This is a genomic window from Citrobacter sp. Cpo074, from assembly GCF_030332745.1.
In the GTDB taxonomy this organism is placed as follows: Bacteria; Pseudomonadota; Gammaproteobacteria; order Enterobacterales; family Enterobacteriaceae; genus Citrobacter; species Citrobacter portucalensis.
In genome coordinates, this window is record NZ_JAOWHG010000033.1 from 282,881 (window position 1) to 340,116 (window position 57,236).

Annotated in this window: 56 protein-coding genes and 1 riboswitch (2 of these 57 running past the window's edge); of the genes, 30 read left to right on the forward strand and 26 right to left on the reverse strand. The window is 51.6% G+C overall.

What is annotated here, in order from left to right; translation table 11 throughout:
- The 4 genes from baeS to trhP all read left to right on the forward strand — a co-directional run.
- Positions 1-1,047, forward strand: the 3' portion of a protein-coding gene (gene baeS / locus OGX83_RS15660) for an envelope stress sensor histidine kinase BaeS (protein ID WP_286588497.1). It extends 357 nt beyond the left edge of the window; the window shows 1,047 of its 1,404 coding nt (coding positions 358-1,404); the start codon falls outside the window, past its left edge; its stop codon occupies positions 1,045-1,047.
- Positions 1,044-1,766, forward strand: coding sequence for an envelope stress response regulator BaeR (gene baeR / locus OGX83_RS15665; RefSeq protein WP_032943946.1), 723 nt, complete (start codon positions 1,044-1,046; stop codon positions 1,764-1,766). The genes baeS and baeR overlap by 4 nt, the downstream gene beginning before the upstream one ends.
- Before the next feature lie 135 nt (positions 1,767-1,901).
- Positions 1,902-2,234, forward strand: coding sequence for a YegP family protein (locus tag OGX83_RS15670; protein WP_048224506.1), 333 nt, complete (start codon positions 1,902-1,904; stop codon positions 2,232-2,234).
- 159 nt (positions 2,235-2,393) lie between these two features.
- Positions 2,394-3,755 carry a prephenate-dependent tRNA uridine(34) hydroxylase TrhP gene (gene trhP, locus OGX83_RS15675; RefSeq protein ID WP_286585913.1) on the forward strand — a complete coding sequence of 454 codons (1,362 nt, stop codon included), beginning with the start codon at positions 2,394-2,396 and terminating at the stop codon, positions 3,753-3,755.
- Positions 3,756-4,024: 269 nt separating this feature from the next.
- On the opposite strand, the gene clpA is transcribed toward trhP, so the two are convergent.
- A complete protein-coding gene (gene clpA, locus OGX83_RS15680) occupies positions 4,025-6,301 on the reverse strand; it encodes an ATP-dependent Clp protease ATP-binding subunit ClpA (RefSeq protein WP_003036804.1) in 2,277 nt (758 codons plus the stop codon).
- A gap of 30 nt (positions 6,302-6,331) precedes the next feature.
- Positions 6,332-6,652, reverse strand: a complete 321-nt coding sequence (clpS, locus tag OGX83_RS15685) for an ATP-dependent Clp protease adapter ClpS (protein WP_003036810.1) — start codon at positions 6,650-6,652, stop codon at positions 6,332-6,334.
- 323 nt (positions 6,653-6,975) lie between these two features.
- Between clpS and cspD the strand changes: the two genes are divergently transcribed.
- Positions 6,976-7,200 carry a cold shock-like protein CspD gene (gene cspD / locus OGX83_RS15690; RefSeq protein ID WP_003834283.1) on the forward strand — a complete coding sequence of 75 codons (225 nt, stop codon included), beginning with the start codon at positions 6,976-6,978 and terminating at the stop codon, positions 7,198-7,200.
- 74 nt (positions 7,201-7,274) lie between these two features.
- Here cspD and macB read toward each other — a convergent pair whose 3' ends face one another.
- Together macB and macA are read right to left on the reverse strand one after the other, a co-directional pair.
- Entirely contained in the window at positions 7,275-9,221 is a 1,947-nt protein-coding gene (gene macB / locus OGX83_RS15695; protein ID WP_234692134.1) for a macrolide ABC transporter ATP-binding protein/permease MacB, read from the reverse strand.
- The gene (macA, locus tag OGX83_RS15700; protein ID WP_071444783.1) at positions 9,218-10,333 is read right to left on the reverse strand and encodes a macrolide transporter subunit MacA; all 1,116 of its coding nucleotides are present in this window, start codon (positions 10,331-10,333) and stop codon (positions 9,218-9,220) included. The genes macB and macA overlap by 4 nt, the downstream gene beginning before the upstream one ends.
- A 159-nt stretch (positions 10,334-10,492) precedes the next feature.
- Here macA and OGX83_RS15705 point away from each other — a divergent pair, with 159 nt between their 5' ends.
- Positions 10,493-11,440 (forward strand): VirK/YbjX family protein, encoded by a 948-nt coding sequence (locus OGX83_RS15705; RefSeq protein ID WP_071444784.1) that lies wholly within the window; start codon positions 10,493-10,495, stop codon positions 11,438-11,440.
- On the opposite strand, the gene OGX83_RS15710 is transcribed toward OGX83_RS15705, so the two are convergent.
- Positions 11,437-13,095: an ATP-dependent endonuclease gene (locus OGX83_RS15710; protein WP_003834292.1), complete on the reverse strand. Its 1,659-nt coding sequence runs from the start codon at positions 13,093-13,095 to the stop codon at positions 11,437-11,439. The genes OGX83_RS15705 and OGX83_RS15710 overlap by 4 nt on opposite strands.
- Positions 13,096-13,467: 372 nt before the next feature.
- Between OGX83_RS15710 and aqpZ the strand changes: the two genes are divergently transcribed.
- The 5 genes from aqpZ to OGX83_RS15735 all read left to right on the forward strand — a co-directional run bounded on the left by aqpZ (position 13,468) and on the right by OGX83_RS15735 (position 19,911).
- Positions 13,468-14,163, forward strand: a complete 696-nt coding sequence (gene aqpZ, locus OGX83_RS15715; protein WP_003840208.1) for an aquaporin Z — start codon at positions 13,468-13,470, stop codon at positions 14,161-14,163.
- Between the two features lie 268 nt (positions 14,164-14,431).
- Positions 14,432-15,331, forward strand: coding sequence for a LysO family transporter (locus OGX83_RS15720; RefSeq protein WP_008785223.1), 900 nt, complete (start codon positions 14,432-14,434; stop codon positions 15,329-15,331).
- A 155-nt stretch (positions 15,332-15,486) separates the two neighbouring features.
- The gene (gene hcp / locus OGX83_RS15725) at positions 15,487-17,139 is read left to right on the forward strand and encodes a hydroxylamine reductase (RefSeq protein WP_008785224.1); all 1,653 of its coding nucleotides are present in this window, start codon (positions 15,487-15,489) and stop codon (positions 17,137-17,139) included.
- A 10-nt stretch (positions 17,140-17,149) separates the two neighbouring features.
- Positions 17,150-18,118, forward strand: a complete 969-nt coding sequence (hcr, locus tag OGX83_RS15730) for an NADH oxidoreductase (protein ID WP_003027256.1) — start codon at positions 17,150-17,152, stop codon at positions 18,116-18,118.
- Between the two features lie 179 nt (positions 18,119-18,297).
- A complete protein-coding gene (locus OGX83_RS15735) occupies positions 18,298-19,911 on the forward strand; it encodes an FAD-NAD(P)-binding protein (RefSeq protein WP_048234952.1) in 1,614 nt (537 codons plus the stop codon).
- Between the two features lie 74 nt (positions 19,912-19,985).
- Here OGX83_RS15735 and OGX83_RS15740 read toward each other — a convergent pair whose 3' ends face one another.
- On the reverse strand, positions 19,986-20,420 hold the full coding sequence (locus tag OGX83_RS15740; protein ID WP_003834302.1) for a DoxX family protein: 435 nt from the start codon (positions 20,418-20,420) through the stop codon (positions 19,986-19,988).
- A 153-nt stretch (positions 20,421-20,573) separates the two neighbouring features.
- On the opposite strand from OGX83_RS15740, the gene poxB reads away from it, so the two are divergent.
- The 4 genes from poxB (at position 20,574) to OGX83_RS15760 (ending at position 26,001) form a co-directional block, all read left to right on the forward strand.
- The gene (gene poxB, locus OGX83_RS15745) at positions 20,574-22,292 is read left to right on the forward strand and encodes a ubiquinone-dependent pyruvate dehydrogenase (protein WP_186413184.1); all 1,719 of its coding nucleotides are present in this window, start codon (positions 20,574-20,576) and stop codon (positions 22,290-22,292) included.
- Positions 22,293-22,447: 155 nt separating this feature from the next.
- Positions 22,448-23,449, forward strand: a complete 1,002-nt coding sequence (gene ltaE, locus OGX83_RS15750; protein ID WP_048234951.1) for a low-specificity L-threonine aldolase — start codon at positions 22,448-22,450, stop codon at positions 23,447-23,449.
- A gap of 10 nt (positions 23,450-23,459) precedes the next feature.
- Entirely contained in the window at positions 23,460-24,890 is a 1,431-nt protein-coding gene (locus tag OGX83_RS15755; RefSeq protein ID WP_048216410.1) for an SDR family oxidoreductase, read from the forward strand.
- A gap of 97 nt (positions 24,891-24,987) precedes the next feature.
- A complete protein-coding gene (locus OGX83_RS15760; protein WP_003834312.1) occupies positions 24,988-26,001 on the forward strand; it encodes a 3-beta-hydroxysteroid dehydrogenase in 1,014 nt (337 codons plus the stop codon).
- A gap of 100 nt (positions 26,002-26,101) precedes the next feature.
- Here OGX83_RS15760 and OGX83_RS15765 read toward each other — a convergent pair whose 3' ends face one another.
- The 4 genes from OGX83_RS15765 to cspE all read right to left on the reverse strand — a co-directional run bounded on the left by OGX83_RS15765 (position 26,102) and on the right by cspE (position 27,868).
- Positions 26,102-26,932, reverse strand: coding sequence for an N-acetylmuramoyl-L-alanine amidase (locus OGX83_RS15765; protein ID WP_008785229.1), 831 nt, complete (start codon positions 26,930-26,932; stop codon positions 26,102-26,104).
- Positions 26,929-27,252 (reverse strand): heavy metal-binding domain-containing protein, encoded by a 324-nt coding sequence (locus tag OGX83_RS15770; RefSeq protein ID WP_001160725.1) that lies wholly within the window; start codon positions 27,250-27,252, stop codon positions 26,929-26,931. The genes OGX83_RS15765 and OGX83_RS15770 overlap by 4 nt, the downstream gene beginning before the upstream one ends.
- Before the next feature lie 204 nt (positions 27,253-27,456).
- Positions 27,457-27,645 carry a cold shock small protein YmcF gene (ymcF, locus tag OGX83_RS15775; RefSeq protein ID WP_208744848.1) on the reverse strand — a complete coding sequence of 63 codons (189 nt, stop codon included), beginning with the start codon at positions 27,643-27,645 and terminating at the stop codon, positions 27,457-27,459.
- Between the two features lie 10 nt (positions 27,646-27,655).
- Positions 27,656-27,868, reverse strand: a complete 213-nt coding sequence (gene cspE, locus OGX83_RS15780; RefSeq protein ID WP_286588503.1) for a transcription antiterminator/RNA stability regulator CspE — start codon at positions 27,866-27,868, stop codon at positions 27,656-27,658.
- A 520-nt stretch (positions 27,869-28,388) separates the two neighbouring features.
- On the opposite strand from cspE, the gene OGX83_RS15785 reads away from it, so the two are divergent.
- The 7 genes from OGX83_RS15785 to yegS all read left to right on the forward strand — a co-directional run bounded on the left by OGX83_RS15785 (position 28,389) and on the right by yegS (position 34,021).
- On the forward strand, positions 28,389-28,904 hold the full coding sequence (locus OGX83_RS15785; RefSeq protein WP_003834409.1) for a lipoprotein: 516 nt from the start codon (positions 28,389-28,391) through the stop codon (positions 28,902-28,904).
- A 225-nt stretch (positions 28,905-29,129) separates the two neighbouring features.
- Complete coding sequence (gene artP, locus OGX83_RS15790; RefSeq protein WP_003027295.1) at positions 29,130-29,858, forward strand: arginine ABC transporter ATP-binding protein ArtP; 729 nt, start codon at positions 29,130-29,132, stop codon at positions 29,856-29,858.
- 16 nt (positions 29,859-29,874) lie between these two features.
- Positions 29,875-30,606 (forward strand): arginine ABC transporter substrate-binding protein ArtI, encoded by a 732-nt coding sequence (gene artI / locus OGX83_RS15795; protein WP_286588506.1) that lies wholly within the window; start codon positions 29,875-29,877, stop codon positions 30,604-30,606.
- Between the two features lie 6 nt (positions 30,607-30,612).
- On the forward strand, positions 30,613-31,329 hold the full coding sequence (gene artQ / locus OGX83_RS15800) for an arginine ABC transporter permease ArtQ (protein WP_003027301.1): 717 nt from the start codon (positions 30,613-30,615) through the stop codon (positions 31,327-31,329).
- Positions 31,329-31,997 (forward strand): arginine ABC transporter permease ArtM, encoded by a 669-nt coding sequence (gene artM / locus OGX83_RS15805; RefSeq protein WP_003840185.1) that lies wholly within the window; start codon positions 31,329-31,331, stop codon positions 31,995-31,997. The genes artQ and artM overlap by 1 nt, the downstream gene beginning before the upstream one ends.
- Before the next feature lie 261 nt (positions 31,998-32,258).
- Positions 32,259-32,990 (forward strand): arginine ABC transporter substrate-binding protein ArtJ, encoded by a 732-nt coding sequence (artJ, locus tag OGX83_RS15810; RefSeq protein ID WP_003027308.1) that lies wholly within the window; start codon positions 32,259-32,261, stop codon positions 32,988-32,990.
- Between the two features lie 131 nt (positions 32,991-33,121).
- A complete protein-coding gene (gene yegS, locus OGX83_RS15815; protein ID WP_048215937.1) occupies positions 33,122-34,021 on the forward strand; it encodes a lipid kinase YegS in 900 nt (299 codons plus the stop codon).
- 20 nt (positions 34,022-34,041) lie between these two features.
- On the opposite strand, the gene fbaB is transcribed toward yegS, so the two are convergent.
- Positions 34,042-35,094, reverse strand: coding sequence for a class I fructose-bisphosphate aldolase (gene fbaB, locus OGX83_RS15820; protein WP_003834421.1), 1,053 nt, complete (start codon positions 35,092-35,094; stop codon positions 34,042-34,044).
- Positions 35,095-35,346: 252 nt separating this feature from the next.
- Between fbaB and OGX83_RS15825 the strand changes: the two genes are divergently transcribed.
- The 3 genes from OGX83_RS15825 to OGX83_RS15835 are packed head-to-tail and all read left to right on the forward strand — an operon-like array spanning position 35,347 to position 38,587.
- Positions 35,347-36,624: a nucleoside permease gene (locus OGX83_RS15825; protein WP_071444791.1), complete on the forward strand. Its 1,278-nt coding sequence runs from the start codon at positions 35,347-35,349 to the stop codon at positions 36,622-36,624.
- Positions 36,621-37,625 (forward strand): ADP-ribosylglycohydrolase family protein, encoded by a 1,005-nt coding sequence (locus OGX83_RS15830; RefSeq protein ID WP_137377500.1) that lies wholly within the window; start codon positions 36,621-36,623, stop codon positions 37,623-37,625. The genes OGX83_RS15825 and OGX83_RS15830 overlap by 4 nt, the downstream gene beginning before the upstream one ends.
- A complete protein-coding gene (locus tag OGX83_RS15835; protein WP_286588509.1) occupies positions 37,622-38,587 on the forward strand; it encodes a PfkB family carbohydrate kinase in 966 nt (321 codons plus the stop codon). Before OGX83_RS15830 ends, OGX83_RS15835 begins: the two co-directional genes overlap by 4 nt.
- Here OGX83_RS15835 and OGX83_RS15840 read toward each other — a convergent pair.
- The 3 genes from OGX83_RS15840 to thiM are packed head-to-tail and all read right to left on the reverse strand — an operon-like array spanning position 38,561 to position 40,935.
- Complete coding sequence (locus OGX83_RS15840) at positions 38,561-39,307, reverse strand: GntR family transcriptional regulator (RefSeq protein WP_008785236.1); 747 nt, start codon at positions 39,305-39,307, stop codon at positions 38,561-38,563. The genes OGX83_RS15835 and OGX83_RS15840 overlap by 27 nt on opposite strands.
- 42 nt (positions 39,308-39,349) lie before the next feature.
- Complete coding sequence (thiD, locus tag OGX83_RS15845; protein ID WP_048234945.1) at positions 39,350-40,150, reverse strand: bifunctional hydroxymethylpyrimidine kinase/phosphomethylpyrimidine kinase; 801 nt, start codon at positions 40,148-40,150, stop codon at positions 39,350-39,352.
- Complete coding sequence (gene thiM, locus OGX83_RS15850; protein WP_286588512.1) at positions 40,147-40,935, reverse strand: hydroxyethylthiazole kinase; 789 nt, start codon at positions 40,933-40,935, stop codon at positions 40,147-40,149. Before thiM ends, thiD begins: the two co-directional genes overlap by 4 nt.
- A gap of 31 nt (positions 40,936-40,966) precedes the next feature.
- Positions 40,967-41,062, reverse strand: a riboswitch (TPP riboswitch).
- A gap of 234 nt (positions 41,063-41,296) precedes the next feature.
- Between thiM and OGX83_RS15855 the strand changes: the two genes are divergently transcribed.
- Entirely contained in the window at positions 41,297-41,629 is a 333-nt protein-coding gene (locus tag OGX83_RS15855; protein ID WP_003834436.1) for an RcnB family protein, read from the forward strand.
- A gap of 54 nt (positions 41,630-41,683) precedes the next feature.
- Here OGX83_RS15855 and OGX83_RS15860 read toward each other — a convergent pair whose 3' ends face one another.
- The 6 genes from OGX83_RS15860 to apbC all read right to left on the reverse strand — a co-directional run bounded on the left by OGX83_RS15860 (position 41,684) and on the right by apbC (position 48,430).
- Positions 41,684-42,694 carry a fimbrial protein gene (locus OGX83_RS15860; RefSeq protein WP_103285539.1) on the reverse strand — a complete coding sequence of 337 codons (1,011 nt, stop codon included), beginning with the start codon at positions 42,692-42,694 and terminating at the stop codon, positions 41,684-41,686.
- Between the two features lie 11 nt (positions 42,695-42,705).
- Positions 42,706-45,192, reverse strand: coding sequence for a fimbrial biogenesis outer membrane usher protein (locus tag OGX83_RS15865; protein ID WP_286588514.1), 2,487 nt, complete (start codon positions 45,190-45,192; stop codon positions 42,706-42,708).
- Positions 45,193-45,205: 13 nt separating this feature from the next.
- Positions 45,206-45,886: a fimbrial assembly chaperone gene (locus OGX83_RS15870; protein ID WP_125362673.1), complete on the reverse strand. Its 681-nt coding sequence runs from the start codon at positions 45,884-45,886 to the stop codon at positions 45,206-45,208.
- Positions 45,887-45,949: 63 nt separating this feature from the next.
- Complete coding sequence (gene yehD, locus OGX83_RS15875) at positions 45,950-46,489, reverse strand: fimbrial protein YehD (RefSeq protein ID WP_286588516.1); 540 nt, start codon at positions 46,487-46,489, stop codon at positions 45,950-45,952.
- A 284-nt stretch (positions 46,490-46,773) separates the two neighbouring features.
- Positions 46,774-47,055 carry a DUF2574 family protein gene (locus OGX83_RS15880; RefSeq protein WP_048234930.1) on the reverse strand — a complete coding sequence of 94 codons (282 nt, stop codon included), beginning with the start codon at positions 47,053-47,055 and terminating at the stop codon, positions 46,774-46,776.
- A 265-nt stretch (positions 47,056-47,320) separates the two neighbouring features.
- The gene (gene apbC / locus OGX83_RS15885; protein WP_003027343.1) at positions 47,321-48,430 is read right to left on the reverse strand and encodes an iron-sulfur cluster carrier protein ApbC; all 1,110 of its coding nucleotides are present in this window, start codon (positions 48,428-48,430) and stop codon (positions 47,321-47,323) included.
- Positions 48,431-48,594: 164 nt separating this feature from the next.
- Here apbC and metG point away from each other — a divergent pair, with 164 nt between their 5' ends.
- Both metG and OGX83_RS15895 read left to right on the forward strand, forming a co-directional pair.
- Entirely contained in the window at positions 48,595-50,628 is a 2,034-nt protein-coding gene (gene metG, locus OGX83_RS15890) for a methionine--tRNA ligase (RefSeq protein ID WP_032943974.1), read from the forward strand.
- Positions 50,629-50,833: 205 nt separating this feature from the next.
- Entirely contained in the window at positions 50,834-51,292 is a 459-nt protein-coding gene (locus tag OGX83_RS15895) for a YehR family lipoprotein (RefSeq protein ID WP_032943976.1), read from the forward strand.
- Between the two features lie 43 nt (positions 51,293-51,335).
- Here the strand turns inward: OGX83_RS15895 and OGX83_RS15900 are convergent, their stop codons facing one another.
- From OGX83_RS15900 to OGX83_RS15910, 3 genes are read right to left on the reverse strand one after another with little or no spacing between them, the layout of a single operon-like run.
- Complete coding sequence (locus OGX83_RS15900; RefSeq protein WP_003834454.1) at positions 51,336-51,806, reverse strand: YehS family protein; 471 nt, start codon at positions 51,804-51,806, stop codon at positions 51,336-51,338.
- A gap of 46 nt (positions 51,807-51,852) precedes the next feature.
- A complete protein-coding gene (gene btsR, locus OGX83_RS15905; RefSeq protein ID WP_003840155.1) occupies positions 51,853-52,572 on the reverse strand; it encodes a two-component system response regulator BtsR in 720 nt (239 codons plus the stop codon).
- The gene (locus tag OGX83_RS15910; protein WP_003834458.1) at positions 52,569-54,254 is read right to left on the reverse strand and encodes a sensor histidine kinase; all 1,686 of its coding nucleotides are present in this window, start codon (positions 54,252-54,254) and stop codon (positions 52,569-52,571) included. The genes btsR and OGX83_RS15910 overlap by 4 nt, the downstream gene beginning before the upstream one ends.
- Before the next feature lie 225 nt (positions 54,255-54,479).
- Between OGX83_RS15910 and mlrA the strand changes: the two genes are divergently transcribed.
- Positions 54,480-55,211 carry an HTH-type transcriptional regulator MlrA gene (mlrA, locus tag OGX83_RS15915; protein ID WP_003027351.1) on the forward strand — a complete coding sequence of 244 codons (732 nt, stop codon included), beginning with the start codon at positions 54,480-54,482 and terminating at the stop codon, positions 55,209-55,211.
- A 259-nt stretch (positions 55,212-55,470) separates the two neighbouring features.
- Entirely contained in the window at positions 55,471-55,578 is a 108-nt protein-coding gene (locus OGX83_RS15920; protein ID WP_042318015.1) for a protein YohO, read from the forward strand.
- On the opposite strand, the gene OGX83_RS15925 is transcribed toward OGX83_RS15920, so the two are convergent.
- The 3 genes in view from OGX83_RS15925 to OGX83_RS15935 are tightly spaced (each overlapping or abutting the next) and all read right to left on the reverse strand, a layout consistent with a single transcriptional unit that may run on beyond the window.
- Positions 55,559-56,290: an ABC transporter permease gene (locus OGX83_RS15925; RefSeq protein WP_250671978.1), complete on the reverse strand. Its 732-nt coding sequence runs from the start codon at positions 56,288-56,290 to the stop codon at positions 55,559-55,561. The two genes, OGX83_RS15920 and OGX83_RS15925, sit on opposite strands and share 20 nt — an antisense overlap.
- On the reverse strand, positions 56,274-57,221 hold the full coding sequence (locus OGX83_RS15930; protein ID WP_191215568.1) for an ABC transporter ATP-binding protein: 948 nt from the start codon (positions 57,219-57,221) through the stop codon (positions 56,274-56,276). Before OGX83_RS15930 ends, OGX83_RS15925 begins: the two co-directional genes overlap by 17 nt.
- Positions 57,214-57,236 carry the 3' end of an ABC transporter permease gene (locus tag OGX83_RS15935; RefSeq protein ID WP_286588524.1) on the reverse strand. The gene runs 1,144 nt beyond the window's last position, so only the last 23 of its 1,167 coding nucleotides appear in the window; its start codon lies off the right edge, out of view — the gene reads right to left on this strand; it ends in the stop codon at positions 57,214-57,216. Before OGX83_RS15935 ends, OGX83_RS15930 begins: the two co-directional genes overlap by 8 nt.

A 57,236-nucleotide genomic window follows, 5' to 3' on the forward strand; every position in this document is an offset into this window, starting at 1 on the left:
CCGCGCGGCCCAGTTCCTCGCGACGGCATGCGCCATCCCATACGCGTTAACGGTAGCGAAGTGGGCGCCGTGATTGCCTCTCCTGTGGAACGCTTAACGCGGAATACGGATATCAATTTCGACATGCAGCAACGACGATCCAGCTGGCTTATCGTTGCGCTCTCCACGATCCTGGCCGCGCTGGCGACGTTTACGCTGGCGCGCAGCCTGCTGGCCCCGGTTAAGCGGTTGGTGGAAGGCACGCACAAACTGGCGGCGGGCGATTTCACCACTCGCGTTACGCCAACCAGTACGGATGAGCTGGGCAAGCTGGCGCAGGACTTCAACCAGCTCGCCAGTACACTGGAAAAAAACCAGCAGATGCGTCGTGACTTTATGGCCGATATTTCTCACGAACTGCGTACGCCGTTGGCGGTGTTGCGCGGTGAACTGGAGGCCATTCAGGATGGTGTCCGCCAGTTTACCCCTGACTCCGTTGCCTCGTTGCAGGCTGAAGTCGGTACGCTCACCAAACTGGTTGACGACCTTCATCAGCTCTCCATGTCAGATGAAGGCGCGCTGGCCTACCAGAAAACATCGCTGGACCTCATCCCCCTATTGGAAGTGGCAAGCGGCGCATTTCGTGAACGCTTCGCCAGCCGTGGATTGACCATACAGCTTTCGCTCCCCGACAGCATGACGGTATTTGGTGACAGGGATCGTCTGATGCAGCTGTTCAACAACCTGCTGGAAAACAGTCTGCGCTACACCGATAGCGGTGGCGGGTTGCATATCAGCGCCGAACAACGCGAACGCATGGTGTTATTAACCTTCGCTGATTCCGCTCCCGGCGTAAGTGACGAGCAGTTACAGAAGCTGTTTGAACGATTTTATCGCACCGAAGGCTCGCGCAGCCGCGCCAGTGGAGGTTCCGGGTTGGGGCTGGCGATTTGCGTCAATATCGTACAAGCGCATAATGGTCTGATTCGTGCCGCCCATTCGCCTTTTGGTGGGGTTAGCATTACAGTAGAGTTACCGCTGGAACGCGATTTACAGAGAGATGTATGACTGAGTTACCCATTGATGAAAACACACCGCGTATTCTGATCGTGGAAGATGAGCCTAAGCTGGGGCAACTGCTGATCGACTACCTGCGGGCAGCGAGCTATGCCCCTACGCTGATCAACCACGGCGACCTGGTTCTGCCTTACGTGCGCCAAACGCCGCCCGATCTGATCTTGTTGGATCTGATGCTGCCCGGTACCGACGGTCTGACTCTGTGTCGGGAAATTCGCCGCTTCTCAGAAGTCCCCATCATGATGGTAACCGCTAAAATCGAAGAGATTGATCGCCTGCTGGGGCTGGAGATCGGTGCTGATGATTATATTTGTAAACCTTACAGCCCGCGCGAAGTTGTCGCGCGCGTAAAAACGATCCTGCGTCGTTGCAAACCGCAGCGCGAACTGCAACAAATGGATGCAGACAGCCCGCTTATCGTCGATGAAGGCCGTTTTCAGGCCTCCTGGCGTGGGAAGATGCTCGATTTAACGCCCGCCGAATTCCGCTTACTTAAAACGTTGTCACATGAGCCGGGAAAAGTGTTCTCCCGTGAACAGTTGCTCAATCATCTCTATGACGATTACCGCGTCGTTACAGACCGCACCATCGACAGCCATATTAAGAACCTGCGACGCAAGCTGGAGTCGCTTGATGCCGAGCAGTCGTTTATCCGCGCGGTCTATGGCGTGGGGTATCGCTGGGAAGCCGACGCCTGCCGAATTGCTTAAACTCTCCTGCACTTCAGGGCTCCGCTGCTCCGTGAGCCCTGGTAACTAGCAACTCTCCAAATATCGCTCATACTCTTTCTGACAATACTGTCGTCAATAACTGTTTGATATAAAACTTTTAATCAAGGAGTTCATATGGCTGGTTGGTTTGAATTAAGTAAGAGTAGCGATGATCAGTACCGCTTTGTTCTTAAAGCTGGGAACGGGGAAATAATCCTTACCAGTGAGCTTTACACTACAAAAGGCGCTGCAGAAAAAGGGATCGCATCTGTCCAGGCTAACAGCCCTCTGGATGAGCGTTATGAGAAAAAAACAGCGTCTAATGGCAAATTACATTTCAACCTGAAAGCTGCAAACCACCAGATTATTGGTAGCAGTCAACTGTATGCGAATGAACAGTCACGCGAGACCGGTATTGCTTCAGTTAAGACCAATGGTGTCAGTCAGACGATAAAAGATAAGACCTGATAATTATTTGCTCAGCCGGGTAACGCAACGCTGTCGCCCGGCGTTTTTCTTTACCTGACTTCCTCGCAGCGCTACAATGCCCGCCCTTAATATGGGGGCACTCCCCTAACCGCCTCATTGAGTGAGGCGAGTCTGACCTGTCATCAGAACGAGAAAATTATGTTTAAACCGGAACTCCTTTCCCCGGCGGGAACGCTGAAAAACATGCGTTACGCTTTCGCCTATGGCGCTGACGCTGTGTATGCGGGCCAACCGCGTTACTCACTGCGCGTACGCAACAACGAATTCAACCACGAAAACCTGCAGCTCGGCATTAATGAAGCCCATGAACTGGGTAAAAAATTCTATGTGGTGGTTAACATTGCCCCACACAATGCCAAGCTGAAGACCTTCATTCGTGATCTGAAACCGGTGGTGGAAATGGGGCCGGATGCACTGATCATGTCAGACCCTGGTCTGATTATGCTGGTGCGCGAAAACTTCCCTGACATGGACATTCATCTTTCAGTACAGGCTAACGCCGTAAACTGGGCAACGGTGAAATTCTGGAAGCAGATGGGGCTGACCCGCGTGATCCTCTCCCGCGAGCTGTCGCTGGAAGAAATCGAAGAGATCCGCACCCAGGTGCCGGATATGGAGCTTGAGATCTTCGTTCACGGCGCGCTGTGTATGGCCTACTCCGGCCGTTGCCTGCTTTCTGGCTATATCAACAAGCGTGACCCTAACCAGGGTACCTGCACCAATGCCTGCCGCTGGGAATACAACGTGCAGGAAGGCAAAGAAGACGTGGTGGGCAATATCGTGCATAAGTACGAGCCTATCCCGGTACAAAACGTTGAGCCTACGCTGGGTATCGGCGCACCGACAGATAAAGTCTTTATGATTGAAGAAGCCCAGCGTCCGGGTGAGTATATGACCGCGTTCGAAGACGAACATGGCACTTACATCATGAACTCAAAGGATTTGCGTGCCATTGCCCACGTTGAACGCCTGACGCAGATGGGCGTGCATTCCCTGAAGATCGAAGGCCGCACCAAGTCATACTATTACTGTGCACGTACCGCGCAGGTCTATCGTAAAGCCATTGATGATGCCGCAGCCGGTAAACCGTTCGACCCGCAACTGCTGGAAACGCTGGAAGGCCTGGCGCATCGTGGTTACACCGAAGGGTTCCTGCGCCGTCATACGCATGACGACTATCAGAACTACGAATACGGCTTCTCTGTTTCCGAGCGTCAGCAGTTTGTCGGCGAATTCACCAGCGAACGTAAAGGTGAACTGGCAGCCGTACTGGTGAAAAACAAATTCACCGTCGGCGACAGCCTGGAGCTGATGACCCCACAAGGCAACATCAACTTTACCCTCGAGCAGATGGAAAACGCGAAAGGCGAAGCCATGCCGGTTGCGCCGGGCGATGGTTACACCGTGTGGATGCCAGTACCAGAGGATATCGATCTGAATTATGCATTGTTGATGCGTAATTTTACCGGTGAGTCCACGCGCAACCCGCATGCTAAGTAGTTAATTACGGTTATTTTTCAGCGTTCGGAAGATTCTTAGAAATCGATCACATACCGTTGCGTTCATTAAGGGTATTATCCCCTCCGCTGAAAAACATAACCCATAAATGCTAGCTGTACCAGGAACCACCTCCTTAGCCTGCGTAATCTCCCTTACGCAGGCTTATTTTTTGCCTACTGTTTAAACTCCCCCGAATATCCCATTTCAAATCACGATTATCAGGCGAAAAAAAACCGGGCATTACGCCCGGCTGATTAGGTGATTAAAGATTAATGTGCAGCTTCTGGCTTGTGCTTTTGCGCACTCTGGAAGCCATAGGTCAGCTCATTTTTCTCTTTATCCAGCGCAACGGTCACCTGGCCACCATCCACCAGCGAACCGAACAGCAGTTCATTAGCCAATGGTTTTTTCAGGTTATCCTGGACCACACGCGTCATTGGACGTGCGCCCATTGCGCGGTCGTAGCCTTTCTCTGCCAGCCAGTCACGTGCTTCCTGGCTCACTTCCAGAGAGACACCTTTCTGATCCAGCTGTACCTGAAGCTCGACGATAAACTTATCAACAACCTGATGAATCACCTCGGTAGAGAGATGATCAAACCAGATAATGTTGTCGAGACGGTTACGGAATTCCGGCGTAAACACTTTTTTGATTTCGCCCATTGCATCAGTACTGTTGTCCTGATGAATCAACCCAATCGATTTACGCTCAGTTTCACGCACACCAGCGTTGGTGGTCATGACCAGCACCACGTTGCGGAAATCCGCTTTACGCCCGTTATTGTCGGTCAGCGTACCGTTATCCATCACTTGCAGCAGCAGGTTAAAGACATCCGGGTGCGCTTTTTCGATTTCATCCAGCAGCAGTACCGCATGCGGATGCTTAATAACAGCATCGGTCAGCAAACCGCCCTGGTCGAAACCGACATACCCCGGAGGCGCGCCAATCAGGCGGCTAACGGTGTGGCGTTCCATATACTCGGACATATCAAAACGCAGTAGTTCAATGCCGAGTGCTTTGGACAACTGCACCGTGACTTCAGTCTTACCGACGCCAGTTGGTCCGGCAAACAAGAACGAACCAACCGGTTTATGCTCGTGTCCCAGACCGGCACGGCTCATTTTGATCGCTTCAGTCAGCGCCTCAATGGCTTTATCCTGTCCGAATACCAGCATTTTCAGACGGTTGCCCAGGTTTTTCAGCGTGTCGCGATCGCTCTGCGAAACGCTCTTCTCCGGGATCCGCGCAATGCGGGCCACAACGGACTCGATATCCGCCACGTTGACGGTTTTCTTGCGCTTGCTGACCGGCATCAGACGCGCACGCGCGCCCGCCTCATCGATCACGTCAATCGCTTTATCCGGCAGATGACGATCGTTAATGTATTTCACCGCCAGTTCGACCGCTGCACGCACCGCTTTGGCGGTATAGCGGACGTCATGGTGCGCTTCGTATTTCGGCTTCAGACCGTTGATTATCTGCACAGTCTCTTCTACCGATGGCTCAGTGACATCGATTTTCTGGAAACGGCGCGCTAACGCACGATCTTTTTCAAAGATATTGCTGAATTCCTGATAGGTTGTGGACCCTATCACACGGATCTTACCGCTGGAGAGCAGCGGCTTGATCAGGTTAGCCGCATCCACCTGGCCGCCCGATGCCGCACCCGCACCGATAATGGTGTGGATCTCATCGATAAACAGAATGCTGTTAGTATCCTGTTCCAGCTGTTTCAACAGCGCCTTAAAGCGTTTTTCAAAATCACCGCGATATTTGGTGCCAGCCAACAGCGAGCCGATATCCAGGGAATAAAGGGTGCAATCAGCCATGATTTCAGGCACATCACCCTGGACGATACGCCAGGCGAGGCCTTCAGCAATGGCGGTTTTACCGACACCAGACTCTCCCACCAGCAGCGGGTTGTTTTTTCTGCGACGGCACAGTACCTGAATGGCGCGCTCCAGCTCTTTGTCCCGGCCAATGAGCGGATCAATTCCGCCCACTCGGGCAAGCTGGTTAAGGTTAGTCGTGAAGTTTTCCATACGGTCCTCCCCGCCAGCTTGCTCTTCGTTATTTGGCTGATTCCCAGAGTCAGAAGACTGACTGGGTTCGTCTTTGCGCGTGCCATGAGAAATAAAATTCACCACATCAAGGCGGCTCACTTCATGCTTACGCAGCAGATAAGCCGCCTGAGATTCCTGCTCGCTGAAGATAGCGACCAGCACATTTGCGCCGGTAACTTCATTGCGCCCGGAGGACTGAACATGAAAGACCGCGCGTTGCAGTACACGCTGAAAACTCAACGTTGGCTGCGTGTCGCGTTCTTCCTCACTGGCAGGCAATACAGGTGTGGTCTGTTCAATGAAGGCTTCGAGTTCCTGACGGAGCGCCACCAGATCCACAGAACACGCTTCCAGCGCTTCGCGGGCCGATGGGTTACTGAGCAACGCCAGTAACAAGTGCTCGACGGTCATAAACTCATGTCGGTGCTCGCGCGCTCTGGCGAAAGCCATGTTTAAACTGAGTTCCAGTTCTTGATTGAGCATAGGCACCTCCCCCAATGTTTATGCCTGCATTCAGGCTTTTTCCAGCGTACACAGCAACGGATGCTCGTTCTCCCTCGCATATTTGTTCACCATCGCTACTTTGGTTTCAGCCACTTCGGCAGTAAACACGCCGCAGATAGCTTTGCCTTGATAGTGAACTGCAAGCATCAGTTGCGTTGCACGTTCTACATCATAAGAAAAGAATTTTTGTAACACGTCAATAACAAACTCCATCGGAGTGTAATCATCATTGACTAATATCACTTTATACATAGATGGCGGTTTTAGCGCGTCGCGCAATTTGTCTTCCGCCAGCAGATCGAAATCCAGCCAGTCGTTCGTCTTACCCATTGTCAGTCGTCATCTTCAGTTACGGTTTCCGGCAGAAAATCTTGCCGCTGACAAGCAGCCTATGCGCACAATCAATCTACCTCAAGTATTAGATAACTATCATCTATTAGTGCCATCCGCGACATCTGTCACATAACCGACAATAGCGTTAACTGCTTCAAATTTTGATGCATTTTTACCCTATTCCGTCTGCATGGCGCTTGACGCCCCGCCTGATTTCTCTAAATTGTAGTTTCGAGAGTTGGCGAGGTTTTGAACAGCCCCCACTCCGCCACCGGTTCATTCCATCTTACTTATATAAGATTTACGAAGGATGTCGAAGTATGGAAACGGGTACTGTTAAGTGGTTCAACAACGCCAAAGGGTTTGGTTTCATTTGCCCCGAAGGCGGCGGCGAAGATATTTTCGCCCATTACTCCACCATTCAGATGGATGGTTACAGAACGCTAAAAGCCGGACAGTCTGTCCAGTTTGATGTCCACCAGGGGCCAAAAGGCAATCATGCCAGTGTCATCGTGCCTGTCATTGAAACAGAAGCTGTCGCATAGCTCTTCTGTCTCATTGTGTACATCCCGCAGTCAAAATGCCAGCCCTTGCGGCTGGCATTTTTATCTCTGTGGCATTATTCCCGCGCCAGAGCATCTACTGGATCCAGACGTGCCGCATTCCGCGCCGGTAACCAGCCAAACAACACACCGGTTGCAGTCGAACACAGGAACGCCGTCAACAGCGCTACGGGTGAGAATCCAATTTCCCAGCCCGGCAGAAATAGCTGTAGCGTAAAAGCGATCAGAATCGACAGGCTAATGCCCAACGCGCCGCCAACCAGACACACTAACACCGCTTCAATTAAGAACTGTTGCAGCACGTCACTGGCGCGAGCGCCAACCGCCATACGAATACCAATCTCACGCGTTCGTTCGGTTACTGAAACCAGCATAATATTCATCACGCCAATCCCACCGACCACCAGCGAAATCACCGCCACCAGCGTCAGGAAGAGTTGTAATGTACGTGTGGTCTTTTCGGCGGTTTTCAAGATGCCGTCCATATTCCAGGTGAAGAAATCCTTCTTACCGTGGCGCAACGTCAACAGTCGGGTCAGTTGCTGTTCGGCCTGGGCACTGTCAAAACCATCCTTCACCCGCACGGTGATCGAGTTCAGCCACGACTGTCCCATAATACGCCCGGACATAGTGCTGTAAGGCAGCCAGACACGCAGGATCTTGCTACTGCCAAACATCGACTGTTTCTCTTCTGCAACACCAATCACCGTGGCAGGCATATTCCCCACCAGCACGACTTCGCCAACAACTTTCGCTTTATTGGGGAACAACTGACGACGGGTATTGCTGTCGAGCACCACCACCTGAGCGCGCCCCGCCAGTTGCTCGGCGTTAAAGGTGGTCCCTTCGCTAAATGTCATGCCATAGACGTTGAAATAGTCGCCGCTAACGCCATTAGCACTGGCAGCAACGTCGATATTGCCATAGCGTAACCGCAGGTTCTTCGACACCGCAGGCGTTACTGAACTGACCCAGGGCTGCTTCTGTAGCGCCGTCAAATCGTCATACTTCAACGCCTGTTGATATTGCGGATCGTCGTCGCCGAAGTCTTTGCCTGGATAGATATCAATGGTGTTAGTACCTATAGCGCGAATATCTGCCAGCACCAGTTGTTTAGCCGCATCGCCAACCACCACGATCGACACCACCGAAGCAATACCGATGATGATCCCAAGCATGGTCAGTAGCGTACGCATCTTATTCGCGGCCATTGCCAGCCAGGCCATCGTAAGCGCTTCACGAAAACCGCTGACAAACTGGCTCCAGCCGGATGCCGTTTTCACCGTTGGCTCCGCGATATCGCGTCCGCCAGAGGGTTTCTGTGGCGGTGGATTGCGCACAATCTCGCCGTCACGAATTTCAATGACCCGTTCGGCCTGCGCGGCGACCTGGCTGTCGTGAGTAACGATAATTACCGTATGCCCGCGATCGCGCAGCTGATGCAAAATCGCCATCACCTCTTCGCCGGAATGGCTATCCAGTGCACCGGTGGGTTCGTCGGCAAGAATAACCTGCCCCCCGTTCATCAGCGCACGCGCGATACTGACCCGCTGCTGCTGACCACCGGAAAGCTGGGAAGGTTGATAGTCAACCCGGTCACCCAACCCCAGCCGCTGGAGTAATTCCTGCGCACGCGCCAGGCGCTGCTTACGTTCAGTGCCAGCGTAGACCGCCGGTACCTCAACATTTTGTGCGGCGGTTAAATGCGACAGCAGGTGATAGCGCTGGAAGATAAAACCAAAATGCTCACGACGGAGTTGCGCTAGCGCATCGCTATCCAGCGTAGAGACATCGCGTCCGGCAACCCGATACGTACCGCTGGTTGGCTTATCCAGACAGCCGAGAATGTTCATCAGCGTCGATTTACCCGAACCCGACGCCCCGACAATCGCCACCATTTCCCCGGCCTGAATGCTCAAGGATACGTCCTTCAACACCTCAACCTGGCCTTCACCTGACGGATAGCTGCGGCGGATATGGCTCAGCTCAAGCAATGCTGTCATTTTGCAGCTCCAGCGTTGCCCTCACCGGTAATAACTTCATCCCCCTCTTCCAGCCCTTTCACGATCTCCACATCGGTGTCATTACGCGCGCCGATAACCACTTCACGTTCGCGGGTTTCGCCGTTACGCAGTAGTCTGACGTTATAGCGGTTGTTGCCAATAGGATCGCCCAGCGCCGACAGCGGGATGGTCAGGACATTTTTGACATCAGTGAGCTGGATATGGACCTGCGCGGTCATATCCAGACGCAGGATCCCTTTCGGGTTGGGAACTTCGAAGCGGGCATAGTAGAAAATCGCGTCATTCACTTTTTCTGGCGTCGGAAGAACATCTTTGAGCTTACCTTCGTAACGCGTCTGCGGATCGCCCAGCACGGTAAACCAGGCCTTTTGCCCAGGATGCAGGTGAATTACATCAGCCTCAGAAACCTGCGCTTTTACCAGCATGGTGCTCATATCGGCCAGGGTCAGAATGTTAGGTGCCTGCTGGGCGGCAATAACGGTTTGCCCCTGCAGGGTAGTAATTTGTGTTACTTCGCCAGCCATTGGCGCAACGATGCGGGTGTAATCAAGGTTGGTTTTCGCCGTATCGAGAGAGGCCTGATTACGCTTAATTTGCGCGTCAATTGTGCCAATTTGCGCCTGTTTGACCGCCATTTCGGTGGCCGCCGTGTCGAGATCCTGCTGTGAAACGGCCTGAGTTTTCGCCAGCTGTTGTTGGCGAGAGAGAGTGACCCGCGCCAGCTTCCACTCAGCTTCGGCTTGTAAACGCTGGGCGCGCAATTCCATCAGCGTCGCTTCAACCTCTTTGATTTGGTTTTGCGCCTGTTCAGGATCGATAACACCGAGCAACTGATCTTTTTTCACTTTATCGCCAATCGCGACCGACAGCGTTTTTAACTGCCCGCTGACCTGCGCCCCGACGTCAACTTTACGCAGCGCATCCAGCTTACCGGTCGCCAGCACGCTTTGTTGCAGATCGCCAGGACGAACAATTAATGTTTGATACTGAGGTAAAGGCGCATTAAGCGTTCGCCAAAGTGCAATTGCCGCCACAATAAGGACGACGGCGAACAGAAAATAGCGTTTTTTGATTTTTCCCTTGAGCTTCATAAATGTCCCAATTCCCCCAATACGCCCACCAGAGTGGAGTGCTAAACATCAACGTTAAATAAATCGCCGTTGAAAAGCGCAAGAATAACAGAGTTATTGATGAATGGTTAAGATCCGCTGTGCTGAAATTAGTACAAAGGTATCAATCGGATTTATATTATGAGCCAGCTAACTGAAAGCACTTTTCTTTCCACCAAACCAGTCACGCGTTTTGGCCTTTTTTTCAGCCTGAGCAGCGGTCATTTACGGCCCGCACATTGCTGGGATAAACGGAGCTTTCGTCGTAAGTTTATTTGGCGTTCATTATTGATACCCCGCCTCACTCAGGAATGGATGACTGAACTGGCCCAATGGCCGGATCTTGGCCCCCTGCTCGCCCGTCAACCCCGACTGCCGGTTCGTTTGCACCGTCCCTATCTTGCGGCAAACTTCTCCCGCAAAATGCGTTTAGATGCGGTGCGTTTTCATTACCATTTTATCCACCACGCATTCTTACCCGCTGAATTTAACGCCTTATTAAGCAATGACGGCTTACATCTGGCGCAAACCGAAGGTAAAGACGGCGATATATTTACCATCACCATGATGATGTTTCCGGTACTGGATAAAGAGGGTGAAGCCACCATTCAGGTGCGCAATGGTGACGGAGACGTGCTAACCAAAATGACGTTTACGTTCTGCGAATATAATGGGAAAAGTACATTATTTATTGGCGGTGTGCAGGGCAATGCGCAACTACCACACGAAGCAATCCAAAAAGCAACGAAGTCCTGCCATGGAATTTTCCCAAAACGTATTGTGATGGAAACCATTTGCCGTTTAGCCGAACAGTTGAATATTGAAAAAGTTATGGCTGTAAGCAATGAACAGCATATCTTTCGCAGTCAACGCTACCACGATAAAAACAAGGTGATCCATTCTGACTACAACGCTTTTTGGGAGTCGGTTGGCGGTGAGTGCGACAGCAACGGGTACTATCATATTCCACGCACGCTGGCGCGAAAAAGCGAGGCGGATATTGCGAGCAAAAAACGCGCAGAATACCGCCGCCGCTATCAGCTACTGGACAGCATCCATTCGCAGCTGTCGTCGATGTTTCGCCACTAATCCGCTCTGCCGCGTGCCAGCCACAGCACGCGGGAAAACATTTTTCGCAGCAGCGTTGGCACCGCATCAACGCCCCGCCGCCCGGCTTCCATCGCCACCTCAATGGCCAAATCCGGTTTTGACGAACGATGTATCGCCTTGGAGATTATTTTGCGCATATTCATAGGCACATTCTCCGGAATTTGCGCCACCCGGTGAAAGACGTCAGCAAACCCCTGGCGATACATAAAGTGTTCCATATCCAGCGCGGGGAGCATGGTCAAATGCTCACGCTCTTCCTCTCTGTCGTCATTCAATAAGCTACGTACCGTGGCCGCGTACTTTTTCCCGGCTTCATCGCCATCGACCAGCACATGCCACTCTATCCCCATCCGGCGGGCGAATTTAACCAGCGGCTTAAGACCGGACTGGGCAAATTCAATAACTTTAATCCCTTCTGCATCAAAGTGATGTCCGCACTGGCGGGCCAGTTCGTTAATAACCCAGGTTTCCGTTTCACCTTCCACCAGCAGCCAGCAGCGGGCAAACAACGATGACGCACGATTAAAACGAATATGAAATGCGATTCGCCGACCATCTTCTGCACTGATCCCACCCGGCCCCAGCCGCCAGGCAGCGACGCGGGATGATTCACGTACCAGACGAACAACATGCTCAACAGGCGTAAGGGACAGCAGCTCACCGGAGTTGGTGGTCGCCACTCGCTGCAGAGGCAGTAAATTCAACAAGTGCCAGGCCACCGACAGCATGATGGGATGTAAACGCGTTTCCGGATCTTCCACCAGCAGTAAAGGTCGGGCGTCTTTATCGAGCCTTAGCGTGCCTTTGGCCTGCAACAAGGTCGAAAACAGGCCCAACAGAATAACCCGGTGCGTACGTCCGCCGGGTTTATCAATCATGCGGTTAATAATGTCCAGATAGCGCCAGCTCCGTTGTTCGTTATTGGAGCGACGGCGCATCAGACGGTAGCGGGACTGGCCAGCCCCCTGCTCGGAAAAATAGTGCTCCAACAACTGAACCATGGCCGATAACCCCTGGCGGATCTGCCCGTCGGTCAGGTTTTGCGGCCGGGTAGCGAGCTCACGCGCCAGAAAATCCAGTTGGCGGGCGGTGACTTCGACATCCGCCGAATCTGGCACCGTACCGTTGCGGATCCGTCGCATAAATCGCGCGTCACGCAGACGTAATACTGGCATCAGCCGCACGAGGTGTCGCGCCTGATCGTTAATGTCATCGAGAGGTAATGGATGGCCGTCGCCGTCAAGAAAACTGCGCAAGGTCAGAACGCTACCGTCATCCGCACACTCGCCTTCCAGACGATAAAAAATGCGGTGATAGCCATCCTGGCACGGCGTCCAGCTGGCTTCCAGAGGACGATAGCGACGTACCCGGTGACGACCCGGCTGGGATTCACGAAACGTCAGGATAATGTGCAGGTGGTGTTCCCTGCCCTGTATATCACCCGGCGGGAACCAGAAATCCTCGCGGACAAAATGATACAAATCTGACTCCGGCGACAGCAGCAGGGTTAAAGCATCCAGCAGACTGGATTTACCCCACGCGTTCTCCCCAATCAGCACGTTGCTCTGCTCCAGCATCAACGACAGACGGTTAATACCGCGAAATCCAACAATCTCAACGCGTTCGAGAATCATATAGCCTCCGGAAATGCTAACTTTTTCCTTCAAGTTATCAGGAGTATAACGGCAAGCGGGCGCTCAGGACACCCGGTATGATCAGGAGGTTAGTCGCAGAAACTGAAAAATATAAGAATATTCTTCTTATGTTTTCTCCTGAATATAATTTCAGAACTTAATCATCGTCCTTTCGCTAATTGAACTATGCTTCATTCACCCAAGATTCAAAAAGGAATCGCAACATATTGCCTTAAATCAAATTTTTTCATCAATTTAACTGGCGAAGGGATGATATTTTTTTCTAAAATACACGCTCTTTCATCATCGTCCCTTTTAGCGATGAATTACCGGGCAAGGAACACGAACCCGGAACTTTTAATTGAGGTGGTTATGTTCAGGAAATTAGCAGCTGAATTCTTCGGTACGTTTTGGCTCGTTTTTGGTGGGTGCGGTAGTGCAGTGCTGGCAGCCGCATTCCCGGAATTGGGAATTGGATTTGCCGGTGTCGCGCTGGCATTCGGCCTGACAGTATTAACTATGGCATTCGCTGTGGGTCATATTTCAGGTGGGCATTTTAACCCGGCGGTAACCTTCGGTTTATGGGCTGGCGGTCGTTTCCCGGCAAAAGATGTTATTGGTTACGTTATTGCTCAGGTTGTGGGCGGTATTGTTGCAGCTGCGGCACTGTATCTTATTGCCAGTGGTAAAGCAGGTTTTGATGCAACGGCCAGTGGTTTTGCTTCGAACGGCTTTGGTGAACATTCACCAGGCGGTTATTCCATGCTTTCTGCCGTCGTCATTGAAATTATTCTGACCGCAGGTTTCTTATTAGTGATCCACGGCGCGACCGATAAACATGCTCCGGCAGGTTTTGCACCTATCGCAATTGGTCTGGCGTTAACACTGATTCACTTGATCAGTATTCCGGTCACCAACACCTCCGTAAACCCGGCACGTAGTACCGCAGTAGCCATTTTCCAGGGCGGCTGGGCATTGCAACAATTGTGGTTCTTCTGGGTCATGCCGATTATCGGTGGGGTTCTCGGCGGTCTTATTTACCGCACCCTGCTCGAAAAACGCGATTAATCGCTAACCAAAAGGCCTGGCGAAAGTCAGGTCTTTTTTTTCCTCTCTATATTTCCTTTTATTTGCAACTTTACTCCCCTCTTTGCATTGAGTAGTGTGTATACCCGTTATACTTCAATTTGCAGATGTGTTGACTGCGCTCGCTCCCCCCAGTCACGTACTTATGTACGCTCCCGGGGATTCACTCCCTTGCCGCCTTCCTGCAACTTGAATTATTTAGGTTATAGTGACGCATTTCGTCTTACTTCTCAGCAAGGATCTGATTTTCATGTTTTCAGGGCTGTTAATCATTCTGGTTCCCCTTATTGTGGGCTACCTTATTCCGCTCCGGCACAGGGCTGCATTACAACTTATCAATCGCCTGTTAAGCTGGATCGTCTACCTTATTCTCTTTTTTATGGGTATTAGCCTGGCGTTTCTGGATAATCTCGCCAGCAACCTGTTAGCCATTCTTCATTATTCTGCGGTCAGCGTGACGGTCATTATACTGTGTAATATTGCGGCGCTGTTCTGGCTGGAGCGTTCGCTGCCCTGGAGACACAACCACAAGCAAGAAAAGCTCCCCTCGCGAATTGCAATGGCGCTTGAGTCGCTTCAGCTTTGCGGCGTCGTCGTCATCGGCTTCCTGCTCGGCCTCACTGGGCTTCCCATTCTGCAGCATGCCACCGAAGCCAGCGAATATACGTTAATCTTTTTACTGTTCCTGGTGGGGATTCAACTGCGCAACAGCGGCATGACCTTAAAGCAAATTGTGCTGAACCGTCGGGGGATGATCGTGGCCGTCGTCGTCGTCGCCAGTTCGATGCTGGCGGGGGTTATCAATGCCTTGATCCTCGGTCTACCGCTGAAAACCGCGCTGGCGATGGCATCAGGTTTTGGCTGGTATTCCCTGTCCGGTATTCTGTTAACCGAATCGTTCGGGCCCGTAATTGGTAGTGCCGCCTTCTTTAACGACCTGGCCCGTGAGCTGATCGCCATTATGTTGATTCCAGGAATGGTGGGCCGCAGCCGCTCTACCGCGCTGGGATTATGCGGCGCGACATCAATGGATTTCACCCTGCCCGTTTTACAACGCAGCGGCGGTCTGGAAATGGTCCCGGCAGCCATCGTCCACGGCTTTATTCTGAGTCTGTTAGTGCCTCTGCTGATGGCGTTTTTCTCCGCCTGACGCCGGAACAAATACCTCTCTGGCGGTAGTCAGCTACCGCCAAAATTGCGCTAAATCAATCTCCCTGCAAGTAGTAGCAGAAATCCCTTTTATCCCTTCGCGCACAGGCATAATCTTAAACATGTATATTAAATATAACTTTAAAAGGTGTGACCATGTTTTGTGTGCAATGTGAACAAACCATCCGTACTCCGGCAGGAAACGGCTGCTCTTACGCGCAGGGTATGTGCGGTAAAACGGCTGAGACCTCCGATTTGCAGGATCTGCTGATTGCTTCCCTACAAGGTCTGTCTGCATGGGCTGTTAAAGCACGTGAATACGGCATCATCGACCATGAGGTTGATAACTTTGCGCCGCGTGCGTTCTTCTCCACGCTGACTAACGTTAACTTCGATTCCCCGCGTATTGTTGGCTATGCCCGTGAAGCTATCGCCATGCGCGACGCCCTGAAAGCGCAATGCCTGAACATCGACGCGAACGCAGCGGTCACCAACCCGATGGCCGATCTGCAACTGGTCAGCGACGATCTGGGCGACCTGCAACGTCAGGCCGCTGAATTTACCCCGAACAAAGACAAAGCAGCCATTGGCGAGAACATTCTCGGCCTGCGTCTGCTGTGTCTGTACGGCCTGAAAGGTGCGGCAGCTTACATGGAGCACGCGCACGTTCTCGGTCAGTACGACAACGAAATCTACGCTCAGTACCACAAAATCATGGCATGGCTGGGTACCTGGCCTGCCGATATGAACGCTCTGCTGGAGTGTTCAATGGAAATCGGCCAGATGAACTTCAAAGTGATGAGCATTCTGGACGCCGGTGAAACCACCAAATACGGTCACCCAACCCCGACCCAGGTCAACGTAAAAGCGACCGAAGGTAAGTGCATCCTGATCTCCGGTCACGACCTGAAAGATCTGTACAACCTGCTGGAGCAGACCGAAGGTACTGGTGTTAACGTTTATACCCACGGTGAAATGCTGCCGGCGCACGGCTACCCGGAACTGCGTAAGTTCAAGCACCTGATCGGTAACTACGGCAGCGGCTGGCAGAACCAGCAGGTAGAGTTTGCCCGCTTCCCAGGTCCGATCGTCATGACCTCTAACTGCATCATCGACCCGACCGTTGGCGCGTACGACGACCGTATCTGGACCCGTAGCATCGTCGGTTGGCCGGGTGTGAGCCACCTCGAAGGCGACAACTTCGGTCCGGTTATCGCTCAGGCACAGCAGATGGCTGGCTTCCCGTACAGCGAAATCCCGCACCTGATCACCGTAGGTTTCGGTCGTCAGACCCTGCTGGGCGCTGCTGATACCCTGATCGACCTGGTGAGCCGCGAAAAACTGCGTCACATCTTCCTGGTTGGCGGTTGTGACGGTGCACGTGGTGAACGTAACTACTTCACCGACTTCGCCACCAGCGTGCCGGATGACTGCCTGATCCTGACCCTTGCTTGCGGTAAATACCGCTTCAACAAACTGGAGTTCGGAGATATCGAAGGCCTGCCGCGTCTGGTGGATGCTGGTCAGTGTAACGATGCTTACTCTGCCATCATCCTGGCGGTAACCCTGGCTGAGAAACTGGGCTGTGGCGTGAACGATCTGCCGCTGTCTCTGGTGCTCTCCTGGTTCGAACAGAAAGCGATTGTTATTCTGCTGACCCTGCTGTCTCTGGGCGTGAAAAACATCGTCACTGGCCCGACTGCACCTGGTTTCTTTACACCGGATCTGCTGGCAGTTCTCAACGAGAAATTTGGTCTGCGTTCCGTGACCACCGTTGAAGAAGACATGAAGCAACTGCTGAGCGCGTAAGGAGTAAAGAATGACAATGCCAACCCATCAGTGCCCATGGCGGATGCAGGTTCACCACATCCATCAGGAAACGCCGGATGTATGGACAATTTCGTTGCTATGCCACGATTATTATCCTTACCGCGCCGGGCAGTATGCACTGGTCAGCGTACGTAATTCAGCGGATACGCTGCGTGCTTACACCATTTCTTCAACGCCGGGCGTTAGCGAGTACATCACGTTGACCATCCGCCGGATTGACGATGGCGCAGGTTCACAGTGGCTAACCCGCGACGTGAAGCGCGGTGACTATATCTGGCTGTCGGATGCAATGGGTGAGTTCACCTGTGAAGATAAAGCGGAAGACAAGTTCCTGATGCTGGCCGCCGGCTGTGGTGTCACGCCAATCATGTCAATGCGTCGCTGGTTGGCAAAGTACCGCCCACAAGCGGATGTACAGGTAATCTTTAACGTTCGCTCGCCGCAAGATGTCATTTTTGCCGACGAGTGGCGCGAATATCCGGTGACATTAGTTGCTGAAAACAATGCCACAGAAGGTTTTGTTTCCGGCCGACTGACGACTGAACTGCTGAAAAGCGTACCGGATCTGACCTCGCGTACCGTGATGACCTGTGGCCCGGCACCGTATATGGATCTGGTCGAGAAAGAAGTCAAAGCGCTGGGTGTGACGCGCTTCTTTAAAGAGCAGTTCTTCACACCTGTTGCCGAAGCCGCCACCAGTGGCCTGAAGTTTACCAAGCTACAGCCGGCGAAAGAGTTCTACGCGCCGGTGGGCAGTACGCTGCTGGAAGCGCTGGAAAGCAACAAGGTTCCGGTTGTCGCCGCATGCCGTGCAGGTGTTTGCGGCTGCTGCAAAACCAAAGTGGTTGACGGTAACTACACGGTCAGCAGCACCATGACGCTGACCGACGCAGAAATCGCTGAAGGTTATGTGCTGGCTTGTTCCTGTCATCCGCAGGGTGATTTAGTGCTGGCGTAATTGGTCGGTATCTGATGTGCAAAAGGCTGCCTGGCTGTACCGGGTGGCCTTTTTTTATGCTGTCAGGCGTTGAAAAATTCTGATGTTTTCACTCTCCCCGCAAATTATCGACCACACTTACCCTGCGCAGATTAAACATAATCCCTGACTACCACGTCGAACTTTCTACAAGGATCCCCATGAAAAAAGTGGCCATTGTCGGCGTCGGTCCCACCGGGATTTATACGTTTCATGCCCTGGTTGAGCGCGGTGAACCGCTGGAAATAGAGCTTTACGAGCAAGCTGAAGAGGCGGGCGTCGGCATGCCTTACAATAGCGACAACAACGCAGACCACATGCTGGCAAATATAGCCAGCATTGAGATCCCGCCGATCTATATCAGTTATCTGACGTGGCTTCAGAATCAAAGTGATGACTATCTGGCCCAGTTTCAGATTGAACGCGCGTCTTTGCATGAGCGGCAATTTTTGCCCCGCGTGATCCTCGGCGACTATTATCGCGATCGTTTTTTAGCCATTGTCGAGAAAGCGCAACAAGCCGGTTTCACGATTCGCGTACATGAATCAAGCGAAGTCACCGACCTGCGAGCAGACCCGAATGGGGTTTCTTTGTGGATCAACCACGCGTCACAGCCCGTTGAGGTGGATTTCGCCGCTATCGCCACTGGTCATCTGTGGCCTGAAACGGATGCTCAGGAACGCAAATTTTTCCCCAGTCCGTGGACCGGTCTGATGGACGCGCAGATTGGTGCTTGCCGGGTAGGGATTCTGGGCACCTCGTTAAGTGCTATCGACGCCGCGATGGCTGTGGCCAGTCAGCATGGCACCTTCACTACCAATACCGACCATTCACTGCAATTCACACCTAAATCCGACAGTCAAAACCTGAAACTAACCCTGATGTCGCGCAGCGGGGTACTGCCTGAAGCGGATTTTTACTGCCCCCTTCCGTATGAATCGCTGAATATCGCGACGCCAGAAGCAATTGAAGATGCCATTGCCCATGGACAAAACGGATTACTGGACCGCATCTTTCAGCTTATGGCGCAACAACTGCAAGACGCAGCGCCAGGCTGGTGCCAACAGGTGGCGCTTGCGACGCTTAACGCCGACACGTTCCCCGAAGTCTATTTCGCCGACAGGCTCAGGCATGACCCTTTTGACTGGGCGAGACGTAACCTGGTAGAAGTTGAGCGCAACAAGCAGAAACAACATACCGTCGCCTGGCGCTATACCTTGCTGCGCCTGCACGAGGTTATCGAGGAGATAGTCCCTCATCTTGATACCCGCGACGAAAAACGTTTCAAGCGCGGACTGGCGCGGGTATTTATTGATAACTATGCGGCAATCCCGTCAGAGTCAGTTCGCCGACTGCTGGCGCTGCACGAAGCCTGGCTGATTGAGATCCTCGCGCTCGGCACAGATTATGAGCGCATGAATGAACAGGAAATAACGGTAATTTCCCACCACGGTCAGCGCAGCGAATTTGATGTGTTTATTGACGCCCGAGGACAACGGGCATTGCAGAGCAAAGATATCCCGTTCCCAACGCTACGCGATCAACTGCTGGCCTGTGGCGATGAGATCCCGGATATCGGCGAAGATTACACGCTGCAAGCGCCGGAAAACGCCCGCAATCGCATCGCTTTTGGCGGGCTGCCGTGGTTAATGCACGATCGTCCGTTTATTCAGGGACTGGTGGTCAGCGCTGAAATAGGCGCCGCGATGGCAAGGGCATTGACGCAGCGAGCGCTGAGACGTCGGCACAAACTATGGAACAGTGACGACATATAGATTAGCGACAAATTGAACGACGAGGCGGAGCAATGTTACGCTTTCTCGCCTCGGTATTGACTCTCAGATGGTAACTATCGCCAGGCAGAATTCCCGGCAACGGAGTAACGCCCCGCCCCCAAAAACGCCACGGCCAGCGCGCCGATAAAGAAATAAACCAGACTTTCAATCGCCCATGCACCGGTTTTATCCAGTGTCCAGGTTTCCCCCATCCCGACCATCAGCCATGCCACAACCATCGTAAACGCCAGCCCTAACGCCGCCGGACGCGTCAGGATGCCAAGAATAATCAGGCACGGTGCCACGACCTCTCCCAACAGAACGCCATACGCAATAAAGCCAGGGAAACCTTTCGCTATCAACATACCGCTGATGCCATCAATACCCGCAAAGAGTTTATGCAGCCCATGAAACAGCATCAGCCCACCGACGGCAAAGCGTAACAATAACTTGCCAAAATCTTCGTGAGTCAGTACTCGGTTAACTGAATTTAATAGTTTTATAACCATTTGAATTTATTCCTTGTTTCACCATGTCCAATAACAAACTACGCTTAATACAGGTTAAATGAAACCTGCCGGAAATAAGGGGGAAATGAGAAGCATAACTATTATCTTCATCTAAACTTGTAACCGGTATCACATTAGAGGAGAAGGAAAACCATGAAACAAACGGTTGCCGCTTTTATTGCTAAAACACTCGAACAGGCTGGCGTAAAACGCATTTGGGGTGTAACGGGTGACTCGCTAAATGGTCTGAGTGACAGTCTGAATCGTATGGGAACAATTGACTGGATGCCAACCCGTCATGAAGAGGTTGCAGCCTTCGCTGCGGGCGCTGAAGCGCAGTTGACGGGCGAACTGGCCGTCTGCGCAGGCTCGTGCGGGCCAGGCAACCTGCACCTGATCAACGGGCTGTTTGATTGTCACCGTAACCACGTCCCGGTACTGGCAATCGCCGCGCATATTCCCTCCAGTGAAATAGGCAGCGGTTATTTTCAGGAGACCCACCCGCAAGAGTTGTTCCGCGAATGTAGCCACTATTGCGAGCTGGTTTCCAGCCCAGAACAGATCCCGCAGGTACTCGCCATTGCCATGCGTAAGGCGGTACTCAACCGTGGCGTATCCGTGGTGGTTTTACCCGGTGACGTGGCGCTAAAACCTGCGCCTGAAAGCGCCACCACGCACTGGTATCAGGCGCCGCTCCCGGTGGTGACTCCACAAGAAGAAGAGCTGAGAAAACTGGCGCAACTGCTGCGCTACTCCAGCAATATCGCCCTGATGTGCGGCAGCGGCTGCGCCGGTGCGCATAAAGAGCTGGTTGAGTTTGCGGCTAAAATTAAAGCGCCGATTGTTCACGCCCTGCGTGGTAAAGAGCATGTTGAGTACGATAACCCCTATGATGTGGGTATGACCGGGCTGATTGGCTTTTCATCCGGCTTCCATACCATGATGAATGCCGACACGCTGATCCTGCTTGGCACCCAGTTCCCCTATCGCCCGTTCTACCCCACCGACGCCAAAATTATTCAGATTGATATCAATCCGGCGAGCATTGGCGCGCACAGTAAAGTGGATATGGCGCTGGTAGGCGATATTAAATCCACTCTCCGTGCCCTACTGCCTCTGGTGGAAGAGAAAACCGAGCGGCAATTCCTGGACAAAGCGCTGGAGCACTATCGCGAGGCGCGTAAAGGGCTGGATGATTTAGCCAAACCCAGCGATAAAGCCATTCACCCGCAGTATCTGGCGCAGCAGATCAGCCACTTTGCCGCTGACGATGCCATCTTTACCTGCGACGTTGGTACGCCAACGGTGTGGGCAGCACGCTATCTGAAAATGAACGGCAAACGTCGTCTGCTCGGATCGTTTAACCACGGGTCGATGGCGAATGCCATGCCGCAGGCACTCGGCGCACAAGCCACAGAACCAGGACGCCAGGTTGTGGCAATGTGCGGTGACGGCGGCTTTAGCATGCTGATGGGAGACTTTCTGTCGGTTGTCCAAATGAAGCTGCCGGTGAAGATTATTGTCTTCAACAACAGCGTACTGGGATTTGTGGCGATGGAGATGAAGGCTGGCGGTTATCTGACCGACGGCACGGAGCTGCACGACACCAACTTCGCGCGGATTGCCGAAGCCTGCGGCATTACGGGCATTCGCGTGGAAAAATCCTCAGAGGTTGATGAAGCGCTACAAAGGGCGATGTCAATTGACGCCCCGGTGCTGGTCGATGTGGTCGTGGCGAAAGAAGAGCTGGCGATCCCGCCGCAGATCAAACTCGAACAGGCCAAAGGTTTTAGCCTGTATATGCTGCGTGCAATCATCAGTGGACGCGGTGATGAAGTGATCGAACTGGCGAAAACGAACTGGCTCAGGTAAAACATCCTTATTAAATCACACACAAAATCATTCATGATGCATCAAGGCGGCTAGCCCGAAAATCCCCAGGAGCATAGGTATACTATGTGACTGGGGTTTAAGGGTGCGGCCAACGCCGAAGCAGCCTGAAGGATGAAGTGTAATAAGGAGACACCATGATTGATTTACGCAGTGATACCGTCACCCGGCCGAGTCGCGCCATGCTGGAAGAGATGATGGCAGCCCCGGTCGGGGATGACGTGTATGGAGACGACCCTACCGTTAACGCCCTCCAGCAATACGCCGCAGAGCTTTCTGGTAAAGAAGCCGCTATTTTCTTACCTACCGGTACTCAGGCTAACCTGGTGGCGCTGCTCAGCCATTGTCAGCGTGGCGAAGAGTACATTGCCGGTCAGGGCGCGCATAACTATCTCTACGAAGCAGGTGGCGCAGCGGTGCTCGGTAGCATTCAACCGCAACCTATCGACGCCGCACCGGATGGCTCCCTGCCTCTGGACAAAGTAGCTGCAAAAATCAAAGTGGACGATATCCATTTTGCCCGCACCCGCTTGCTCAGCCTGGAAAATACCCACAACGGCAAAGTGCTGCCGCGCGAGTATCTGAAAGACGCCTGGGAATTCACCCGTGAGCGTAATCTTGCCCTGCACGTCGACGGCGCACGTATTTTTAACGCCATCGTCGCCTACGGCTGTGAACTTAAAGATGTCACGCAATACTGTGATTCGTTCACCATTTGCCTCTCCAAAGGCCTCGGTACCCCCGTTGGTTCACTGCTGGTCGGCAGCCACGAGTACATCAAACGCGCTATTCGCTGGCGCAAAATGACCGGCGGCGGAATGCGTCAGGCCGGTATTCTGGCAGCGGCCGGGCTGTATGCGCTGAAAAATAACGTGGCGCGTTTGCAGGAAGATCATGACAACGCCGCCTGGATGGCGGAGCAGCTGCGCGAAGCAGGGGCGGACGTCATGCGCCACGACACCAACATGCTGTTTGTTCGCGTTGGCGAAGAGCACGCTACCGCGCTGGGCGAGTATATGAAAGCGCAAGGTGTGCTGATTAACGCCTCCCCGATTGTGCGCCTGGTGATGCACCTGGACGTATCACGTGAACAACTTGCTGAAGTCGTCGCCCACTGGCGCGCTTTTTTAACCCAATAAGGAGATGGGCGTGCCGCAACGGATTTTGGTTCTTGGCGCCAGTGGCTACATTGGTCAGCATTTGGTACAGGCGCTCAGTCAGCAAGGGCACCAGGTGTTGGCTGCGGCACGTCGCATTGAACGGCTGGAAAAGCAGCAACTGGCCAATGTCAGTTGCCACAAGGTCGATTTGAATTGGCCAGATAACCTCACCCCGCTGCTGACGGGTGTTGATACGGTTTATTATCTGGTTCATGGTATGGGCGAAGGCGGTGATTTTATCGCCCACGAACGTCAGGTCGCGATGAACGTGCGCGATGCGCTGCGTAATACGCCAGTTAAACAGCTTATTTTCCTGAGCTCATTGCAGGCTCCCCGGCATGAACAATCCGATCATCTGCGTGCTCGACAGATAACCGCAGACACCCTGCGCGAGTCAGGCGTGCCAATGACGGAATTGCGCGCGGGCATTATCGTGGGAGCGGGTTCCGCTGCCTTTGAAGTCATGCGCGATATGGTTTACAACCTGCCGGTTCTCACCCCTCCACGCTGGGTACGCTCGCGTACCACGCCTATCGCGCTGGAGAATTTAATGTACTATCTGGTGGCATTGTTGGAAAATCCCACACCACATCACCGCGTCCTCGAAGCCGCCGGGCCGCAGGTGTTGAGCTATCAGGAACAGTTCGAGCATTTTATGGCGGTCAGCGGTAAACATCGCCTGCTCATCCCCATCCCCTTCCCTACCCGCTGGATTTCGGTCTGGTTTTTGAACGTCATTACGTCAGTGCCGCCAACCACGGCCAAAGCGCTGATCCAGGGCTTAAAACACGACCTGCTGGCCGATGACACCGAATTACGTGCGCTGATCCCACAAAAACTGATTGCCTTTGATGACGCCGTGCGCAGCACGTTGAAGGAAGAAGAGAAGCTGGTCAACTCCAGCGACTGGGGTTACGACGCACAGGCGTTTGCCCGCTGGCGTCCAGAATATGGCTATTTCGCCAAACAAGCTGGCTTTAGCGTTGAAACCTCTGCCAGCACAAAAGCGCTGTGGCAGGTTGTGAATCGACTCGGCGGCAAAGAAGGCTATTTCTTTGGCAATATTCTATGGAAGACGCGCGCGGCGTTGGACCTGCTGGTCGGCCATAAGCTGGCAAAAGGTCGTCCCGAACACCCACTATTGCAAGTTGGCGACACCGTTGATAGCTGGAAAGTCATCATCGTTGAGCCGGAGAAACAGCTGACGCTGCTGTTTGGGATGAAAGCGCCGGGACTGGGTCGCCTGAGCTTCACACTGGAAGATAAAGGTGACCACCGACGCATTGATGTACGCGCGTGGTGGCATCCGCACGGTATGCCTGGCCTCTTCTACTGGCTGTTGATGATCCCCGCCCACCTGTTCATTTTCAGGGGGATGGCGAAGCGTATAGCCAAACTTGCAGAACAAATCACAGACTAATGATAAAAAGAGCCTGTATTCTTTCATGTTTCCCATTGCATACAGGCGTAATTCACGGAAGAATGCGCACGACGTTTTTTAAACACAGTGGATTGATATGAAGGTACTGGTTACCGGAGCCACCAGCGGCTTGGGCCGAAACGCGGTTGAGTTTTTATGCAGCAAAGGCGTCAGCGTCAGAGCCACCGGTCGCAACGAAGCGATGGGCAAGCTGCTGGAGAAAATGGGCGCAGAATTTGTGCATGCGGATTTGACCGAGCTGGTTTCTTCGCAGGCAAAAGTGATGCTTGCCGGCATTGACACGCTGTGGCACTGCTCCAGTTTCACCTCTCCATGGGGAACTCAGGAAGCTTTTGATCTGGCCAACGTTCGTGCTACCCGCCGTCTGGGCGAGTGGGCCGTAGCCTGGGGTGTACGTAACTTTATTCATATCTCCTCTCCGTCGCTGTATTTTGATTATCACCATCATCGCGATATCAAAGAAGACTTCCGTCCCCATCGCTTCGCCAACGAATTCGCCCGCAGCAAAGCGGCTGGTGAAGAGGTGATTGCATTGCTCGCCCAGGCCAACCCGCAGACTCGCTTTACTGTCTTGCGCCCACAAAGCTTGTTCGGACCTCACGATAAAGTCTTTATTCCCCGCCTCGCCCATATGATGTACCACTACGGCAGCATCCTGTTGCCGCATGGCGGGAGTGCGCTGGTGGATATGACCTATTACGAGAACGCAGTTCACGCGATGTGGCTGGCGAGTCAGGAAGCCTGCGATAAACTGCCGTCGGGTCGCGCGTACAATATAACCAACGGTGAACATCGCACCCTGCGCAGTATTGTGCAGAAACTTATCGACGAGCTGAATATTGATTGCCGTATCCGCTCCGTGCCCTACCCGATGCTGGACATGATTGCCCGCAGCATGGAGCGCTTAGGCAATAAATCGGCGAAAGAGCCAAAGCTTACGCATTACGGCGTTTCGAAGCTAAATTTTGACTTTACGCTGGATACCAGCCGCGCCCAGGAAGAGTTAGGTTATCAGCCCGTTGTGACGCTGGATGAAGGGATTGAGCGTACCGCGGCCTGGCTGCGCGACCACGGTAAGCTGCCGCGTTAGGCTGATAGCCATTGCAGGGTGGCGGCACAAGCGCCACAAAAACCTGCCAAATTAACCGTAGGCCTGATAAGCGAAGCGCCATCAGGCATTGGTGTCTGCGTTAACCCTGCCCGTATTTCTCCAGTAACGCTTCGGCAATCGCCTGCGTTTCCGCGTCCGCCACGCCATTCCACAACGTCGAGCGGAAGTGCATCTGGAACGCCATAATCACCCGCTGCTGTTCACGCGGCGTCATCTCGGGTTTTACCTCATAGCCATAGCGTGACAGCAGATCGAGCAATGACGCGGTTTCTACCGGCGTATGGGGCGCTCGTCCGGCGAGATAAAATGCCACACGCTGAGCATCCGGCCATGCGCCAATACCCTGAGCGGCCAGTGCTTGCCACGGAAACAGCGGACCGGGATCGTCCTTACGCTGCGGCGCAATGTCTGCATGAGCCACCACGTTTTGCGGTTTTATGTCGTAGCGGGCGATGATATCTTTCGCCAATGGGATTAACGCCTGAATCTGCGCGGGCTCAAACGGCGCAAAATACTTGCTGCCCGCTGATTTTTGCCAGCCGCGGTTTTCCAGCTCAATACCAATTGAGGTATCGTTAATACGCGTAGCGCCGCGCCAGAAGCTAATCCCCGCATGCCAGGCCAGATCTTTTTCCGGCACCAGTTGCCAGATACGCGGTTTACCATGGTAAAGCGGCGGCACTGCGGGGATCAAATAGTGTGAACTGACGTTTTTATCGGTCAGCGTAGCCAGGGAAGAGTCAAAATCATCGGCCGTGTAATGGATAACCAGTACTTTAATGCGTGGATAAGCAGCCTGGGCCTGACGGCGGGTATCTAACTGATACCCGTCTTTGTCGACAATCCCTTTTTCGCCAGCACATCCCACCAGCAACAGCGTAAATGCCAGCAGACACAACAGACGTTTCATCGGCGAGTTTTCACCGCGGTACCGCTAACGCTCACCATCAGCATGCTACCGTCTTTGCCTACGGTTTCGTAATCGATATCGATACCGACCACCGCATCAGCACCCAGCGCTTTCGCCTGTTCGCCCAGCTCCTGAAAAGCAATTTCACGCGCTTTACGCAGCTCTTTTTCATACGCGCCGGAGCGACCGCCGACAATATCGCGAATACCGGCAAAAAAATCGCGGAAGATATTCGCGCCTAAAATGGCTTCACCGGTAACAACACCGCAGTACTCCACGATGCTCTGTCCTTCCAGCGTAGGGGTTGTCGAAAACTGCATGGTTAATCTCCTTTTTGCGCTAAGAGTACGACCTCAAAAGCATTATCAAACCAATACACTATGACACTCAAAGGAAAGCCCGCCAAATAAAACTGCTATCCTTGTTGATGTGTAGCGGTTTCAGGTGGTGCGTTTTTTATTTTTATTTGACTGGCATGCCGCCAAAAATAAAAAAGCCCCCAGATGCTTGGGGGCCTGAAGTTATTATTTTCTGAAATCTAATGGCGCCTGGCCGGACTGAATGTACATTGCTACGTTATCAAATGTAATCATTTTTGATTTACAAAAAATACATTTTGCCCCGAACGGATTTCCCTCAGTAACATCAAAGGTTGATGTTCTGTATTGGGAACTATGGCAACATGGACAGCGAAAGTGAATATGATTAGTAATAATAGTTACCTCAAAGCGCCACAACATTAATTGCGGATGGACCTTTAGGTCCCTGCTCCACACCGAATTCGACTTTCTGGTTTTGATTCAGCGTCTTAAACTCATTACTTTGAATCGCTGAGAAATGGACAAAGACATCTTTGCTGCCATCTGCCGGCGTAATGAAGCCAAAACCTTTTTCAGGATTGAACCATTTAACTAAACCAGTCATTTTAGTAGACATATATTTATTCCTTAATTTGAGCCTTTCGGCAAGCTTGGTTTTTATGACAGAAACTTCGTAGTGCTTAATGAAGAGACTCAAAGAGGGGATAAACGGATTACACCTGAAAATGAGAACTGCTTGAGTAAACTACTTTGTATATCGTCTGTTATTCAAACCGACCGGATCATTAACGCACGGGCACCGAGATTAAGCAACTCTTATTTTAGCCATCCGGAGTCCCTTATAGCCAACAGCACGGCATGAATTTTGTTTAGCCAGGCGTAAAGCGCGGCAAATGGAACATGCAAATGCTCAGATGGTCTATACAGTATAAGAAGCATGAATGGCCGCCAACGCCCCGTTGCAGGTTGATATACTAAAGCTGAAGCTGGCAACGAGCGCCACCAACATACTTCAGGTGGGGTGTCCGCGAATTTGCTTTAGCAAAAACAATGTGTTAATCGATCATACAATCTTTAGTGAGACCGAATTGTTCATCGTAGAACACAATTAGTAGGAAGCTTATAAGGAAATCATTATGCGCTATTCGAAACTCTCTCTGCTGGTTCCATGTGCACTACTTCTCAGCGCCTGTACGACCGTGACGCCGGTCTATAAAGATAACGGCACGCGTAGTGGTTCATGCATAGAAGGTGGGCCAGACAGCGTGGCTCAACAATTCTATGATTACCGTATTCAGCATCGAAACAATGATATTACCGCCCTTCGTCCGTACCTGAGCGACAATCTGGCTAAACTGCTGACCGATGCCAGCCGTGATAATGCACACCGCGATCTGTTTAACAGCGATCCGTTCTCCAGTCGTGCTACGTTACCAGACAGCGCCAGTGTCGCCAGCGCATCGACTATTCCGAATAGTGATGCACGCAACATTCCACTGCGCGTAGAGCTGAAACAGGGTGACCAAAGCTGGCGTGATGAAGTGCTGATGATCCGTGAAGGTCAGTGCTGGGTCGTTGATGATGTACGCTATCTGGGCGGCAGCGTACACGCGCCAGCCGGGACGCTGCGCCAGTCTGTCGAAAACCGCTAACCGCCCCATTCACCCGCTTAAATCATAACCCCCATAAATTGTCTGGCATTCTGCATAGAATGCCGACATTTATTCTTGCCCACTGGTGGCCCCGCTATTTTGTGCTATGTTTAGAGAAGAATGCGGTTTGCATTTAACTTTTAACGCATAAATATTGCATAACTATTCTGTCAAAGGTAGTATCTGCGGCTTCAATAGCTATCAGACTGCCAGTATCGAGTGTCAATGAGTATTCAATTAAACGGCATTAACTGCTTCTACGGCGCACATCAGGCGCTGTTCGATATCACGCTGGATTGCCCTCAGGGTGAAACACTGGTGTTACTTGGCCCAAGTGGAGCCGGGAAAAGCTCGCTGCTGCGCGTACTCAACCTGCTTGAGATGCCGCGCTCGGGCACGCTCTCTATTGCAGGCAACCGTTTCGACTTCACGAAGACCCCGTCAGATAAAGCCATTCGGGATCTGCGTCAGAACGTAGGCATGGTCTTTCAACAATATAATCTCTGGCCGCATCTCACGGTTGTGCAGAACCTGATTGAAGCACCCTGCCGCGTACTGGGTCTGACAAAAGAGCAAGCGATGGCGCGCGCCGAGAAACTGCTGGAACGTCTGCGCCTCAAGCCTTACAGCGATCGTTACCCATTACATCTTTCCGGTGGCCAGCAACAGCGTGTAGCCATTGCCCGCGCGTTGATGATGGAGCCGCAGGTGCTGCTGTTTGATGAACCGACCGCCGCGCTTGACCCGGAAATTACCGCCCAAATCGTCAGTATCATTCGCGAACTGGCGGAAACCAACATTACTCAGGTGATCGTCACCCACGAAGTGGAAGTTGCACGTAAAACGGCCAGTCGTGTGGTGTATATGGAAAACGGTCATATCGTCGAGTTTGGGGATGCGAGCTGCTTTGCCAACCCGCAAACCGAAGCGTTTAAAAACTATCTTTCTCACTAAGATTCGGGACAATACAATGAAAAAAGTTCTGATTGCCGCGCTAATCGCAGGTTTTAGTCTTTCCGCTACCGCAGCCCAAACCATTCGTTTCGCCACCGAAGCGTCTTATCCTCCGTTTGAATCTATCGATGCGAATAACAAGATCGTAGGTTTTGACGTTGATCTGGCAAACGCGCTGTGTAAAGAGATTGACGCTACTTGTACCTTCACCAATCAGGCTTTCGACAGCCTGATTCCGAGCCTAAAGTTCCGTCGTTTTGACGCGGTAATGGCCGGTATGGACATCACATCTGAGCGTGAAAAACAGGTGCTGTTCACCACCCCTTACTACGACAACTCTGCGCTGTTTGTGGGCCAGCAGGGTAAATACACCAGCATCGACCAGCTGAAAGGTAAAAAAGTCGGTGTTCAAAACGGTACAACGCACCAGAAATTCATCATGGATAAACATCCGGAAGTGACGACTGTGCCGTATGACAGCTACCAGAATGCCAAACTCGATCTGCAAAACGGTCGTATTGACGGCGTCTTTGGTGATACCGCCGTGGTGACCGAGTGGCTGAAAGACAATCCTAAGCTTGCCGCGGTTGGTGACAAAGTGACGGATAAAGATTACTTCGGTACAGGTCTGGGCATCGCGGTACGCCAGGGCAATACCGAACTGCAGCAGAAATTTAACGCTGCGCTGGAAAAAGTGAAGAAAGATGGGACTTACGAGACCATCTACAACAAATGGTTCCAGAAGTAATATTTGATGAATGAATTTTTTCCTTTAGCAAGCGCCGCCGGGATGACCGTCGGCCTTGCCGTTTGTGCGCTGATCATTGGCCTTGCGCTCGCCATGTTTTTTGCCGTCTGGGAGTCAGTAAAATGGCGCCCGGTGGCATGGGCGGGCTCGGCCCTGGTCACCATCCTGCGCGGTCTGCCAGAAATTCTGGTGGTTCTGTTTATCTATTTCGGCTCCTCACAACTGCTGCTGACGCTGGCCGATGGCTTTACGATCAATCTCGGGTTTGTACAAATCCCGGTTCAGATGCAGATCGAAAACTTCGACGTCAGCCCGTTCCTGTGCGGTGTCATTGCACTGTCATTACTGTACGCCGCTTACGCGTCGCAAACGCTGCGTGGCGCGCTGAAGGCCGTGCCACTCGGACAATGGGAATCAGGTCAGGCGTTGGGTTTGTCTAAAGCTGCGATCTTCTTTCGTCTGGTGATGCCGCAGATGTGGCGTCATGCCTTACCGGGACTGGGTAACCAGTGGCTGGTATTGCTGAAAGATACCGCGCTGGTCAGCCTTATCAGCGTGAACGATCTGATGCTGCAAACGAAGAGTATTGCCACCCGCACCCAGGAGCCGTTTACCTGGTACATTGTGGCGGCCGCTATTTACCTGGTGATTACGCTGGTGAGTCAGTACATTCTCAAACGCATTGACCTGCGCGCGACACGTTTTGAGCGGAGACCAGGCTGATGCTTGAGTATTTACCTGAATTGTTGAAAGGGCTGCATACCAGCCTGACGCTGACGGTCGCCTCCATCGTGGTTGCTCTGGTGCTGGCGCTGATCTTCACCGTCATCCTGACGCTGAAAACGCCGGTGCTGGTGTGGCTGGTTCGCGCTTATATCACGCTGTTTACCGGTACACCGCTGCTGGTGCAAATCTTCCTGATCTACTACGGACCAGGACAGTTTCCGGCATTGCAAGAATATCCGGTATTGTGGCATCTGCTCTCTGAACCCTGGTTATGCGCCTTAATTGCGCTGTCGTTAAACAGTGCGGCCTACACTACGCAACTGTTTTACGGCGCTATCCGTGCAATCCCGGAAGGCCAGTGGCAGTCCTGCGGAGCGTTAGGGATGAGCAAAAAGGATACGCTGGCGATTCTGTTGCCGTACGCCTTTAAACGCGCCCTCTCCTCGTATTCCAACGAAGTGGTGCTGGTATTTAAAAGTACCTCACTGGCTTACACTATCACGCTGATGGAAGTCATGGGTTATAGCCAGCTGCTGTACGGCCGCACGTACGACGTTATGGTCTTCGGTGCCGCGGGTGTGATTTATCTGATCGTCAACGGTTTGCTGACGCTGATGATGCGCTTAATCGAACGTAAAGCGCTGGCGTTTGAACACCGGAATTAAGCATATGCCTGATGGCGCTACGCTTATCAGGCCTACGGTTCATGCACCTTTTGTAGGCCGGATAAGGTGCCAGCACCGCCATCCGGAAAATATGCATAAAGCAAAAAAATTAAGACGGACAAGAACATAAATTGTCCGTCTTTTTTTATACTGTAAAAAATACTTAATCATTTTCATTGCATATAAATTCATTAAATGGCATTGTTACTCCACGCCGCAGACACGGTAATAATCATAAGATTGACAGACGGGAGTTCCACCATGAAAAAGTTAGTACTGGCCGCATTACTGGCTACTTTCGCCGCTGGCGCCTCAGCCGCTGATAAAATTAGCTTTGGTGTATCAGCGACTTATCCGCCATTTGAATCGCTTGACGCGAGCAACAAAATTGTCGGTTTTGACATCGACCTGGCAACGGCGCTGTGCAAACAAATGCAGGCGGAATGTACTTTTACCAATCATGCTTTCGACAGCCTGATCCCCGCGCTGAAATTCAAAAAATATGATGCAGTGATTTCCGGAATGGATATCACGCCCGAGCGTAGCAAACAGGTTGCGTTCACTCAGCCTTACTATGCTAACTCCGCGCTGGTTATTGCCAAAAAAGATACCTATAAAACCTTTGCCGATCTGAAAGGTAAGCGCATCGGTATGGAAAACGGCACCACCCATCAGAAATACCTGCAGGACAAACATCCTGAGGTGAAAACCGTGGCCTACGATAGCTATCAGAATGCGATTATCGACCTGAAAAATGGCCGTATTGATGGCGTATTTGGCGATACCGCTGTGGTTAACGAATGGCTGAAAACCAACCCGCAGTTAGGCGTAGCCACTGACAAAGTAACCGATCCGCAATACTTCGGTACTGGCCTTGGCATCGCGGTTCGCCCGGATAACAAAGCCCTGCTGGAAAAACTGAACAGCGCGTTGGCGGCAATCAAAGCTGACGGCACGTACCAGAAAATCAGCGATCAATGGTTCCCGCAGTAACGTCTGCCCAATCTGAAAAGCCGCGCTCTGCGGCTTTTTTTATCTCTTCGCCTGCGCTTTCAGTCAGTTCTTACGCCATTAACGCTTTCCTGGCATACACTTGTTAAAACGAAAAAAAGTGAGGCAAACGGATGATAGCGTTCCCTGCCAGTTTACTGATCCTCAATGGAAAAAGTGCTGATAATCTCCCCCTGCGTGATGCCATTGCGAAGCTTCGCGATGAAGGCGTGGAAATCCATGTTCGCGTGACCTGGGAAAAAGGCGATGCCCAACGCTACGTTGATGAAGCTCGTCAGCTAGGCGTTGCTACGGTGATAGCCGGCGGCGGTGACGGCACCATCAACGAAGTTTCGACAGCGCTGATTCAGTCGCAGGGTGGCAATATTCCAGCGCTGGGTATTTTACCGTTGGGAACGGCGAATGACTTTGCCACCAGCGTTGGTATACCCGATGACCTTGATAAGGCGTTAAAGCTGGCTATCGCTGCAAATGCGACTGCGATTGATATGGTGCAGGTCAACGATAAAACCTGTTTTATCAACATGGCGACCGGGGGATTTGGCACTCGCATCACCACCGAAACGCCGGAAAAACTCAAGGCCGCACTGGGCGGTGTATCGTATTTTATTCACGGATTAATGCGCATGGATACGCTCAAGCCCGACATCTGTGACATTCGTGGGGAGGATTTTCACTGGCAGGGTAAGGCGCTGGTGATTGGTATCGGTAACGGTCGCCAGGCCGGTGGTGGGCAACAGCTTTGCCCGACGGCGCTGATCAACGACGGCCTGCTGCAACTGCGCATTTTTACCGGCGAGGAACTACTGCCAGGACTGCTTTCGGCGTTAACGCAATCCGAAGACAACCCTAACATTATTGACGGCGCATCGTCGTGGTTTGATATCCGCGCCCCACACGAAATTACCTTTAATCTCGATGGTGAACCGCTCAGCGGACAAGAGTTTCATATTGAAATCCTGCCCGCTGCGCTACGTTGCAGACTGCCGCCGGGTTGTCCGCTGTTGCGCTAACCCAACGACAATCCGAGGGATCAGGCAATAGTGACTTTGCTGTCCAGATAAACGTCCTGTACGGCGTTAATCAACTTAACGCCGTCGGCCATGGTTTTCTTGAACGCTTTACGCCCCAGAATCAGCCCCATACCACCCGCACGTTTGTTAATAACCGCCGTACGCACTGCATCGCTCAGGTCGGTATCGCCGCCGGCCGCCCCGCCAGAGTTAATTAACCCGGCACGTCCCATATAACAGTTCGCCAGTTGGTAACGCACCAGGTCAATTGGATTCTCGCTGGTCAACTTGGTATAGACGCGATCGTCGGTGTAGCCAAAATTAACAGCTTTATACCCGCCGTTATTTTCCGCCATTTTCTGCTTAACGATATCCGCTCCGATAGTGGCAGCCAGATGGTTAGCCTGCCCGGTAAGATCGGCGGAAACATGGTAATCCACGCCATCTTTTTTAAACGCGGAGTTACGCAGATACGCCCACAGCACGGTAACCATACCCAACTCATGGGCGCGCTCAAACGCTGCTGAAATCTCTTCAATCTGGCGGCGAGATTCCTCAGAACCGAAATAGATGGTTGCCCCTACCGCAACCGCACCCATATTGAACGCCTGCTCTACGCTGGCATACAGCGTCTGGTCAAAGGTATTCGGATAGCTGAGCGTTTCGTTGTGGTTAATTTTAACGAGGAACGGGATACGGTGCGCGTAGCGGCGGGAGACAGAAGCCAGCACACCGTAAGTCGATGCCACGCAGTTGCACCCTGCTTCGATAGCCAACTCCACAATATTCTTCGGATCAAAGTACAGCGGGTTAGCTGCAAACGAAGCCCCAGCAGAATGCTCTACCCCCTGATCCACCGGTAGGATCGACAGATACCCTGTCCCGGCAAGTCGCCCCGTGTTATACAGCGTCTGCATATTACGCAGCACGGCAGGCGGACGATTGTTATCCACCATTACGCGATCGACGTAATCATGTCCAGGCAGGTAAAGTTGGTCAGAAGGAATGGTCATACAACGATGCTGTAAAAGGCTGTCGGCATCTTTGCCAAGCAACTGCGCAATATCAGTCATAGCTATGCTCCCGTAAGTTCCGGTTTAAAACCGGAATATGGATTGTCCTGACCCGCCTTTTTGCGGGCAGCATTAAGCCTGGTACCGACTGCGCTTTTTTTCCATCTTTAGCGCACTTTTCAGCAACTTCTGCTGGCTCGATTCAGGAAAAAATAATGTTAAGACGGTCAAAGTTTAACCTCAAAGGTATTTTAAAGGTATTATTGAATGGTACTATCAGCGCGTACCTTACCTGTCATGAAGGATTTAAAGATGAAAACTACAGTTAAGCTGTCGTTCATGATGTTTGTAGAGTGGTTTATCTGGGGCGCCTGGTTTGTACCGCTGTGGCTTTGGCTGAGTAAAAGTGGCTTTAGTGCCGGAGAGATCGGCTGGTCCTACGCCTGCACCGCCATTGCGGCGATCCTGTCGCCCATTCTGGTCGGTTCAATCACTGACCGCTTTTTCTCCGCGCAAAAAGTGCTGGCGGTGTTGATGTTCGTCGGCGCTATTCTGATGTACTTCGCCGCCCAGCAAACCACCTTTAGCGGATTCTTCCCTCTGTTACTGGCCTATTCGTTGACCTATATGCCGACGATTGCGCTGACCAACAGTATTGCTTTTGCCAACGTACCGGATGTTGAACGTGATTTCCCGCGCATCCGCGTGATGGGCACCATTGGCTGGATTGCCTCCGGTTTGGCCTGCGGTTTCTTACCGCAAATGCTTGGCTATAACGACATCTCACCGACCAATATTCCCCTGCTTATCACTGCCGGAAGCTCCGCATTGTTAGGCGTTTTTGCCTTCTTTTTACCGGATACGCCGCCAAAAAGTACCGGCAAAATGGATTTCAAAGTTATGCTGGGTCTGGATGCGCTGATCCTGCTCCGCGATAAGAACTTCCTCGTCTTCTTCTTTTGCTCTTTCCTGTTTGCGATGCCACTGGCGTTCTATTACATCTTTGCCAACGGTTACCTGACAGAAGTCGGTATGAAAAACGCCACCGGCTGGATGACACTGGGCCAATTCTCTGAAATCTTCTTCATGCTGGCGCTACCGTTTTTCACCAAACGCTTTGGCATTAAAAAGGTATTGTTGCTTGGTCTTATTACTGCGGCGATCCGCTACGGATTTTTCGTTTACGGCGGTGCGGAAGAATATTTCACTTACGCCCTGCTGTTTCTCGGCATTCTGCTGCACGGCGTCAGTTACGACTTCTATTACGTCACGGCTTACATCTATGTCGATAAAAAAGCGCCGGTCCACATGCGCACCGCAGCTCAAGGGCTTATCACCCTCTGCTGTCAGGGGTTCGGCAGCCTGCTCGGTTACCGTCTGGGCGGCGTAATGATGGAAAAAATGTTTGCTTATCAGGAACCGGTTAATGGTCTCACCTTTAACTGGGCTGGCATGTGGGGATTTGGCGCGGTCATGATTGCCGTCATTGCCGTGATGTTTATGGTTTTCTTTCGCGAATCAGACAAAGAAATCACCGCCATTAAGGTGGACGATCGCGATGTAGCGTTGAAACAAGGGGAAGTAAAATGAAAGCAGAACGTATTCTCGGTGCTCTTTATGGGCAGGCGTTAGGGGATGCGATGGGCATGCCGTCGGAACTGTGGCCAAGAACCCGGGTAAAAGCACACTTCGGTTGGATCGACCGTTTTTTGCCCGGCCCTGCGGAAAATAATGCCGCCTGCTATTTTAACCAGGCGGAGTTCACTGATGACACGTCCATGGCACTATGTCTGGCAGATGCCCTGCTTGAGTGCGACGGCGAAATTGTGCCAGACGTTATTGGTCGCAATATTCTGGCCTGGGCCGAGCAGTTTGATGCCTTTAATAAAAACGTGCTCGGCCCGACCTCGAAAATTGCGTTGAAAGCTATTCGTGACGGTAAACCGGTCGCCGAACTTGAAAACAACGGCGTGACCAATGGCGCGGCAATGCGCGTTTCCCCGCTGGGATGCCTGCTGCCCGCCCGCGATCTTGATGCCTTTATCGATGATGTGGCACTGGCCTCCAGCCCAACGCATAAATCGGATCTGGCTATCGCGGGAGCCGTTGTCGTCGCGTGGGCGGTATCGCGCGCCATCGACGGAGGAAAATGGTCAGAGATTGTCGACGCGCTACCTGCCATTGCCCTGCATGCGCAGCAAAAACGAATCACCACCTTTAGCGCATCGCTTTGTGCACGCCTTGAACTGGCGCTGAAAATCGTCCGTAACGCCGATGGCATCGAGTCCGCCAGCGAGCAGTTGTATCAGGTTGTGGGGGCAGGAACCAGCACCATTGAGTCCGTTCCTTGCGCTATCGCTATGGTTGAGCTGGCACAGACCGATCCTAACCGCTGCGCCATTTTGTGCGCTAACCTCGGCGGCGATACCGACACCATCGGGGCGATGGCAACCGCCATTTGTGGTGCATTACACGGCGTGAGCGCGATCAACCCAGCATTGAAGCAGGAGTTGGACGCGGTGAATCAGCTGGACTTTACCCACTACGCCAACGGGTTAATGCGACTGCGCGAGCAGCGGGAGGCGCTATGAGCAACACGCATCTGCAACAACTTCTCTCGCAATTACGTACACAGCGGCCAGTAACGGTGGTGGGTGCGGCGGTGATTGATGTCATTGCCGATGCGTATGCCCTCCCCTGGCGCGGCTGTGACATCGAGCTCAAGCAGCAAGGTGTTAACGTTGGCGGCTGCGCACTCAATATCGCCGTCACGCTTAAGCGTTTAGGTATCGATGCCTGCAATGCTCTACCACTGGGTCAGGGAGTGTGGGCCGACATTATCCGCAACCGGATGACAAAAGAGGGACTGCATAGCCTGATCGACAATGCCGAAGGCGATAACGGTTGGTGTCTGGCGCTGGTGGAGCCGGATGGCGAGCGTACCTTTATGTCTTTTAGCGGCGTTGAGAATCAGTGGAATGCCGCCTGGCTGGCACAGCTGGATATCCCACGTCATACCTTGGTGTATTTTTCGGGTTATCAGCTAGCGTCCCCGTGCGGTGAGTTGCTGGTGCAGTGGCTGGAAGGTCTGGAAGAGGTGACACCATTTATCGATTTTGGCCCGCGCATCGGCGACATTCCCGAGCCCTTACTGGCAAGAATTATGGCCTGTCGTCCGCTGGTTTCCCTCAATCGCCAGGAGGCGGAAATTGCTGCCGAGCGGTTTGCATTAAGTCAGGATGTGGAAGGTTTTGGCGCAGAATGGGTGCAGCGTTTCACCGCACCGGTGGTCGTGCGGCACGATAAAGACGGCGCATGGTATTTCACCGCACAGACATCCGGCTGCGTACCGGCATTTGCAACGGCGGTCGTTGATACTATCGGCGCAGGTGACAGCCACGCTGGCGGCATGCTGGCTGGGCTGGCGTCTGGCTGGACGCTGGCCGACTCAGTGCTGTTAGGTAACGCGGTGGCGTCCTGGGTAGTTGGGCATCGCGGCGGCGATTGCGCCCCGTCACGCGAGGAGCTACTCCTCGCACACAAAAACGTATAGATCACTACGACAGTAACTGATGCTGTATTCAATAGGCCGTTGCTGCTGGTCAAGCGCTACCTGCTTGATCACCAGTACCGGCACTTTGCTATCCATTTGAATGTGCGCCTGGAACTCTGCGTCAGGCATTCTGGCGCTAACACGTGAGCGCGTACGCTGCGGGAAAATATGCTGGCTACGAAAATAGTCATACAGCGAAACACCGATGGCATCCACGTCATGAATTAGATGTGCGGGTACCCAGGACTCTTCAATAGAGACTGCGTCTTCGTCAACGTAACGAATGCGTTTGAGCAGGAAGACATCACTCCCTGCGACAACAGCCAACTGCTGTGCCACCTCTTCCGGGCAAGGCACAATTCTTTTGTTAACCCACAACGTATCCGGTTTTTTACCGCGCAACACCACCTGCTGAGAAAAACCGCGCGCTTCTTTAAGCGAATACTCGAAGATATTGTTAATTTGCGTTCCGTAACCGCGGGCACGTGTTACTACACCTTCTTCTTCCAGGGCCTGCATCGCCTTACGTACCGTAATCCGAGAAACGCCGGTCAACTGGCTGAGGTCGCGCTCGCCGGGCAGGATATTGCCGTGCTCCAGGATCCCACTGCGCACAGCATTCTTCACCGTCTGCGCAAATTTCATATACAGCGGCGTGTTATCCGCCGCTGAAATACGTTCATTCAGTTGTGCGATAAGCTGGGTATGCGCTTGTTCCATTTATCTTTTTCCTGGCCGCCGTTTCTGCAGCCAGTATACCCATTACCACCACGCGTGGAAATGATGCACCGGACCGATTCCTTCGCCAACTTCCAGCGTGTCGGCCTGTGCCAACGCCGCTGAAAGCCACAGTTTGGCTTCCTGTACGGTATCGGCCCAGTTGTTATGGCGCGGACGCAGGGCTGCCAACGCCGCCGATAGCGTACAACCGGTGCCATGGGTATTTTTGGTCATCACCCTTGGTGCGGTAAAACGCTGCTCACCATCGCGCGTAAAGAGCCAGTCGGGGCTTTGTGCATCATCCAGATGACCGCCCTTCATCAACACTGCCTCGCAGCCCAGCGCCCGTAGCGCCCTTCCCTGCTCTAACATCTCCTGCTCAGTCTGCGCATGCGATGCCCCGAGCAGTGCAGCAGCTTCGGGTAAATTAGGGGTGATAATCGAAACCTGCGGCAGCAAACGGGTACGCAACGTTTCTACCGCCGAGGGCGACAGCAACGGATCGCCGCTTTTCGCCAACATCACCGTGTCCAGCACCACATTTTGTACCCGATGGCGACGTAAACGTTCGGCGACAGCTTCGACAATGTCCGTCTCCGCCAACATACCGATTTTAGTCGTATCAATACGCACATCATTGAACACAGAGTCCAACTGCGCGGCGACAAAATCAGGTTCAATGCGATACACCGACTGCACCCCACGCGTATTTTGCGCCACCAACGCCGTGATAACGGAACAGCCGTAAGCGCCCAGCGCCGAGAAGGTTTTTAAATCAGCCTGAATACCCGCGCCACCGCTTGGATCGGTTCCGGCGATCGTTAATGCGTTAATCCGTTTCATGCTTGCTCCTGGGCGTTCAGGTTATAGAGGGCGTCGAGAAATGCCGGGACAAAGCTGCCCGGTCCGTTTGATTGTTGTGTGGCTATTTGCCCGGCCTGTTTCATCCAGCTACAGGCGGAGGCGACGTTATCAAGTCGGTCACCACGTAAAGCGCAACTGGCCGCAACAACCGCTGATAGCGCGCATCCGGTGCCCACCACGCGAGTCATCAACGGGTCACCACCGTCCACGCAAACGGTACGCTGACCATCGGTGACGTAATCCACTTCGCCGGTAACCACGACAATGGTCCCAATCTGACGAGCCAGCGCCTGCGCTGCCGGAAGCGCAGCGACAGCCGTATCGGTTGTATCCACGCCGCGGCCCCCGCTGTTCATACCCGCCAGAGCAAGTATTTCCGAGGCGTTACCGCGAATAGCGGCAGGCTGTAGCGCCAGTAAATCCAGGCAGAAGCGACGGCGAAACGCTAGCGCGCCCACGGCAACGGGATCGAGCGTCCACGGGGTTTTAGCATTCTGAGCCTGCTCAACTGCGGCACGCATCGCCGCGGCCCGTTCCCGAGTTAAGGTGCCGACATTCACCAGCAACGCACTGGCGATAGCCGCAAACTGACTGGCTTCCTCAGGCTCGATTACCATCGCAGGCGATGCGCCCAGCGCCAATAGCGTATTGGCCGTAAAGCTTTGCACGACCTCGTTGGTCATGCAGTGTGTGAGTGGAGAAAGCGTTCTAAATTGGTGCAAGATGTGAGCCGCGAGTGCGCGGCTGTGCAGGTCAGGCTGCATGGTTCAGCTCCTGCCCGCGCGAAGAAGGGACACGAGCAGTGTCAGACTTCCCTACGCTGGCATTATCCAGATCAGGTGGTACGGGTATTTCTCAGCCTTCTCCAGAAGGGCACCCCGAGTCGTTGAAACACAAACGTAATACGCTGGTTTCAGTAACAGGATACTGCCTGTGCTTAACGATGTAAATTGGCGCACTCCCCACTCCCGCAGTGAAACTACTGGTCAAGGTTGCTGCAATTCTGTACTTTCATTTACACTTTTTACGAAATGACTGGAGTGATCACAAAATAGTGCTTGTCAGGCATCCGGTATGCCAGGAATGATACATGACTGATTTTGATGACCCGAAGAGGTAGAGAGGATGGGTATGAAGAATAAAATGTTGCTGGGTGCACTTCTGCTTGCAAGCAGCGTCGTCTGGGCCGCACCAGCTGCAACAGCTGCCCCCACCGGTATCGATAAGTATGAACTGAGCAGCTTTATTGCTGACTTCACCCATTTCAAACCCGGTGACAAGGTTCCACCACTGTATCTCACCGAAGAATACACCATTAAGCAGTGGAATCTGCGCAACCTGCCCGCACCGACGGCAGGCACCCACTGGACCTATATGGGTGGCGCGTATGTGCTGGTCAATGATGCCGATGCTAAGATCATTAAAGCCTACGACGGCGAGATTTTTTATCATCGTTAATAAAATAAAAACACGTACTTTCAGCAAGAAAGTACGTGAAATACTGCAAATCAATTAGTCATAAGATACTGCAAATATGACTTTACTTTGTACCTCACCTGGTCGTAAAGATTCTCCTGTCACGCGAACATATTTCGCAGTGATAGGGAAAATGTACTGATTGTTGATTGTTTCCAATTTAGCTATTCTGTTCATCAGAGTATCCCCCAGTTTTAGGGGAGTAGTCGCGGTGCCGTTATATATCTGGAACCCCACCCCTTTTGCGCCATTCGTTATCGTATTATTTAGTATTTTCCCGCTTTCATCCCAGTCACCGCGAACCACCTTAAAACTCACGGGATTGGTGGTGACATTGTAAACACTGTTGCAATTTAGTACCAAATTTGTAGACCCTGATTTAGTATTGTTTGCGCTTAACATTTCGTTTAACGTCGTATCCGGCATTTTGATTTCATATGTCGGCTGAGAGAAACGACAGGTTGTTGGTTTGTGTATGACTGTAAACGTCAAATGTTGTGAGTAAGCATTACCACTATTCAATAATCCTAATGCCGAGCAAAACCACCATGCTATAATATTCGAATTACAGGAATTATCAGATAAAAAATTGACTGCGGGCTGAGATAATCCAAACGAGTTCCCATACACTATTTCACCACTATCTGAACTATATGTGGTTGGTGCCACATATGATGCCTCAATAGACATTTTTTTATTATTAATAACATCATTTACCGTGTAATTTTTAGGTGAAAATAAAGACCCATTTGTATCTACTGGAAAACCTGTACCTGTAAGCGTCAATTTAATAAAAATGCTCTTACCAGCAGCGGAGTCCTTCATTTCAACAATATAATCCTTCAAATTTGTTGCATAATACATTTTATCGCCTGTCGAGTTACAGTCGAATGTCCCTTGGAGATTAGGATTGAAACTCACTGTTGTTGAACCCGTGGTCAAATCCAATGTAATTGACTGTGTCGCGCTCGGACTTCCTTTGGGGGTACATTTAGCCTGCCCCAAAAAAGGGAACAACAGTAAAATTAAAAACCAATACTTCTTCATAAACGGATCCCTTATCGGCAAATATAAACTTTATTCTCATCAATTGCCTTATCGAAGGTAATCGTACAGAATTGTCCCTGTTGTTTATTAACTGCGACGCGTACCGAGGTAGGAATATCGTTAGTACGAATAAATAACCGGCTACCCTGCCCCACCAGGCCAACATTATTACCAATATCATCTTCCACTTCATAACCGAACGATAACGGAGAGCCGTCCGGACGCTCAGCAATGAAGAACCAGGGTTTACGCCTATCGGTTTCAAACTCCGTCATCACAACCGCGCCGCGATAAGGCACTGCGCCTTTGCGATTGCCAAGCAAGGCGACATCGCTATTACTGTCGGAAAGATCCAGCACCAGCATATTCTCACGATACGGCGTCAAACTGTCGTAAACCGCGTAACCTTTGCTGTTGGTTGTTAAATAACGATGCCCCTGCACAGCTGCCCCCTGCAATCCAGGCGCTTTGATAATGGCGAATGTATCTGAAAGCCGAGGAGCTAACGCAACACCATCTGACCATACCACTAAACCCCCCTGAATATTGCCGCTGGCCTGTTGATACTTATTCGATTGGCTGTAACTACCGCCTACAGTCGCAACTGGCGCGCGCCAGACCAGGCTACCACCCGCTATTGTCTCATTCCCCTGTCGTTGGTGACTGAGATTGGCACCATAGCTGAATTGATTGCGATTACCCGCCACCCCGCTTAAGCTGGTGTTGTTCGATTGATAACCATCGTCATCAAACGTCGTTGAGTTAGAGACAAACAGATCGCGTCGAGGAGTTGAAATACCGTCACCCCACGAGAACGGGATGGAGATATACAGGTTAAAACGTTTATCCTCGTGGTTGTCCTCATCATAGGTCTGGCTGACGGACAAGGTATAGCTGACACGCTGCCAGGCGTTCGAGTAGCTCAGCTGATAATCTTTGCCGGTTCCACTGCGCTGCCAGTAGTCGCGCCACAGGCCGCTGACGGCCAAGGATCCCCAGTTTTCGGGTAATACTTGATTGATATTCAGCGAAAAGCTGTTCTTTCGGCCAAAGTCATTTTGATAGTAGTCTGCAACGTCATAAACATCATTTTCATCGCGGTCATAGTGATTTTTGTTATTCGCCCATACGTAGTCATTAAAGGTACGATAATCCCGCGAGGAGTAACGAAAAGCTGCCAGCGCAAACTGCGTGCCGGTCTGTGCGACATACTTGTTCCACGCAACCTGATAGCTCTGGCCATCAAATACATCGCCATTGTCTTGCTCGCTATGCGATCGCGTGGCATCTACCGATACCGCGCCAATGGGTGTATTCCAGCCGGTCCCGAGTACAAACGAGGTATAGTTTTGTGACAGCATTGTACCGCCATAGACCGTTAGCAGATTGTTCAAGCCATACTGATAGCTGCCTTGCAGGAAATCATACTGATTGCCAGCCCCCTCAATATGACTGCGCCCCGCAGCAAAATCATATTTCGATACGCCCGACTGCAGCATATTCGGCACAGATGAATAAGGCACCAGATAATGAGATACCGAACCGTCGGCCTCTTTCACGCTCACATCTAAGTCCGCACCGCCGCCGGCGAGTTGCAGATCATCAATTGCAAATGGGCCTGGCGGAACTTCTTTCTGGTAAATAACAAAGCCGTTTTGTTCGATAGTTACCAGCGCGTTACTCTGGGCAATCCCACGGACTACTGGGGTAAAATTCTGTTTTGAGTTCGGTAACATTTGCATATCGCGCCAGATACGCACACCGCGAAAACGTACCGCATCAAAGATATCCGAGCCGGTATACATATCCCCAGTACGTAGCGTGCCAAGTATTTGCGGTATACCTCGCTCCATATATAGGGTGTTGCTTTTCCAATTGCCACTACCCTCATTACCTTTGGTATAGTTGGCATTTGAGTGCAACTGCCATCCTAGTAGGTTCAACCCACTATTCAGGCTCACATAACTACTTTTATCATCGCCGCCGTGTTTATAACTACTGTAATACTGGCTGGCATAATAAGAGGTATAAAAAGCGTTAACACCGCGATCCCAAGTTTCAGGCGGCATATATCCTGGCTCATATTCAAGCACATACGCCTGCGGCACGCTTAAGTTCAGAATAAATTGCCCAATATCATAACTAACACTACCTCCCTGTACTGCTTCACGTAGCGGCACGCACTCCTCTTTTTTATCTGTTTTAATATTCCCGGTGCGAATACCAATCTGCTGCAATTGTGTCCATGATAAACATGTCGCATCAGGATCGGCTTTGATATTAATATCGTACCGACCGCGCCACTGGTTATTAAGATAAATATCCATTTCATATATGCCGGGCATTGGCTTATCACCATCAATTTGATAGCGAGAGATTTTCTCACCGTTCAAACCACCGATCATAAAGTGGGTATCAAATGTGTCTTCTTCAGCCCATGTGGATGAAGTGACCAACACCGACAGGATTGCCAGTGTAATGGAATTTATCTTTAACATAATCAGTCCTTGACTATCTTTCCGTTTTTATTTTTTCACTTAAATAGTTTCCGTGATCATCAATAAGAGTAACCTTGTAATGATTAACAACAGCAGCAGTGATAACTTTTTTATCTGACCACGGAGCAAGTAACACTGTCTCACTATTTATTTTAGAATTACCTACTAATTCAGGAATAGTTATCCAGTTGGCTGAATTATTTTTAATATTAATACCACCACTGACATACCTGACACTTAAGCGAGAAAAGCTTTTTTCATCCACACCAGTAAGACCCTGCGGACGATAAATAAATTTGATGCGATTCTGCATGGCAAATTTAATCATATTCTTACCTTCTGATTCCGCAGAATTAGGAGGAATATCCAACACATTAAGAAAAAAAAGGCTTTCACGATCTTTTGGCAGCGTATTTGCCAGCTGCTTAATTTTTAGTTGTTGGCCAGAGCCTCCGCTGACCTTCGCCACAGGAGGGTTCATCACAAATGGCACCTGGATTTTTTCTGGTGGCAAGCTGGTATCTCCATCATCTATCCAGGATTGAACCAGTGAACTGCGGCTACCTTCATTCATTAACTGCACGGTAATTTCTTTTTTTTGTGCCGGATAAATTACACGCGTGCCGTAAATGTAAACCCCTCCCCACGCAGGCAATACTGTGCCAGCCAATAATAATGCTAATATTTTTTTCATTATAATTATCCTTACTGCGGAAATAATCGGCGGCAAGAGCCGCCGACAAACAGGATAGTAATCTTAATCAGTAACAACGGTCATCGTCAGCGAAGAGGCCACGTCACCAGCAGTAACATCGGCAGAACCAATTCTTGCATAACGTGCGCTAAAGTTCAGCGTATATTTATTGTCTGTAGTTTTAGTTAACATAATACCTTCATCAGGGTTAACCGGTTTAGAAAAATCATCACCATAGTAAACGGAGAAGCCAGCACCATTATTTGCGGCAGTGTTTCGTGTAATATGTTTATTAGCACTATCAAATTGGGAGCTGGAGAACGTAATTTTTGGCGCGTTGTCCCCAGTACATTCAACAGTTAATGGCACAGTAGTCTTATTTGTATATCCATCATAAACACCACCGGCACTTAAGGCATTTAATCTGTCAGCACCAATTTGGTTCATACCGATGGTTGCAGTGGTATCACCCGTAAATTTACAGGTTGTTCCAACTACCTTACCAGTAATAATCAATTCACCCTGATCGGTATCAGCAGCAAAAGCCCCAGCGCTCATAAATACAGCAGACAGTACAGCAGCAGAAATAATTGAACGTTTCATAATATCTTCCTTAATAAAATAATTTCTATTTGTTAAGAGGGTTAACTCTTGGATTTAAATTCGCACAACAAAAACGTTATCGCAATGTGAACACGTTGTTTTGTTGATTTAAAACAAGTTACCAATTGCAATATAATTGCAACAAATAAGTGAAGATAAACACTATTTATATATTTAATAAATTAGCGTTATTAATTGTCGTTTTTTATTTGTTAGAGAAATAGAAAAGCACTCATCATTCATATAAATGATGAGTGCTTAATATCAACACTGAGATTCTTAGTCTAATCGTAACGGTTTAACACTATCTGTCGCATAGAATCCCCTGGTACAGAAACGATCTCGGTCACGACGCCCTTCGCTGGAACAGGATCCACATGACTGACATTTGAAAGATGAAGAGATTGACCACATTTCTGTTGAACGTTGTTATTCACGACGTCAGCACTACAGGTTGGTTCAACGACTCGCCCACTGATTGTTAAGGTCGCAGTATCGGAAGCGAAGGTAGGGGCGCTCATTCCATAAGTCAGAGCTATAATTCCCATCAGTAAACTTTTTTTCATTTTAATCGTTATTCCTGTGGTTAGCATCAAATAGCATACAGAGAACCTGTTCAGCAGATTATGGGCATAACACCCTGTTTGAACCAATTGAAATTGTAGATTAATGAGATAGATTTGATCAATTATAATGATGCATCGAGGTGATTTATTCGGAAAAAGGCATGAATTATAAACGCAGAATGAACAATATCGTGAGATTTTTAAATTTAAGATATTCACCGCATCAATAATACATTAATGCGGTGAATATCTGTAACGCTATAAATTACACCGCGCGGAAGGCAATCTCGCCCGGAATAACCTCTCCCTGCCAGTAGAGCTGTGCAGCCACTCGTCCTGCCAGGTCGCGGTAAATAGCAGTAAATTCGCTATCAGGACGGCTAATCACCGTCGGCGTACCACGATCGAGGTCCTCACGCAGAGAAATATGCAGCGGCATCTGTCCCAGCAGTTGAGTGTGATACTGCTCGGCCAACTTCTGTGCCCCACCGGTACCGAAGATCGGTTCATGGTGACCGCAGTTGCTGCAAATATGCATACTCATATTCTCAACAATACCCAGTACCGGCACTTCGACTTTTTCGAACATCACGATGCCCTTTTTCGCATCGATCAGCGCGATGTCCTGCGGCGTAGTGACAACAACCGCGCCCGTTACCGGAATGTTCTGCGCCAGCGTCAGCTGGATGTCACCGGTGCCCGGCGGCATATCCAGTACCAGATAATCAAGATCCGGCCATAAAGTTTCCTGCAACATCTGCAGCAGCGCTTTGCTGGCCATCGGGCCGCGCCATACCATCGCGTTATCGTCAGTGACCAGATAACCAATGGAGTTCGTTGCCAGACCATGAGACATGATCGGTGCCATGTGGGTACCATCTGGCGAGGTTGGACGCTGGTTTTCCGCGCCAAGCATTGTCGGGATAGACGGACCATAAATATCGGCGTCCAGAATCCCTACCTTCGCCCCTTCTGCAGCCAGCGCCAGCGCCAGGTTCACGGCAGTAGAGGATTTACCCACGCCACCTTTACCTGAACTGACGGCGATGATGTTTTTCACACCATTAATACCCGGCTGGTTTTTCACGCGCTTCAGCGTCGCGATGTTATGCGACAGTTTCCAGTCGATCGCTTTCGCACCGGTAATACGCAGCAGATCGGCGCTACATTGCTCTTTTAAGTCCTCAAACGCGCTATGCCAGACAAACGGCATGACCAGCTCAACGTGCAACGTGTCATCCATCCAGGCGACGTGGTGCAACGCTTTAAGCGTCGTCAGATTATGCTTCAGGGTTGAATGCTGAAAATTCGCCAGCGTCCCGGCAACCATGGCGCGCAGGGTCTCTGGTGATTTGGCCTGGGATTGTGCGTTCATCCCGACTCCTTTTTGTTGTTCTGAATATACAATAGTCACCAGGTAGTTTACTCCAACCGCAACAATTATTCATTTACGGATAAATGCCCTTATCGCTTGGCGCAGTAATTACCATTTTGGTACTATCAAAGCCCTTTTCACTACAAAAGAAGTAATTGCCCACTATGACTCAAGTCGCGAAGAAAATTCTGGTAACGTGCGCGCTGCCGTACGCCAACGGCTCAATCCACCTCGGCCATATGCTGGAGCACATCCAGGCTGATGTCTGGGTCCGTTACCAGCGAATGCGCGGCCACCAGGTTAACTTCATCTGCGCGGACGACGCACACGGTACGCCAATCATGCTGAAAGCACAGCAGCTTGGGATCACGCCAGAGCAGATGATCGGTGAAATGAGTCAGGAGCATCAGACTGATTTTGCAGGTTTTGACATCAGCTATGACAACTACCACTCGACGCACAGCGAAGAGAACCGTGAGTTGTCTGAGCTGATTTATACTCGCCTGAAAGAGAACGGTTTTATTAAGAACCGCACAATCTCCCAGCTTTACGATCCGGAAAAAGGCATGTTCCTGCCGGACCGTTTCGTTAAAGGCACCTGCCCGAAATGTAAGTCTCCGGATCAGTACGGCGATAACTGTGAAGTCTGCGGCGCAACCTACAGCCCGACCGAACTTATCGAGCCGAAATCCGTCGTGTCTGGCGCAACGCCGGTGATGCGTGACTCCGAACACTTCTTCTTTGATCTGCCGTCATTCAGCGAAATGCTGCAGGCGTGGACGCGCAGCGGCGCGTTACAGGAGCAGGTCGCCAACAAAATGCAGGAATGGTTCGAATCCGGCCTGCAACAGTGGGATATCTCTCGCGATTCCCCGTACTTCGGTTTTGAAATCCCGAATGCGCCTGGCAAGTACTTCTATGTCTGGCTGGACGCGCCAATTGGCTATATGGGTTCATTCAAAAACCTGTGCGATAAGCGCGGTGACACCACCAGTTTTGACGAGTACTGGAAGAAAGATTCCGACGCCGAGCTGTATCACTTCATCGGTAAGGATATCGTTTACTTCCACAGCCTGTTCTGGCCTGCCATGCTGGAAGGCAGCAACTTCCGTAAGCCGACCAACCTGTTCGTACACGGTTATGTGACGGTGAACGGCGCGAAGATGTCCAAATCTCGCGGCACCTTCATTAAGGCCAGCACCTGGCTGAAGCACTTTGATGCCGACAGCTTGCGCTACTACTACACCGCGAAGCTTTCTTCACGTATTGATGACATCGACCTGAACCTGGAAGACTTTGTCCAGCGCGTTAACGCCGATATCGTCAACAAAGTAGTCAACCTGGCATCCCGTAACGCCGGCTTTATTGCTAAGCGTTTTGACGGCGTTCTGGCGAATGAACTGGCCGACCCGGCGCTGTATAAAACCTTCACCGACGCCGCAGTAGTGATTGGCGAAGCATGGGAAAGCCGTGAATTTGGTAAAGCTATCCGTGAAATCATGGCGCTGGCCGACGTGGCAAACCGCTACGTTGACGAACAGGCACCGTGGGTCGTGGCTAAACAGGAAGGCCGCGATGCCGACCTGCAGGCGATCTGCTCCATGGGTATCAACCTGTTCCGCGTGCTGATGACCTACCTGAAACCGGTTCTGCCAACGCTTGCTGAACGTGTTGAAGCTTTCCTGAACAGCGAACTGAGCTGGGATGCCATTGAACAGCCACTGCTCGGCCACAAGGTCAACACCTTTAAAGCGCTGTACAATCGCATCGACATGAAACAAGTTGAAGCGCTGGTTGAGGCGTCGAAAGAAGAAGTGAAAGCAGCTGCAGCACCGGTTACCGGCCCGCTGGCTGATGACCCGATTCAGGAAACCATCACCTTTGACGATTTCGCCAAAGTTGACCTGCGTGTAGCGCTGATTGAAAACGCCGAGTTCGTGGAAGGTTCCGACAAACTGCTGCGTCTGACGCTGGATCTCGGTGGTGAGAAACGTAACGTCTTCTCTGGTATTCGTTCTGCGTATCCAGATCCGCAGGTCCTGATTGGCCGCCAGACCATTATGGTTGCCAACCTGGCACCACGTAAGATGCGCTTCGGCATTTCCGAAGGGATGGTGATGGCCGCAGGTCCTGGCGGGAAAGATATCTTCCTGTTAAGCCCGGACGAAGGTGCAAAACCAGGCCAACAGGTGAAGTAAATCAAACATCTCAAGCGCTGCAACCGCAGCGCTTTTTTTTGCTACGCAAGTGCTTCCTCTAATCTTAACCCCCGCTCCATTTTCGGACTGCTTCGTTGTTAATATTAGATTTATTCTATACTGCTCTGGTATCAAGGTAGTCCGGGCTCACCAGATTCGTGGACGTTATTATTTAACATCCGATATTCATGAAATGGAGTTTTACATGAAAGCGTTACAAAAATTATTTTCTCTCGCCGTGGCATCGATTGTGGTTTTTTCCCTGGCGGGATGTGGTGATAAAGAAGAGACAAAAACATTCAATGCCAACATTAATGGTTCTGATATCACCGTCTCTTATACCTATAAAGGTGATAAGGTCCTGAAGCAAATCTCCGAAAGTAAAATTAGCTATGCGTCAGTCGGTGCCAGCAATAAAGAGGAGGCAGCAAAAGTATTCGACGCATTAAGCGCCAAATATCAGAACATTACTGGCATAGAAGAAAAACTCACCTATTCAGATACCTACGCGCAAGAAAATGTCACTATCGATATGGAAAAAGTTGATATAAAAGCGTTGCAGGCCATTTCAGGGATGAAGCTATCTGAAAACGCCGATAAAAACATCAGCATGAAGCAAATGCAAACGGTAATGGAATCGGCGGGTTTTAAAGAAGTGAAGTAAACCATCGGCGACCCGATTTTAATCGGCGTCGCCCATTTTTTCTTTATGGCTTCGCGTTATGTACCCGTGATGTCAAACCACGCAGAAAATAACGCAGGAACTGATCGCCGCATTCGCGATAGTTCTTATGATCAGGTGCACGCATCATGGCGGTAATTTCCGGCATCGACACACGGAATTTCTGCTCGGTCATAATAGCCAGAATATCGTCGGTTTTCAGCGAAAAGGCGATACGCAGCTTTTTCAGCACCGTATTGTTATTAACACGACGCTCCAGCGCCAGTTCCGGTGCAGAATCATCTTTACCACGCAGATGATAAATCAGGCCGTTTAAAAAACCGGAGAGAATGATATCCGGGCAACGAACAAACCCAGCCTCATCTTCTTTTGTCATCCAGGTATCGAAACCTGCGGAGGTGGATTCCATGTCAGCAAGCGCAAGAATACGCACCATGTCGTTATTGTTCGCTTTTAGGGTGTAGCGCAGGCTACGAAGAATATCGTTACTTAGCATAGAGCCTTCAACTGTCGGTGATGCAATGGCGCGCAGTGTATCAGTTTTACAGTCCAATCGCCTCTTTTAGACTTTTAAGATAACGACGACTCACCGGAACGGTCAGTCCGTTACGCAAAATCAGTTCCGCCTGACCGTTGTCTTCCAGACGGATCTCCTGCAATTGCGCCATATTTACCAGATATTGCCGATGACAACGCAGCAGAGGAGTACGGCTCTCCAGCGTCCTGAGCGTCAACTCAGTGAAGCCTTCTTTACCATCGCTGCTCGTCACATACACACCACTCATGCGACTGCTGATAAACGCCACATCATCCATTTGCAGCAAATAAATCCGACTATGGCCGCTGCACGGAATAAACTTCAGTGCCTGCTGATTTTCTGGCAGCAGTGATACATCCTGCTTGGTACGCTCCTGACGCAAACGGATTAGCGTTTTTTCCAGCCGTGCTTCTTCAATCGGCTTGAGCAGATAATCAAACGCATGTTCTTCGAAGGCTTTCACCGCATACTCATCAAAGGCGGTCAGAAAAACAATGTACGGACGATGCTCGGGATCAAGCATGCCAACCATTTCCAGGCCGCTGATTCGCGGCATCTGAATATCAAGGAACAGAACATCCGGACGCAATTTATGCACCGCGCCAATGGCTTCCACCGCATTCGAACATTCACCGACAATCTCGATGTCGCTTTGCTCTTGCAACAGGATCCGCAGATTCTCCCGGGCTAACGGTTCGTCATCGACAATCAGCACTTTGATCATGCCAGTTCCTCCAGAGGAAGTCGTAAAGTGATTCGAGTAAAGCGGTCAGGTTCACACGCTACGCTGATGCCAAAATCATCACCAAACCGCTCACGCAGTCGTTTATCGACCAGATTCATACCCAGTCCACTGGCTTCTGAGGTTGGCTGATACAGCCCGGCATTGTCTTCGATATCCAGCATCAGATATTGCCCTTCGCGACGGGCGGTGATCGATACTTCACCGGTATCCAGTAACTGAGAAGTACCGTGTTTAATGGCATTCTCCACGATGGGTTGCAGAGTAAAGGCGGGTAATTGCTGATGCGAAAGTTCTTCTGGCACCGTCAAGGTCACCTGAAGACGCGACTGGAATCGTGCCTTCTCAATTTGCAGATAAGCATTAACGTGTTCAATTTCATCGGCCAGCGTCACAATTTCCGACGGGCGTTTTAAATTTTTACGAAAGAACGTCGACAGATACTGCACCAGTTGGCTGGCCTGCTCGCTATCGCGGCGGATTACAGCTTTGATGGTGTTGAGTGCATTAAACAGAAAATGGGGATTGACCTGGGCGTGCAGGAGTTTTATTTCCGACTGCGTGAGCATCGCTTTTTGCCGCTCATACTGCCCGGCCAGAATCTGTGCCGAAAGCAGTTGGGCGATCCCTTCCCCCAGCGTACGGTTGATCGAACTAAAGAGGCGGTTTTTGGCTTCATACAGTTTGATGGTCCCCATTACCCGCTGGTTTTCACCTCGCAGAGGGATCACCAGCGTCGAGCCTAATTTGCATTGCGGGTGCAAAGAGCAACGGTAAGGAACTTCATTCCCATCGGCATACACCACCTCTCCGGTTTCAATCGCGCGTTGGGTATATGACGATGAAATAGGTTTTCCGGGTAGATGGTGATCGTCGCCAATACCGGTAAATGCCAGCAGTTTCTCACGATCGGTAATCGCCACCGCACCGATATCCAGCTCTTCATACAGCACCTGAGCAACCTTCATGCTGTTAACCTCGTTGAACCCCTGGCGTAAAATACCTTCCGTTGAGGCGGCAACTTTGAGTGCTGTGGCGGAAAAAGCGGAGGTATATTTTTCAAACATCGCGCGTTTATCGAGCAAAATACGCATAAACAAGGCGGCGCCCACGGTATTGGTTACCATCATAGGCGCGGCAATATTGCTGACCAACCGAAACGCATCGTCAAACGGACGGGCAATTAATAAGATGATCAGCATCTGCACCAGTTCGGCGACAAAGGTAATCGCCCCCGCAGTCAGCGGGCTAAAGACTTTATCGGTACGACCACGACGGGTGAGCACGCTGTGCACCAGCCCGCCGAGCAACCCTTCCACAATGGTCGAGATCATGCAGCTAAGCGCTGTCATCCCACCCATCGAATAACGATGCAAACCGCCGGTAAGACCAACTAAACCACCGACCACAGGGCCGCCAAGCAGCCCGCCCATCACCGCGCCTATAGCGCGAGTGTTGGCAATAGAATCATCAATGTGCAGCCCGAAATAGGTGCCTAAAATGCAGAAAATGGAAAAGGTGACGTAGCAAAGCAGTTTATGCGGGAGTCGGATAGTCACCTGCATCAGCGGGATAAACAAACGCGTTTTGCTCATGAGCCACGCGATAACGAGGAACACACACATCTGCTGAAGCAGCAGCAACACCAGATTAAACTCGTACATACCCGCCAACCACACATCACTTAAAAGCGCGTAACATACATGGGCTGCGTGCAACTTTCTTTGAAGTGTTGCAAAAAAAGACGAATTTGTGAGAACGATCACTCGAAAGCGCGAGCATGGTTACAAATTCACCCATTCATAGATCAAAAAACAGACAAAACTACCTGGTTCGCAAAAGAGCGTCTAAAGTAAAACTGGGACCTCGCGAGCAAGAGTGAGACGACGATGGCGCTTTACACAATAGGTGAAGTGGCTTTGCTTTGTGATATCAACCCTGTCACTTTACGCGCGTGGCAGAGGCGTTACGGATTACTTAAACCGCAGCGGACAGACGGCGGGCATCGCCTGTTTAACGATGCGGATATCGACCGGATCCGCGAGATAAAACGCTGGATAAACAACGGTGTTCAGGTCAGCAAGGTTAAAATGTTGCTCAGCAATGAGAGCATTGATGTGCATAACGGTTGGCGTGAACAACAAGAGACGCTGTTGAGCTATTTGCAAAGTAATAATCTGCATAGTCTCAGACTTTGGATCAAAGAGCGTGGCCAGGATTATCCCGCACAAACGCTCAATACCCATTTGTTCATTCCGTTACGCCGACGTCTGCAATGCCAACAGCCGATCCTGCAGGCGTTACTGGGGATCCTCGACGGCGTACTGATCAACTACATCGCTATTTGTCTGGCCTCAGCACGTAAGAAACAGGGGAAAGATGCTCTGGTGGTTGGCTGGAACATTCAGGATACGACCCGTTTATGGCTGGAAGGTTGGGTCGCCAGCCAGCAGGGATGGCGCATTGACGTCCTTGCCCATTCGCTGAACCAACTGCGACCGGAGCTGTTTGAAGGTCGCACCTTGCTTGTCTGGTGCGGCGAGAACCAAACGCCCGCACAGCAGCAACAGCTGAACGAATGGCGCGCGTTGGGTCACGATATTTATCCACTCGGTATTTAGAGCCTGGCCCATTAGGGCTATTTTGCTTGCCATTTCGAACCTGGGCAGTGCTCAGACAACACTCAGAGAGTTTTGAACGCCCTTTAGGGCGGCCCGGAGGGTGAGCGTAGCGAATAATCCTCACGTACTACGTGTACGCTCCGGTTCTTCCGCGCTGGCCGTGTTCAAACTGTCTGCGCCAATAACGCCTAATGATCCAGGCTCTTAATATTCTATTAACAAACGTGTACAATCCTTGAATTCACATAAGGAGTGCATAATGAGCGTAGCTAAAATCGGTGTCATTACCCTCTTCCTGCTGATGGCCATCGGCGGTATCGGCGGTGTCATGCTGGCAGGCTATACTTTTATTTTACGTGCCGGGTAAGATGCCTCGCTAATTTCTCAAACCCGCGGTCAACAATTACCGCCGCCAGCGCGACCAGCAGCGCTCCCTGAATCACATAGGCGGTATTGAACCCACTCAGCCCGATAATAATCGGCGTACCCAGCGTGTTTGCCCCGACGGTTGAGGCGATGGTTGCGGTGCCGATATTAATAATCACCGACGTGCGAATCCCGGCCAGAATCACCGGGGCCGCCAGCGGCAACTCGACTTTACGCAGCCGCTGCCCCTGACTCATGCCCATTCCGCTGGCAATATCCATCACGCTGGGTGAAATTCCGCCGAGTCCCGCCAGCGTTGCCTGCAAGATCGGTAATACGCCATACAGGATCAACGCGATAATTGCCGGTTCAGGACCAAATCCCATCACCGGTACGGCGATCGCCAACACCGCAACTGGCGGAAAGGTCTGCCCCACGGCGGCGATGGTTTCCACCATCGGCCTGAATTCCGCGCCCCAGGACCGAGTTACCGCTATACCGGCCCCGGTGCCAATGAGTACGGCAATCAGGCTTGAAATCCCCACCAGGCCAAAATGGCTCAGTGCCAGCGCCGCAAAACTTTCCTGCTGATACACGGGACGCGGTAGCGCCGGAAATAGCGCACTGAACAAGGCCTGACTATGAGGCAACCCAACTAACAGGACCAGAAACAGGACAATAAGCCATAACAACGGATCAGCAAGACGTTTCACGGGTCGGCATCTCCGAAAGCAAATCACGAAAATGAAGCGTCCCGCAGGACACCCCCTGCGGGGTCACGACCGGCAAGACGTCGCAACCGCGCGCTACGAACACCGACAACGCATCACGCAGCGTCATTTCATCTACCAACGGTTCACCGGCTGTGTGTTCACCGCGACGGATAAAATCCCCTACCGTGCGAAGCGACAACAGACGTACGCCCAGTTCACTACGGCCAAAGAATGTTTGCACGAATTCGTTCGCCGGTGCTGTCAGCATCGACAGCGGCGTGCCCTGCTGTACTACCTTTCCTGCATCCATCAGAACCAGATGCTCCGCCAGCCTTAGCGCCTCGTCGATATCATGCGTCACCAGCACAATGGTACGCCCGAGCAGACGATGAATACGCGTCATCTCCTGCTGCAGCGCGCCGCGGGTGACCGGATCCAACGCGCCAAAAGGCTCATCCATCAGCAGAACCTGCGGATCTGCCGCCAGGGCACGCGCCACTCCGACCCGCTGCTGTTGCCCGCCAGACAGCTGATGCGGGTAACGATGGCGCAAACTGTCCTCAAGACCCAGCAGCGCCATCAGTTCGTCTGTTCGGTCATCAATACGAGAACGCGACCACTTTTGTAGCTGCGGCACCGTGGCGATGTTCTGCGCGACTGTCCAGTGGGGAAACAAGCCAATAGACTGAATCGCGTATCCCATGCGCCGCCTTAACTCCAGCACCGGCAGGCTGCGGATCTCTTCCCCGGCAAAGCGAATCTGTCCGCTGTCATGTTCAACCAGCCGATTGATCATTTTCAGCGTGGTGGATTTCCCGGAACCTGACGTGCCAATTAACACCGAAAAGCTGCCCTCCCCCAACCGCAGATTAAGGTCGTCAACGGCTTTTTGCTGGCCATAGGTTTTACTGACATGGCGAAATTCAATCATTATTCGATACCTCTA

Bases quoted from the DNA above. Each gene is read 5' to 3' on its own strand.
- baeR (WP_032943946.1), top strand. From the start codon at position 1,044: ATGACTGAGTTACCCATTGATGAAAACACACCGCGTATTCTGATCGTG.
- OGX83_RS15670 (WP_048224506.1), top strand. From the start codon at position 1,902: ATGGCTGGTTGGTTTGAATTAAGTAAGAGTAGCGATGATCAGTACCGC.
- trhP (WP_286585913.1), top strand. From the start codon at position 2,394: ATGTTTAAACCGGAACTCCTTTCCCCGGCGGGAACGCTGAAAAACATG.
- clpA (WP_003036804.1), bottom strand. From the start codon at position 6,301: ATGCTCAATCAAGAACTGGAACTCAGTTTAAACATGGCTTTCGCCAGA.
- clpS (WP_003036810.1), bottom strand. From the start codon at position 6,652: ATGGGTAAGACGAACGACTGGCTGGATTTCGATCTGCTGGCGGAAGAC.
- cspD (WP_003834283.1), top strand. From the start codon at position 6,976: ATGGAAACGGGTACTGTTAAGTGGTTCAACAACGCCAAAGGGTTTGGT.
- macB (WP_234692134.1), bottom strand. From the start codon at position 9,221: ATGACAGCATTGCTTGAGCTGAGCCATATCCGCCGCAGCTATCCGTCA.
- macA (WP_071444783.1), bottom strand. From the start codon at position 10,333: ATGAAGCTCAAGGGAAAAATCAAAAAACGCTATTTTCTGTTCGCCGTC.
- OGX83_RS15705 (WP_071444784.1), top strand. From the start codon at position 10,493: ATGAGCCAGCTAACTGAAAGCACTTTTCTTTCCACCAAACCAGTCACG.
- OGX83_RS15710 (WP_003834292.1), bottom strand. From the start codon at position 13,095: ATGATTCTCGAACGCGTTGAGATTGTTGGATTTCGCGGTATTAACCGT.
- aqpZ (WP_003840208.1), top strand. From the start codon at position 13,468: ATGTTCAGGAAATTAGCAGCTGAATTCTTCGGTACGTTTTGGCTCGTT.
- OGX83_RS15720 (WP_008785223.1), top strand. From the start codon at position 14,432: ATGTTTTCAGGGCTGTTAATCATTCTGGTTCCCCTTATTGTGGGCTAC.
- hcp (WP_008785224.1), top strand. From the start codon at position 15,487: ATGTTTTGTGTGCAATGTGAACAAACCATCCGTACTCCGGCAGGAAAC.
- hcr (WP_003027256.1), top strand. From the start codon at position 17,150: ATGACAATGCCAACCCATCAGTGCCCATGGCGGATGCAGGTTCACCAC.
- OGX83_RS15735 (WP_048234952.1), top strand. From the start codon at position 18,298: ATGAAAAAAGTGGCCATTGTCGGCGTCGGTCCCACCGGGATTTATACG.
- OGX83_RS15740 (WP_003834302.1), bottom strand. From the start codon at position 20,420: ATGGTTATAAAACTATTAAATTCAGTTAACCGAGTACTGACTCACGAA.
- poxB (WP_186413184.1), top strand. From the start codon at position 20,574: ATGAAACAAACGGTTGCCGCTTTTATTGCTAAAACACTCGAACAGGCT.
- ltaE (WP_048234951.1), top strand. From the start codon at position 22,448: ATGATTGATTTACGCAGTGATACCGTCACCCGGCCGAGTCGCGCCATG.
- OGX83_RS15760 (WP_003834312.1), top strand. From the start codon at position 24,988: ATGAAGGTACTGGTTACCGGAGCCACCAGCGGCTTGGGCCGAAACGCG.
- OGX83_RS15765 (WP_008785229.1), bottom strand. From the start codon at position 26,932: ATGAAACGTCTGTTGTGTCTGCTGGCATTTACGCTGTTGCTGGTGGGA.
- OGX83_RS15770 (WP_001160725.1), bottom strand. From the start codon at position 27,252: ATGCAGTTTTCGACAACCCCTACGCTGGAAGGACAGAGCATCGTGGAG.
- cspE (WP_286588503.1), bottom strand. From the start codon at position 27,868: ATGTCTACTAAAATGACTGGTTTAGTTAAATGGTTCAATCCTGAAAAA.
- OGX83_RS15785 (WP_003834409.1), top strand. From the start codon at position 28,389: ATGCGCTATTCGAAACTCTCTCTGCTGGTTCCATGTGCACTACTTCTC.
- artP (WP_003027295.1), top strand. From the start codon at position 29,130: ATGAGTATTCAATTAAACGGCATTAACTGCTTCTACGGCGCACATCAG.
- artI (WP_286588506.1), top strand. From the start codon at position 29,875: ATGAAAAAAGTTCTGATTGCCGCGCTAATCGCAGGTTTTAGTCTTTCC.
- artQ (WP_003027301.1), top strand. From the start codon at position 30,613: ATGAATGAATTTTTTCCTTTAGCAAGCGCCGCCGGGATGACCGTCGGC.
- artM (WP_003840185.1), top strand. From the start codon at position 31,329: ATGCTTGAGTATTTACCTGAATTGTTGAAAGGGCTGCATACCAGCCTG.
- artJ (WP_003027308.1), top strand. From the start codon at position 32,259: ATGAAAAAGTTAGTACTGGCCGCATTACTGGCTACTTTCGCCGCTGGC.
- yegS (WP_048215937.1), top strand. From the start codon at position 33,122: ATGATAGCGTTCCCTGCCAGTTTACTGATCCTCAATGGAAAAAGTGCT.
- fbaB (WP_003834421.1), bottom strand. From the start codon at position 35,094: ATGACTGATATTGCGCAGTTGCTTGGCAAAGATGCCGACAGCCTTTTA.
- OGX83_RS15825 (WP_071444791.1), top strand. From the start codon at position 35,347: ATGAAAACTACAGTTAAGCTGTCGTTCATGATGTTTGTAGAGTGGTTT.
- OGX83_RS15830 (WP_137377500.1), top strand. From the start codon at position 36,621: ATGAAAGCAGAACGTATTCTCGGTGCTCTTTATGGGCAGGCGTTAGGG.
- OGX83_RS15835 (WP_286588509.1), top strand. From the start codon at position 37,622: ATGAGCAACACGCATCTGCAACAACTTCTCTCGCAATTACGTACACAG.
- OGX83_RS15840 (WP_008785236.1), bottom strand. From the start codon at position 39,307: ATGGAACAAGCGCATACCCAGCTTATCGCACAACTGAATGAACGTATT.
- thiD (WP_048234945.1), bottom strand. From the start codon at position 40,150: ATGAAACGGATTAACGCATTAACGATCGCCGGAACCGATCCAAGCGGT.
- thiM (WP_286588512.1), bottom strand. From the start codon at position 40,935: ATGCAGCCTGACCTGCACAGCCGCGCACTCGCGGCTCACATCTTGCAC.
- OGX83_RS15855 (WP_003834436.1), top strand. From the start codon at position 41,297: ATGGGTATGAAGAATAAAATGTTGCTGGGTGCACTTCTGCTTGCAAGC.
- OGX83_RS15860 (WP_103285539.1), bottom strand. From the start codon at position 42,694: ATGAAGAAGTATTGGTTTTTAATTTTACTGTTGTTCCCTTTTTTGGGG.
- OGX83_RS15865 (WP_286588514.1), bottom strand. From the start codon at position 45,192: ATGTTAAAGATAAATTCCATTACACTGGCAATCCTGTCGGTGTTGGTC.
- OGX83_RS15870 (WP_125362673.1), bottom strand. From the start codon at position 45,886: ATGAAAAAAATATTAGCATTATTATTGGCTGGCACAGTATTGCCTGCG.
- yehD (WP_286588516.1), bottom strand. From the start codon at position 46,489: ATGAAACGTTCAATTATTTCTGCTGCTGTACTGTCTGCTGTATTTATG.
- OGX83_RS15880 (WP_048234930.1), bottom strand. From the start codon at position 47,055: ATGAAAAAAAGTTTACTGATGGGAATTATAGCTCTGACTTATGGAATG.
- apbC (WP_003027343.1), bottom strand. From the start codon at position 48,430: ATGAACGCACAATCCCAGGCCAAATCACCAGAGACCCTGCGCGCCATG.
- metG (WP_032943974.1), top strand. From the start codon at position 48,595: ATGACTCAAGTCGCGAAGAAAATTCTGGTAACGTGCGCGCTGCCGTAC.
- OGX83_RS15895 (WP_032943976.1), top strand. From the start codon at position 50,834: ATGAAAGCGTTACAAAAATTATTTTCTCTCGCCGTGGCATCGATTGTG.
- OGX83_RS15900 (WP_003834454.1), bottom strand. From the start codon at position 51,806: ATGCTAAGTAACGATATTCTTCGTAGCCTGCGCTACACCCTAAAAGCG.
- btsR (WP_003840155.1), bottom strand. From the start codon at position 52,572: ATGATCAAAGTGCTGATTGTCGATGACGAACCGTTAGCCCGGGAGAAT.
- OGX83_RS15910 (WP_003834458.1), bottom strand. From the start codon at position 54,254: ATGTACGAGTTTAATCTGGTGTTGCTGCTGCTTCAGCAGATGTGTGTG.
- mlrA (WP_003027351.1), top strand. From the start codon at position 54,480: ATGGCGCTTTACACAATAGGTGAAGTGGCTTTGCTTTGTGATATCAAC.
- OGX83_RS15920 (WP_042318015.1), top strand. From the start codon at position 55,471: ATGAGCGTAGCTAAAATCGGTGTCATTACCCTCTTCCTGCTGATGGCC.
- OGX83_RS15930 (WP_191215568.1), bottom strand. From the start codon at position 57,221: ATGATTGAATTTCGCCATGTCAGTAAAACCTATGGCCAGCAAAAAGCC.